The sequence below is a fragment of the Paenibacillus sp. FSL K6-1122 genome, from assembly GCF_037977015.1.
In the GTDB taxonomy this organism is placed as follows: Bacteria; Bacillota; Bacilli; order Paenibacillales; family Paenibacillaceae; genus Paenibacillus; species Paenibacillus amylolyticus.
On the sequence record NZ_CP150272.1, the window covers coordinates 7084952 to 7142622 of the forward strand.

General features: G+C 45.1%; 56 protein-coding genes and 1 tRNA gene (2 of these 57 running past the window's edge). 6 read left to right on the forward strand and 51 right to left on the reverse strand.

What is annotated here, in order from left to right:
* The 4 genes from NSQ20_RS31395 to NSQ20_RS31410 form a co-directional block, all read right to left on the reverse strand.
* A protein-coding gene (locus NSQ20_RS31395; RefSeq protein WP_340031536.1) for a hypothetical protein crosses the window boundary here: on the reverse strand, positions 1–399 show its 5' portion. 351 nt of this gene lie to the left of the window's left edge; the window shows 399 of its 750 coding nt (coding positions 1–399); it begins with the start codon at positions 397–399; its stop codon lies off the left edge, out of view.
* A 338-nt stretch (positions 400–737) separates the two neighbouring features.
* Positions 738–1049, reverse strand: coding sequence for a hypothetical protein (locus NSQ20_RS31400; RefSeq protein WP_340031538.1), 312 nt, complete (start codon positions 1047–1049; stop codon positions 738–740).
* Positions 1050–1559: 510 nt separating this feature from the next.
* Positions 1560–3335: a hypothetical protein gene (locus NSQ20_RS31405; RefSeq protein ID WP_340031539.1), complete on the reverse strand. Its 1776-nt coding sequence runs from the start codon at positions 3333–3335 to the stop codon at positions 1560–1562.
* Positions 3336–3347: 12 nt separating this feature from the next.
* Positions 3348–4007: a hypothetical protein gene (locus NSQ20_RS31410; RefSeq protein ID WP_340031540.1), complete on the reverse strand. Its 660-nt coding sequence runs from the start codon at positions 4005–4007 to the stop codon at positions 3348–3350.
* Between the two features lie 386 nt (positions 4008–4393).
* Between NSQ20_RS31410 and NSQ20_RS31415 the strand changes: the two genes are divergently transcribed.
* On the forward strand, positions 4394–5098 hold the full coding sequence (locus NSQ20_RS31415; protein ID WP_340031541.1) for a toll/interleukin-1 receptor domain-containing protein: 705 nt from the start codon (positions 4394–4396) through the stop codon (positions 5096–5098).
* A gap of 485 nt (positions 5099–5583) precedes the next feature.
* Here NSQ20_RS31415 and rlmH read toward each other — a convergent pair whose 3' ends face one another.
* The 4 genes from rlmH to NSQ20_RS31435 all read right to left on the reverse strand — a co-directional run bounded on the left by rlmH (position 5584) and on the right by NSQ20_RS31435 (position 9050).
* Positions 5584–6063, reverse strand: a complete 480-nt coding sequence (gene rlmH, locus NSQ20_RS31420; RefSeq protein WP_017691463.1) for a 23S rRNA (pseudouridine(1915)-N(3))-methyltransferase RlmH — start codon at positions 6061–6063, stop codon at positions 5584–5586.
* Between the two features lie 408 nt (positions 6064–6471).
* Positions 6472–6639: a CxxH/CxxC protein gene (locus NSQ20_RS31425; RefSeq protein WP_017691462.1), complete on the reverse strand. Its 168-nt coding sequence runs from the start codon at positions 6637–6639 to the stop codon at positions 6472–6474.
* 236 nt (positions 6640–6875) lie between these two features.
* Positions 6876–7400 (reverse strand): hypothetical protein, encoded by a 525-nt coding sequence (locus tag NSQ20_RS31430; RefSeq protein ID WP_340031542.1) that lies wholly within the window; start codon positions 7398–7400, stop codon positions 6876–6878.
* A gap of 372 nt (positions 7401–7772) precedes the next feature.
* Entirely contained in the window at positions 7773–9050 is a 1278-nt protein-coding gene (locus NSQ20_RS31435; RefSeq protein ID WP_340031544.1) for a trypsin-like peptidase domain-containing protein, read from the reverse strand.
* Positions 9051–9773: 723 nt separating this feature from the next.
* On the opposite strand from NSQ20_RS31435, the gene NSQ20_RS31440 reads away from it, so the two are divergent.
* Entirely contained in the window at positions 9774–9986 is a 213-nt protein-coding gene (locus NSQ20_RS31440; protein ID WP_036611899.1) for a hypothetical protein, read from the forward strand.
* Here NSQ20_RS31440 and NSQ20_RS31445 read toward each other — a convergent pair.
* From NSQ20_RS31445 to rpsF, 27 genes are all read right to left on the reverse strand, one after another.
* The gene (locus tag NSQ20_RS31445; RefSeq protein ID WP_017691457.1) at positions 9955–10761 is read right to left on the reverse strand and encodes an MBL fold metallo-hydrolase; all 807 of its coding nucleotides are present in this window, start codon (positions 10759–10761) and stop codon (positions 9955–9957) included. The two genes, NSQ20_RS31440 and NSQ20_RS31445, sit on opposite strands and share 32 nt — an antisense overlap.
* Positions 10762–10767: 6 nt before the next feature.
* The gene (gene yycI / locus NSQ20_RS31450) at positions 10768–11511 is read right to left on the reverse strand and encodes a two-component system regulatory protein YycI (protein WP_047841111.1); all 744 of its coding nucleotides are present in this window, start codon (positions 11509–11511) and stop codon (positions 10768–10770) included.
* A 272-nt stretch (positions 11512–11783) separates the two neighbouring features.
* Positions 11784–13064, reverse strand: coding sequence for a two-component system activity regulator YycH (gene yycH, locus NSQ20_RS31455; RefSeq protein ID WP_340031545.1), 1281 nt, complete (start codon positions 13062–13064; stop codon positions 11784–11786).
* Entirely contained in the window at positions 13048–14898 is a 1851-nt protein-coding gene (gene walK, locus NSQ20_RS31460) for a cell wall metabolism sensor histidine kinase WalK (RefSeq protein WP_340031546.1), read from the reverse strand. Before walK ends, yycH begins: the two co-directional genes overlap by 17 nt.
* Complete coding sequence (gene yycF, locus NSQ20_RS31465; protein ID WP_017691453.1) at positions 14898–15620, reverse strand: response regulator YycF; 723 nt, start codon at positions 15618–15620, stop codon at positions 14898–14900. Before yycF ends, walK begins: the two co-directional genes overlap by 1 nt.
* A 247-nt stretch (positions 15621–15867) precedes the next feature.
* Positions 15868–17400 (reverse strand): peptidoglycan DD-metalloendopeptidase family protein, encoded by a 1533-nt coding sequence (locus tag NSQ20_RS31470; protein ID WP_036671864.1) that lies wholly within the window; start codon positions 17398–17400, stop codon positions 15868–15870.
* A gap of 486 nt (positions 17401–17886) precedes the next feature.
* A complete protein-coding gene (locus NSQ20_RS31475) occupies positions 17887–18696 on the reverse strand; it encodes a class I SAM-dependent methyltransferase (protein ID WP_340031548.1) in 810 nt (269 codons plus the stop codon).
* 285 nt (positions 18697–18981) lie between these two features.
* Positions 18982–19710, reverse strand: a complete 729-nt coding sequence (locus NSQ20_RS31480; RefSeq protein ID WP_340031550.1) for a hypothetical protein — start codon at positions 19708–19710, stop codon at positions 18982–18984.
* Positions 19711–19932: 222 nt separating this feature from the next.
* Positions 19933–21219: an adenylosuccinate synthase gene (locus tag NSQ20_RS31485; protein ID WP_340031551.1), complete on the reverse strand. Its 1287-nt coding sequence runs from the start codon at positions 21217–21219 to the stop codon at positions 19933–19935.
* Positions 21220–21664: 445 nt separating this feature from the next.
* Positions 21665–23026, reverse strand: coding sequence for a replicative DNA helicase (dnaB, locus tag NSQ20_RS31490; RefSeq protein WP_036611922.1), 1362 nt, complete (start codon positions 23024–23026; stop codon positions 21665–21667).
* 1 nt (position 23027) lies between these two features.
* A complete protein-coding gene (gene rplI, locus NSQ20_RS31495) occupies positions 23028–23471 on the reverse strand; it encodes a 50S ribosomal protein L9 (protein ID WP_036611925.1) in 444 nt (147 codons plus the stop codon).
* Positions 23468–25459, reverse strand: coding sequence for a DHH family phosphoesterase (locus tag NSQ20_RS31500; protein ID WP_036611927.1), 1992 nt, complete (start codon positions 25457–25459; stop codon positions 23468–23470). Before NSQ20_RS31500 ends, rplI begins: the two co-directional genes overlap by 4 nt.
* Before the next feature lie 11 nt (positions 25460–25470).
* Entirely contained in the window at positions 25471–26382 is a 912-nt protein-coding gene (locus NSQ20_RS31505) for a DUF2232 domain-containing protein (protein ID WP_340031552.1), read from the reverse strand.
* 5 nt (positions 26383–26387) lie between these two features.
* The gene (locus NSQ20_RS31510; protein WP_036611930.1) at positions 26388–26690 is read right to left on the reverse strand and encodes a MazG-like family protein; all 303 of its coding nucleotides are present in this window, start codon (positions 26688–26690) and stop codon (positions 26388–26390) included.
* Positions 26691–26954: 264 nt separating this feature from the next.
* Positions 26955–27380 (reverse strand): CBS domain-containing protein, encoded by a 426-nt coding sequence (locus NSQ20_RS31515; protein ID WP_036671868.1) that lies wholly within the window; start codon positions 27378–27380, stop codon positions 26955–26957.
* Between the two features lie 184 nt (positions 27381–27564).
* The gene (locus tag NSQ20_RS31520; RefSeq protein ID WP_036671869.1) at positions 27565–28599 is read right to left on the reverse strand and encodes an LCP family protein; all 1035 of its coding nucleotides are present in this window, start codon (positions 28597–28599) and stop codon (positions 27565–27567) included.
* Between the two features lie 436 nt (positions 28600–29035).
* Complete coding sequence (locus NSQ20_RS31525) at positions 29036–30622, reverse strand: MFS transporter (RefSeq protein WP_340033073.1); 1587 nt, start codon at positions 30620–30622, stop codon at positions 29036–29038.
* Positions 30623–30871: 249 nt separating this feature from the next.
* Positions 30872–31777, reverse strand: coding sequence for a D-alanyl-D-alanine carboxypeptidase family protein (locus tag NSQ20_RS31530; protein ID WP_036671873.1), 906 nt, complete (start codon positions 31775–31777; stop codon positions 30872–30874).
* Positions 31778–32030: 253 nt separating this feature from the next.
* Complete coding sequence (locus NSQ20_RS31535; RefSeq protein WP_338707432.1) at positions 32031–33857, reverse strand: oligopeptide ABC transporter substrate-binding protein; 1827 nt, start codon at positions 33855–33857, stop codon at positions 32031–32033.
* A 19-nt stretch (positions 33858–33876) separates the two neighbouring features.
* Positions 33877–34782: an ABC transporter permease gene (locus NSQ20_RS31540; protein ID WP_338707433.1), complete on the reverse strand. Its 906-nt coding sequence runs from the start codon at positions 34780–34782 to the stop codon at positions 33877–33879.
* A gap of 27 nt (positions 34783–34809) precedes the next feature.
* A complete protein-coding gene (gene opp4B / locus NSQ20_RS31545) occupies positions 34810–35772 on the reverse strand; it encodes an oligopeptide ABC transporter permease (protein ID WP_340031554.1) in 963 nt (320 codons plus the stop codon).
* A gap of 7 nt (positions 35773–35779) precedes the next feature.
* Complete coding sequence (locus NSQ20_RS31550) at positions 35780–36712, reverse strand: ATP-binding cassette domain-containing protein (RefSeq protein ID WP_338707435.1); 933 nt, start codon at positions 36710–36712, stop codon at positions 35780–35782.
* Between the two features lie 14 nt (positions 36713–36726).
* Positions 36727–37716, reverse strand: coding sequence for an ABC transporter ATP-binding protein (locus NSQ20_RS31555; RefSeq protein WP_036612047.1), 990 nt, complete (start codon positions 37714–37716; stop codon positions 36727–36729).
* A 725-nt stretch (positions 37717–38441) separates the two neighbouring features.
* On the reverse strand, positions 38442–39032 hold the full coding sequence (locus tag NSQ20_RS31560; RefSeq protein ID WP_127547524.1) for a M15 family metallopeptidase: 591 nt from the start codon (positions 39030–39032) through the stop codon (positions 38442–38444).
* Positions 39033–39260: 228 nt separating this feature from the next.
* Entirely contained in the window at positions 39261–39533 is a 273-nt protein-coding gene (gene rpsR, locus NSQ20_RS31565) for a 30S ribosomal protein S18 (protein ID WP_017691433.1), read from the reverse strand.
* Between the two features lie 56 nt (positions 39534–39589).
* A complete protein-coding gene (gene ssb / locus NSQ20_RS31570; protein ID WP_017691432.1) occupies positions 39590–40075 on the reverse strand; it encodes a single-stranded DNA-binding protein in 486 nt (161 codons plus the stop codon).
* Between the two features lie 48 nt (positions 40076–40123).
* Positions 40124–40417 carry a 30S ribosomal protein S6 gene (gene rpsF, locus NSQ20_RS31575; RefSeq protein ID WP_036611944.1) on the reverse strand — a complete coding sequence of 98 codons (294 nt, stop codon included), beginning with the start codon at positions 40415–40417 and terminating at the stop codon, positions 40124–40126.
* 202 nt (positions 40418–40619) lie between these two features.
* Between rpsF and NSQ20_RS31580 the strand changes: the two genes are divergently transcribed.
* Positions 40620–40814 carry a YjzC family protein gene (locus tag NSQ20_RS31580; RefSeq protein WP_036611947.1) on the forward strand — a complete coding sequence of 65 codons (195 nt, stop codon included), beginning with the start codon at positions 40620–40622 and terminating at the stop codon, positions 40812–40814.
* A 450-nt stretch (positions 40815–41264) separates the two neighbouring features.
* Here the strand turns inward: NSQ20_RS31580 and NSQ20_RS31585 are convergent.
* The 4 genes from NSQ20_RS31585 to NSQ20_RS31600 form a co-directional block, all read right to left on the reverse strand.
* Positions 41265–41355 (reverse strand) — tRNA-Ser (locus NSQ20_RS31585).
* Positions 41356–41458: 103 nt separating this feature from the next.
* Positions 41459–41668: a DUF951 domain-containing protein gene (locus NSQ20_RS31590; protein WP_036611950.1), complete on the reverse strand. Its 210-nt coding sequence runs from the start codon at positions 41666–41668 to the stop codon at positions 41459–41461.
* Entirely contained in the window at positions 41658–42599 is a 942-nt protein-coding gene (locus tag NSQ20_RS31595; protein WP_340031555.1) for a mechanosensitive ion channel family protein, read from the reverse strand. Before NSQ20_RS31595 ends, NSQ20_RS31590 begins: the two co-directional genes overlap by 11 nt.
* A gap of 14 nt (positions 42600–42613) precedes the next feature.
* Complete coding sequence (locus tag NSQ20_RS31600) at positions 42614–42877, reverse strand: DUF3343 domain-containing protein (RefSeq protein ID WP_017691427.1); 264 nt, start codon at positions 42875–42877, stop codon at positions 42614–42616.
* 117 nt (positions 42878–42994) lie between these two features.
* On the opposite strand from NSQ20_RS31600, the gene yyaC reads away from it, so the two are divergent.
* Entirely contained in the window at positions 42995–43600 is a 606-nt protein-coding gene (gene yyaC, locus NSQ20_RS31605) for a spore protease YyaC (RefSeq protein ID WP_036611957.1), read from the forward strand.
* Here the strand turns inward: yyaC and NSQ20_RS31610 are convergent.
* From NSQ20_RS31610 to rpmH, 12 genes are all read right to left on the reverse strand, one after another.
* Positions 43575–44075, reverse strand: a complete 501-nt coding sequence (locus NSQ20_RS31610; RefSeq protein WP_036611960.1) for a DUF4446 family protein — start codon at positions 44073–44075, stop codon at positions 43575–43577. The two genes, yyaC and NSQ20_RS31610, sit on opposite strands and share 26 nt — an antisense overlap.
* A gap of 140 nt (positions 44076–44215) precedes the next feature.
* The gene (locus tag NSQ20_RS31615; protein ID WP_340031556.1) at positions 44216–45370 is read right to left on the reverse strand and encodes an aminotransferase class V-fold PLP-dependent enzyme; all 1155 of its coding nucleotides are present in this window, start codon (positions 45368–45370) and stop codon (positions 44216–44218) included.
* Between the two features lie 161 nt (positions 45371–45531).
* Positions 45532–46377, reverse strand: coding sequence for a ParB/RepB/Spo0J family partition protein (locus tag NSQ20_RS31620; RefSeq protein ID WP_036611964.1), 846 nt, complete (start codon positions 46375–46377; stop codon positions 45532–45534).
* A complete protein-coding gene (locus NSQ20_RS31625) occupies positions 46370–47131 on the reverse strand; it encodes an AAA family ATPase (protein ID WP_036611966.1) in 762 nt (253 codons plus the stop codon). The genes NSQ20_RS31620 and NSQ20_RS31625 overlap by 8 nt, the downstream gene beginning before the upstream one ends.
* Positions 47132–47320: 189 nt before the next feature.
* Positions 47321–48139, reverse strand: coding sequence for a nucleoid occlusion protein (gene noc, locus NSQ20_RS31630; protein ID WP_340031558.1), 819 nt, complete (start codon positions 48137–48139; stop codon positions 47321–47323).
* A 515-nt stretch (positions 48140–48654) separates the two neighbouring features.
* Positions 48655–49377 (reverse strand): 16S rRNA (guanine(527)-N(7))-methyltransferase RsmG, encoded by a 723-nt coding sequence (rsmG, locus tag NSQ20_RS31635; RefSeq protein ID WP_036611970.1) that lies wholly within the window; start codon positions 49375–49377, stop codon positions 48655–48657.
* A complete protein-coding gene (gene mnmG / locus NSQ20_RS31640; RefSeq protein WP_340031559.1) occupies positions 49377–51266 on the reverse strand; it encodes a tRNA uridine-5-carboxymethylaminomethyl(34) synthesis enzyme MnmG in 1890 nt (629 codons plus the stop codon). Before mnmG ends, rsmG begins: the two co-directional genes overlap by 1 nt.
* A 222-nt stretch (positions 51267–51488) precedes the next feature.
* Positions 51489–52865 (reverse strand): tRNA uridine-5-carboxymethylaminomethyl(34) synthesis GTPase MnmE, encoded by a 1377-nt coding sequence (mnmE, locus tag NSQ20_RS31645; protein WP_100526828.1) that lies wholly within the window; start codon positions 52863–52865, stop codon positions 51489–51491.
* A 210-nt stretch (positions 52866–53075) separates the two neighbouring features.
* The gene (gene jag, locus NSQ20_RS31650) at positions 53076–53777 is read right to left on the reverse strand and encodes an RNA-binding cell elongation regulator Jag/EloR (protein ID WP_036611977.1); all 702 of its coding nucleotides are present in this window, start codon (positions 53775–53777) and stop codon (positions 53076–53078) included.
* Positions 53774–54652 (reverse strand): YidC/Oxa1 family membrane protein insertase, encoded by an 879-nt coding sequence (locus NSQ20_RS31655; protein WP_076252192.1) that lies wholly within the window; start codon positions 54650–54652, stop codon positions 53774–53776. The genes jag and NSQ20_RS31655 overlap by 4 nt, the downstream gene beginning before the upstream one ends.
* Positions 54653–54727: 75 nt before the next feature.
* On the reverse strand, positions 54728–55078 hold the full coding sequence (rnpA, locus tag NSQ20_RS31660) for a ribonuclease P protein component (protein ID WP_036611981.1): 351 nt from the start codon (positions 55076–55078) through the stop codon (positions 54728–54730).
* A 357-nt stretch (positions 55079–55435) separates the two neighbouring features.
* Entirely contained in the window at positions 55436–55570 is a 135-nt protein-coding gene (gene rpmH, locus NSQ20_RS31665; protein WP_017691413.1) for a 50S ribosomal protein L34, read from the reverse strand.
* Between the two features lie 576 nt (positions 55571–56146).
* Between rpmH and NSQ20_RS31670 the strand changes: the two genes are divergently transcribed.
* Positions 56147–56821 carry a GntR family transcriptional regulator gene (locus NSQ20_RS31670; RefSeq protein ID WP_340031561.1) on the forward strand — a complete coding sequence of 225 codons (675 nt, stop codon included), beginning with the start codon at positions 56147–56149 and terminating at the stop codon, positions 56819–56821.
* 210 nt (positions 56822–57031) lie between these two features.
* Positions 57032–57671, forward strand: partial view of a gluconate:H+ symporter gene (locus NSQ20_RS31675; RefSeq protein ID WP_036671886.1) — the start only. 722 nt of this gene lie beyond the right edge of the window; only the first 640 of its 1362 coding nucleotides appear in the window; the start codon lies at positions 57032–57034; the stop codon falls past the right edge of the window.

Consider the following 57671-nt stretch of genomic DNA (forward strand, 5'->3'; position numbering starts at 1 on the left):
TGATAGCCCTAATGTCCTTCTTAAAAAATCAAATCCTTTTTTTATTGTAAAACGCTCTAAGGATAATTTTTCATCATCCACTTTTTTTTCTTTAGCCACAACAAGACAGATTTCTCTAAATATCTTTTCCAACATTGAAATACAATTTGTGTAAATTGCCTTCCTGAAAAAATCAATAGAAAATTTCTGGAAATAATCTAATTTTTCCTTATTTCCATTACACGCTCCTGTTAGAGATAATTTATTTAAATTATTCACAAGATATTCATTGTCAGTTGTAATCAACCGTTCATATAATTCCTCAGTAAAACAGTAATATTCCCATAACATCTGGTAATCATTTATAAATGATACTTGTGTGAAAACTATAGATGGTATGGTACGTCCCGTATCCAGCATCGCAAATCTTCCCTCCAGTTAAAATGAATTTATAACATCCGACTTTCTATGGTCCAAGGAAACATGTAATTGAAAGAACCCTTACACCTAGGAGATAAATTTATAAGTATAATTATTATAAATTTCGACGATCGGGAACAGGGTGAATATATGGCGAACAAACTGGACCAACTATTTTTCGACGTAAGCTTCTATTGTAACCCTAGGAGTAATATCGCAAAAGCTTAATTAGGAAACGGCACGTGACTACCTTAAACAGGGTATATGATAGTTTCAGACAGCATAATCAATTTTCCCTCGCTTCCTTATATATTTAGGGCAAAGTGAATCCCATGCTGCTACTGCGACAGGAGAGTCGGAGAAGTATGAATCCATGTTTCATCAAATCTCAGTTCAATTGTCTCGATCTTCTTACTTGTATCCATCGTAATTCGTTTGATGAACAGATGCATTAATGTTTTTCGTTGCTCGAAAGGCGCAACGGTAAGAATCTGATGAAATCCATGAATTAACTCGCGAACCTGCTCGAAAACGACAGGAGAAACATCGTCATCCATTAATTCAAGCTCTAACTTGGACTTCTCGGCTTGAAACTTGATTAAATCAGCCTGAATCTCTTGCATTCTTCCAGTAAAGAACGATTTGTCCACGTTCCCAAGCTCAAACAGATCGAGGTATTTCTGTTTTCTGAACACACTTTGTCTAATTGGCCTATAATGCGTTCTAGCTCCGCTTGGAGCGGTAATGTTCGGGTTGAGAGTCTGTGGTTCATTTTGTCTACGATGGCTTTTAGAATGTTGTCTTTAGATAATACCCGTGTTAACCGATTCATGACTTCTTCTTCAGCTACCTGTTTCCGAATACTATTTACCGAACATACACTACTTCCTTTATTGCGAAAAGCCCCGCATGAATAATATAAGTGTTTTTTTATTTCTCCAGACTTCGATTTACTTTTAGTACGACTAGAGACCATCGCTGCCCCGCACAGGTTCGATTGAACCCATGCTTAATAAATAACAAAAGAGCAATTGGAAGATCTACAGAAAACAAATGAGAACGTCCATCCCGGGCGTTCTCATTTAACTTAATTTTGAGTATATACTTTTTATTGTGAATGTATTGGCTGCACATTCGATATCCGGTATATCAATTGATAACTATCCCGAGATATATTCTTCTGCTGCGTTTCTTAAAATTCTTGATCTAACAGGACCTATAAGATATACAGACTGTAATTGTTCAAGAGTTGTAAATAATATGTCTTTAACTTTTTCATACCGTCCATCAACTTGAACTGATCGTAAGACAATTTGTGGAATAGCCAGCTTGTCAATAGCATCATCTAATAAGGTAGGCAGTATGCTATCCTTGGGATAAGGAACCATACAATATGGACATCCCGCATGTTGTGGATTCTCTCTCTCTCTTCCACAATTAGTACAAGGAGGTAGAGAATCATTATGAACTTGAACTAGTTCTTCAAAAGTTTGATCAGTTGCGTAGAATTCTCGATAGTCATCTTTTGAGATTAATTTTATAGCATCCACTGGTTGCCTTGCGAACGGCTTTGCAAATGCCTTATCTGTTACAATTATTCCAAGATTAATTGCATACCTTTGCGCAGTTTTTCTATCTCTAATCTTCACTAATCCCATTTTCGTTATTAGTCCTGAATAACACAACAATTGCATTGCTCTATGAATTCGAAAATGACATTCCTTTTCTAAAGTAAAAAATACTGTCTGCTTACGGAAATTTGGAGCTTTTCCTTCATTTTTCTTTTGAATCTCCCCAACAACATAGTGTCTTAAGACATCGTATCCTAAATCTACTATATTGGATAGCTTTGGTAATCGTTTAGAAAGCTCCTTATGATAAATCACTAGTTCATTTTCAACATATTCAGAAGTAGCCAAGATAGCATTTCTTGTCGAAAACTCCTTATCACGTTCTAATTTAGACATTATGTGTAGGAACGCCCTGGGATTTCCATTCGACAAGTAGATCGCTAAATCTAAGACCTCACCTTTACTAAAAAAAGTTTTTGCTAGAGGTGATTTTCCTAAACGTTTTTGTAATAATTGTCGAAAAAATGCTTTCAATCCCTCTCTACTTGTCGCTGTATACATGTCATAGCGTTCCAAGGGGATTGGAATGGCATCTTGACCATATTCAAAATTCCCACCATAACTTGTAACACCTGGATAAACAGCTACCTTAATACTAACAACATCCCCGTGTAGTAATTTTACCATTTCAAAGAATATTTTTTGTTGCTCAGGTATAAAGGTATGAGCTGCTTCATCAAACAAGAACACAATACGCTTTAATTTAATTTTATTACAGACCTCACGTATTGTCTCTGTAATTAATTCAACATTATTAAATGTACCCGCAAAATCTGTGCCAATTTCGGATTCAATTACTCTACGCTCTTCATCATCCTTAGTAAGTGCCAGTTTTTGTAATTTAATTATTTTCTGATCAAGTGATTTTCCATAAGTATTAATATCATTTACATTAAGTAATCTATTGTACGGATCAAGCGTGCTTTCTCCCTCAATCAAACCTAATTCAAGTAATTTATTTGTGAATGCCTGCAAAACTTTTGCCATAACCCAAATTTTAAATGAGTAGTACTCACTACTGAACCGATCATTTTCTAATAAAATGGAAGTCTTGAAATTAACATAGACTCCAACCACTTTTTCTACTGGAAAAGTCTTATCTAACGATAACTCCGCTAATCTTAACAGCATTGATTTTCCCACGCCCCGACTACCTTCTAAAAGATGACAACCAGGGCCACACAAAAGCTTAAGAATACTCTGCTCGGTGTTACTTACACATCCATATTCAATTATTTCTTCTGAAGTCAGATCTTCAGTTCGTGCTTGTTGTAAAGCTGTACTTGGATCTTGTGTCAATTGCACCCTATAAACCTCCTATCCCTCACGATACAGACTTCTAAAAAATGGATACTTTTTACTAACATCGGTAAACAGATGACTAAAACGATATGATACTAGACTCATAATGCAAGCAAATACATCTTCAAATGATTTTATAAACTCTAACGATCTGTCTTTGTCAAACTGGAGGATTGGTCCTTCATTTAAAGTTGTCATAAAGCCATATTTCCCATGTACAAATTGCGAAAGATACCTATACTGATTACGTATCTTTATATCATTAGGAGGAGAGTGAACCTCCAACGCATGGGCGTAGCTTTCCGATAAAATTTCCTTAATTAAACTGAATTGAAAATCCCACTTGTCATTTTTCCATTGGACAAATTCTATCAAATGATCGTAGAAATAAACTGCCGCGACTGTTAGTTCAAGTGAAGATCGTAAGGATTGATATGCTAAGCGATATTGTCCATTCAAACAAGATGAAATTGATTGAAATAGATCAACAAAAATCTCTTCGAACAACGGCGCAATTTCACTGTTATTATCTCTTGTTTCCAATAGAACGTTTCCAATAAAATAACAACAACGAGCTTTTTTCTCTAAACTATCAAACTCTATATTGAGTTCCTCGAGCGAAGACTTGGAATTTTTTTTAAAAATCTCCATTGCATTATTTAAAACTTCACTCATTAAAATCACCTCTGTTACTTTTCGTAATTCCATATTCTAACATAACATAAATTACAAAAAAATAGAAGATCAGGAGGAGCATATAATTTTTCGCAGTTACTTACGGTTCTACGTATCATCGATGAGGCGAAAGCAAGGCGCTTCTTGCATCATCATCAACATAGACACCTCAAGTAGCCAGTATACACAGGAATATTCAGTCGAAGCCCCTCTATCCTTCACTTCTCGAAGTCAGCGACACGTCCGACACGGATGCTTTCTCCTGGACAAATATCAAACTAAACACCTCTAACGAATAAGATGAGACACAATCCATCAAAAATATGGATTTTCTTCCTGTTTGGAAGTAGTATATAACTATAAAAATTATATTAGGAGGTTAAGATATGTATAGATGCACGGCTCCAGTAAGGGGACATAGCTCAGCAAGTGCCGCCGAAAATTGCCCAGCGTGTCGGGGGCGGCGTGGACGCTATAGTGGTGGTTACAGTTCCCACGGGACGTCTTCTTCCCCGTCTTACACCCAGTCAAGTGGGGGCAGCCGAAGCAGCGGTGGTGGTTCCGGCAGCCGCAGTATAAAGGCGAACTGGTCGAGAGCAGGTTCCACAGTGTTGTACACGCCCGCAGAAGTTCGGGCACTCACACCAGTCCGCAGCAGCGTCGAAAACCTAGCAAAGCAGCCTGACCTTCGGGACGTCTTCCTCTGCCATGCATGGGACGACCGGAAAGGAGCCGCCAAGGAGTTGCATGATCTGCTTGAGTCCTGTGGTGTCTCCGTCTGGTTCAGCGAGAAGGACGTTGGCCTCGGCATGCCGTTGCTTCGCACCATCGACAAGGGCTTGGCGAACTCTCGAATTGGGATTGTGCTGGTGACCCCTGCGTTGCTACGCCGCCTCCCAACAGAGGGCATCGCCGACAAAGAACTTTCCGCACTCCTCGCTGGTGATCGGCTCATTCCGATTGTGCATGAGACAACTTATGAAGCTCTCCGCGAAGTAAGTCCCTTGCTCGGATCACGAAGCGGCCTGAACACTTTAGAAGAGCCCATGACAGACGTCGCGGCCAAGCTCGCAGAGCTGGTCGCCCTCTAAGCTCTGTTTGTCTACCCAAGGTTGCTATCCAGATGAGGCTGATTGTCGCTTACTTGGCAAACGCGGTTGTACCAGGGTTAGTGAACAGGTGATCTAACGTTCTAAAAGCGACTCCAAGCGACCCAGGAATACGACCGAACCACTTTCCTGGGTGTCTGAGCCGCGCCGATAGGTTGAAAATACAAAAAAAGTACATACATTTGTTTTTTGTAAACTAAAGGAGAGGCTGGTTAACGAGTACCCGGCTATGCTTCGCTCTACCCAAATTGCTCTCTTCAATTGCAACTTCGGGTACTAGCCGAACGTTAACTGGAATTAGCGAAATCCATACTATCAATATTAGGAACTCCACATGTGTTGAGTGCTTATTAAGTTTCAGTCTGCAAGATAAACAATTCCACTGCTACTTTTAACTTAACTCTCTTTTTTAGCACTATCAATGATACGATTCAACTTTAAATACCCTAACTGCGAAAAATTTCGCCCTACTTGTGGTATGGTTCCCCCCGATTTATCTTCACTGCGCGATAAATCTGCTCCACCAACACCAGCCGCATAAGCTGATGCGGCAGGGTCATGCGCCCGAAGCTCAAGCGCTGCTTGGCGCGGCGCAACACCTCATCGGAGAGCCCATGGCTTCCTCCGATGACAAACACGACATGGCTCGTCCCATACGTGCCGAGCTTGTCAATCTCCAATGCCAGCTCCTCGGAACTCCAGAGCTGGCCATCCAATGCGAGCGCAACAACATGCGCCTCGCTCTTCACATGCGCGAGGATGCGTTCCCCCTCGCGCTCTTTCACCGCCCGAACCTCAGCTTCGCTCAGTGTATCGGGCGCCTTTTCGTCTGCGACCTCGATCATCTGAAACTTGATGTACGGGGCGAGCCGCTTGGCATATTCTTGAATGCCTAGCGTAAGATATTTTTCCTTCAATTTGCCTACGCCAATAATCTGAATAAACATAAAACCCATTCCTCCTAAATTGTCCAATTCTAACGAACCCCACACACCTTAATCAGCCCCATTTCGGCTTCTTTAAAATCTAACGAATCTGAAACACGCTATCTCAGTCAAAACAAGCGTTCCCACCTCTTTCGAGGTCTTTTCAGTAATATAACGTGTCTACGATTCGTTAGATTTCAACCAGGCGGTATTTGCCACGAATAAGGTCTGTCAGGTTCGTTAGCGCTACTCGGCCGATTCATACCTATGTCCCTAATTACCTCGCTGCCCACCAAATCCCCCACAAAGCCAAAAAGAGCGCTCATCACGCTCTCCTTGGCCTCTTGCTGTGATGTTCATACCGGATGGAAAGTCAGCCAGAAGCGCCACTTATAGTCACGCCTCCGGCCATCTAAGTCCTACAGTACGCTAAACGACGAGGAATTCCGCGTGCTGTTCGCACTCGGCGCACTTCGCAGGCGGGTCCCAGTCGGCAAATTCCGTCTCCTTCAGATCAACGATATCTGGAGCGTCCTCATACTCATCGACAAACATGTCGATGGCAATGTCCACGTGTTCTTTGCATACAACGTACATCCGTTATGCATCCTTTCTGTAACCAGCTATGTTCCCGATTCACAACCGCTTATCCCATTACAGGATAGCCACTTCTCAGTTCTATCACACCTGCCACTGAAAAGAAACCCCCAACCCTAATTTATCGTGCCCAACCTCCACCAAACCTCTCCGTACGCCAAAAAAAAAACACAAAAAGCATCCCTTCCAGATACCTCCACGGTACCCTGAAAAGAATGCTCCTTAATCCATGCTCTTTACTTCAATCCCGACTGCGCCTTCGTCAACAGCTTCCCGCCTTGAAAAGCAATAACCGCATTGGCACCATTGCCGGCTGTGCCTTTATAGTTGTACACCACCATGTTCTCCGCTTCACTCAGCGCTTCACCTTCGCCGCCGAGGATCTCGATGACATCTCCCACCGACATGCCAACCTCAAGCTTCTCATACTGGGCAAAGGTAATCAGCACCCCGTCGCCTTTTCCGGCCGATCCGTTGTTTCCCGATGTTACAGGCGTTTGACCACCAGCCTCACCTACCGCATTCACACTTGTACTCAACTCATTCAACTTGCTCTCAAGTGCTGCGATCTTTTGCTCCTGCTCAACGCTCTTGGCTCCCTGCTCCACCAGTTTCTTCTCAAGCCCTGCAATCTTCTCTTGCAGAGCACTTGTATCTACAGATGCTCCTGTCGTAGCTACCTCAGATCCACAGGCCGACAGCACAAACAGCGACAGCGCCAAGCTCGTTCCCCCAAGCATCTTTTTCTTCAATTGTTTCATTAAAAATACCCCTTCCATTCTGAAATAAAATCAGATCGACAAACAGATGTTATTGCATCAGCGACCGTCTCCAACATATTGACAACAGTTTACCACAGCCCTAGTCTTATGTATCTGCTCCTTTGGCTCCGGGTCTAACTGATCATGGGAAGATATAAATGGTTAATCTACTCATTTACTGTCGAACGAACACGTCCAATCCCTATTTCGATGTCCTGACTTATGTAATTACGACCTAACCCACCCCTTAAAACCATGCATTGCGTAATGCTCATCATCCAACAACTAAAAAAGAGTGGTCAGTTGATCTGATCACTCTTCTAGCATTCCCAATTTCAATCCACGCAACAGTATAGGTTTCGTTGAACTTCTCTACTCCGGTTTATCCGTCAGCTTAACCGATACTTTCTCCGCTTTGCCATCCCGGTAGAAGGTCACTTCAATCGTATCCCCAATCTTCTTCTGATCGTACAGATATTTCCGCAGATCCAGCGTGGAGGTAATTTTTTGCCCGTCAAACTCCGTAATGACATCATTCAGCTTCATACCTGCTTCAGATGCCGGACCGGATGCTTCCAGCACAACCACACCGCTGTCCACATGAGATGGCAGCTTCAGATCCTTACGCTGCTCGTCATCCAGTGGTGCATAAGGGTTGCTCAGATCGACCGTGTACACGCCCAGGTATGGACGAGATACTTTGCCGTTCAAGAGCAGGGAATCTACCGTTTTCATCACTTCGTTCATCGGAATGGCAAAGCCGAGACCTTCAACGCCCGTATCCGAGATCTTCATCGTGTTGATGCCGACCACTTTGCCGTTCAGATCGACCAATGCACCGCCGCTATTACCTTCATTAATCGCTGCATCCGTCTGGATTACATTTTGTTCCCAGTCGTACACCCCGTCCTGATTAATCGATACAGGTAGAATACGATCCGTGTAACTGACAATTCCGGATGTCAGCGTACCACCCAGACCGAGCGGGTTTCCTATTGCCAGCACCGTTTGACCACGCTGAAGTTTGCTGGAATCGCCGATCTCCGCCACTGCACCCAGCCCTTTATCCTCTGCGGATAATACAGCTATGTCACTAACACGGTCCTTGCCAACCAGCTTTGCTTTATGTGTCTCCCCATCTACGGTCACAATCTCCAGATCACTCGCACCCTCCACGACGTGGTGGTTGGTCATAATGTAGGCCTTGCCATCTTCCTTCTTGAAAATGACCCCTGAGCCCAGCGCCGAATCTTCCATCGATAGACTGCTACCCGTTTTATGGTTCACAATGCTCACCACGGAGGGACGAACATGGGCTGCTGCTTGGATAATCCGGTCGTATGGATCAGCTGCCTGCGCTGTCTGTGCACCGCCTCCACCACCATTACCTGTAGCATTAGCCAGCGGTAACGATGTGGGCTGTGTGATGAAACTAAACAGCATGACGGTCACGATGGAGCTGATCACCGAGCTAATCACAGCTACCTTCACAGTGGAACTGATTCCCGTACGCGATCTGCGCGGATTGCTCCAGCGGTCACGTCCACGTGCTCTGCCTCCAGGGCGGATGATCTGAAGTTTGCCTTTCTGTTCAGGTTCGGCGCGTCTTGATACTTTGGTTGAATAAAAATCGTCTCCAAACAATCCCATCGTGATCCTCTCCCCTTCGTTGTCACGCATCAAGACCCTGACTGCCGCCTAAGTTGTCGCATGGTTCAACGATGGTGTTCTTACGTTACCCCACTCCAGCCACAGCCGAGCTTCCGATCGCTGTTACTCACAAATTTTTTTATTTCTTTTTCCTAGGTAAAATTTGTTCATAAAGGCGAACGCTACGCTTCTCCAGCCTCGTTCTGTGTCTTTCGTTACGTGCGTACCGTAAATAACCTCTCGTTTTCCCATGCTTTTTTGCATTTTTATAAAATGGTCTTGCATATCGCCGCATCCCGGCATCAAATCAAGATACAGCGTCTATGTACAACAGAACGGACACGCCATTCTGTCAGTGACTCTATCAATCATGCTCTCGCATTCTATGACATGCCATTTCACACGCAAAACAGCCAAAATCACAATGCTCCTCATATACTAAACACGTCAAATCACAAAAAGTTGCATATTTACGAAAATTAAAGCAAATTTCCGCTATAACGCGCTTAACAATAAAGGTCCATAGTATCTATCACCACAAAATCCGGTCCGCTAAGCGCCATTTTGGCAAATTTGAAGAACTTTTTCACCCCTGCATAGTCACAGGTTCAGCATACACGTCTCATCACACAAATGTTAGCGGCAAAAAGAGGAATGTTTTCCACCCAGCCTGACTACAATAATAGTAAAAGACAATTCGAAGCTTCATAGAGGAGGATATATATGGATCGCACACGTACACTCACTGCCATGGATGAAGTTCATATGGCGGCCAAGCTGGCCGATCTCAAGGAAGAACACTATCGCAACACCCTTGCACTCAGTACCATCATTGAACTGCTTATCGATAAAGGCATCCTAACCCGCGAGGAAGTCGAGCGCAAAGCCGCCGAATTGGACAGCTTTATGGCTCACCCACCCTATCCCATGGCGTAGGACGGTCGTAATACGTATCACAGAGTTTGAACTCATGATCCTGATAAAAACATCCACGGCTCTCCATCGCGTCGCGCACGGTCATTTTCGCCAAGTCCATCATATTATGATCCCGACTAAGATGTGCCAGATACGTGCGCTTGATGCGTCCGTTCATCAGTTCACTAAGCGCTGCTCCTGCTGCTTCGTTCGACAAATGCCCAATATCGCTCAAAATCCGGCGCTTGGTGTTCCACGGATAACGCCCCATACGCAGCAATTCGACATCATGATTCGCTTCCAGCACCAGTACGTCAGAATCAGAGATGGCATCGCGAACCTTGTCGCTCATGTACCCAAGATCTGTTGCAACAGACAGCTTCTCCGTACCATCATCGAACGTATACCCTACCGGCTCAGCTGCATCATGCGATATCCCGAAGGATTCCACGCGCAGTGACCCAAAATCATGCTTTTCACCCGTCTCAAATACCCTCCGGTTTTCCTCTGGAATCGCCCCAACCGACTTCTCCAGTGCCGCCCACGTATTCAGATTCGCGTAGATTGGTAAATTATATTTCCGAGACATCGCGCCTAGTCCTTTAATGTGATCGGAATGTTCATGTGTAACCAGAATCCCGTCCAATTCTGCCCCAGAAATCTCCCTTTCCTGAAACAGTGCATCCAATCGCTTCGCACTAAGACCCGCGTCAATCATGAGAGAGGTACCCCCATGCTGTATGACTGTGGCATTACCTGTCGAACCGCTGGATAACACGGTAAAATATATCCCCATAACGCATTACTCCCCTGGTTTGTCTGTCTTGGGACTGAATACATCCCCACTGATGCCCTGCACGTACAACACTTCGCCACTTTCCAGCACGAACCGCCATGCCGGCATCGCTACCTGTATATCTGAATTGAACAACTGGCCGTAATAGCCCAGCTGAATATCTTTGACAATTGCATCATTTGGCAAAAAGTTCTCGATCAGCGTTCCCAGCGCCTTCGACGCCGGAAGCACCTGCTGATCGCTCTCCTCTGCGGTTGTAATCCGCACTGGAGTTTGACGGTAACCTGTTATTTTCTGGTCGCTGTAGAACAGCTCCAGACTCACATTGAAGAGCGGCCATTTGCCATCCACCAGTGGGTGAAGTACAAAAGCCCCATCCTCGGCCATCAGCTGATCCAGCCGGTATGTCCCGATCTGTGGAATCTCACGCTCTAATGCATCTTCCAGCTCACTTTGCGAGAAGATCAACTTGCTATCTACAGGCTGTTCCAGTTCCATATCCACGCCAGCCCTGTCCTCTTCAATGAACTCATAGGACAACTTTGGCAGCTTTGGCGTTTCATTTGGAATCGGAGCCAGCACCTGAATGCCCTTCTCTTCCATCGCCTGCTGTGTATTATCTGCCAGTGAGGTGAAGTCCAGATTGGCTCCGGCCGTCTCCCGCGCATCCATCCAGATCTGGTATCCCAGCACCAGATTGAGCAGCAGAAAGGCATAGATCAACACATTTTTCGCCCGTCCCCAATCCAAAACGTTCCCCCCTAACTTAGCTGCTTGCAATACTTTCTCAAGTTGCCTACACCTTCCACCGTAACTGGCCGTTTATAGCCTTTGAACTTAAAGCTATACGATAACGGAGAGGGCAGAAATAACCTGAAGAAGCGGAGCGTTCGCCTTTACCACCAGATTTCTCCCGTGTTAAAAGGGAATTCAAGAAATCTGGGGGTAACAGCGATCGGAAGGTTATTCTGCACGCGTAGTGATAAAGTACAGCTACTCTTTGGTTCAAAGACTATAACCTATCAAGATACGGTAGTTTCCTCACCATTTCCAAAGCGGATCACCCATACCGGAATCAGCTTTAGTCCGTCCTCAATCGAAGAAGGACGATATGCCGGGTACACGTCCACGACCTGGCGATTCTCACCTGCGACCTTTTTAATAAGAGCCTTCAGCTTGTCTCCGCCAGGCAACTTTACCGATTTCTTCGTCTCTGCACCTTCGTTCAGGTATTCCAGTGATCGCTCATAACTGGATACCGTCTCCTGCTGCATCTCCATACTGATCGTGCCAAAGCGGAACTGCATGGAATCCATAATCGGATAGCTACCATAATACTGTTGGAATTCAAGCTGCGTCTTGATGTCGGCGGTCTCCAGCATCATGCGCGAACGGCCTTTCCAGCCACCATGCTGATTCACAAAGTCAACCGCAGACAACGCATCCTTCGCGGGATCAATCTGTCCCGCAGGCGGTGCCGCCGGATCGGTATAACTGATCCAGCGCTGTTCCTGTTTTACCTGCAGACTACGTTTACTATCCGTGTAGATCTCCGATCCATCTTTTTCCCGGATATTCCGGGTCATGCTTGGATCGAAAAACAGACTACGCTGCATTTGCTCAACCGTGAATTGCCCTGTCGGCACATCTGCCTCAATCGTCTCCAGAGCTTGGGCCGGGATATAATACCCGCCAGCCATCAGCGTATATGGCGTCCAGTTCGTACCGAAGTCAACATGCTGCTGCACGTCTTGTACTGTCAGGTCCGCCTGCGTTGCTTCGTATACCACGTCTCCCTTGGCGCTGAAGAACAGCGCATGGGCCTTCGTTTCATTTTTGGACGTATAGATCGAGATTCGGTTAATGGTCTCCCCTTGGAACAAGGAATCCGTCCCAAGCCTCATCACCCGCTGTAACAATGCTACGGGAATACCTTCTTTGAACGATAGCTCAAACCCAGGGTTCTCCTTGCGAATCTGATCCCAGTTCACCGATTGCACACTGCGGCGTTGAAAATCATCGAACGCCCGCCCCTGTAACCGCGAATAGATTAACTGATAGAACGTATTGCCAGGGTAAAACACCGTATGTTTATCCTCACCCAGATGAATAATCATCTGATCAGGGAAGATCAATTCTTCAATATTCCGTTCCTGACCCATATTTTCCGTCTTCACATAATTCGTTTCTGACGTCACAATGGAATCCCCGCCTCCGGGCAAACGGTAGATCAGAAAATAACTCTGAACCAGACTGGCTACAACAAGGGCAGCAAGCACCAAGGATTTAATCCGTTCCTTCACGGTGCTCACCCCCTTTCTCACGCATCGGCAGTGTGAACGTTACTGTCGTTCCCACATCTACTTCAGACTCCAGAGAGATGCTACCATCATGTGCCTTCACAATTTCCCGGGCAATGGACAGTCCTAGCCCTGTGCCTCCCATACTGCGGGAACGAGCCTTGTCCACCCGATAAAACCGCTCAAAAATGCGATCCAAATCGCGCTGTGGGATACCCATTCCGGTATCCGATACCGAGATGGCAAGTGCGTGTTCATCACTGCGTCTAGCCGCAATTGTAATGGTGCCGCCTTCCAATGTATATTTCAGCGCATTGGACACGACATTATCCAGCACCTGATCAATCTGGTCGCGATCCAGCGGAACAGCCGGAATATCATTCTCCACAGACAGCACAGGCTGAATATCCTTCTGATGCATCTGGAACGAGAATCGATCCGTCACTTCCTCCAGCATTTCCAGAATATCGGTTGGCTGCTTGCGCAGTAAAGCTTCCTTGGAATCCAGCCGCGATAGATGCAGCAGATCCGTAACCAGTCGTATCATTCGTTCCGTCTCGTTCTGAATAACACCAACGAAACGACCGGCAAGCTGCGGATCTTCCAATGCCCCGTCATCCAGCGCTTCCGCGTAACTCTTGATCGTAGTCAGTGGTGTACGCAGTTCATGGGATACATTGGCCACAAATTCACGCCGGGATGCTTCAAGCTCTTCCTGCTCGGTAACATCCTGAAGTACGGCAATGGTTCCCGTGATTCCCCGTTCACGTCGATGAACCGGTGTGAACGTCATCCGAATGACCACAGGTTCTTCTTGTCCTGCAGGTGCAATCTGCAGCAACGTTGAACCTGTGAAACCACTCGCGAGAGCTTCCGCATCCTCCGGATCAATGCCGAGTAATATAGCGAAGTGTCTTCCTTCAATATCCGCAGGATGCATACCCAGAATGCTGCTGGCACGACGGTTTACGAGAATGACTTTACCGTACTCATCCGTAGCCACTACACCATCACTCATATTGGTCAGAATGGAGGTCAGCTTCTCCTTCTCCTCTTCATTCTGGGAGAGTGCATCTCGAAGCCTGCTGGTCATATAGTTAAAAGCCCGACTGAGCTGACCAATCTCATCCGTGCCAAATACAGGTGTCTGCTGATCAAAGTTACCTTCTGCGACCGCTGTCGCTCTCCGCGTCACTTCCTTAATCGGCTGCGTGATCGTATGAGATAGGATCACGCCAAGCACCGCCGTTAACACCAAGGCAATCAGAATGCCGGAGATAAAAATTTTGTTGATTCCCTCCATCGTGGAATACAGCTCGTTCATGGATGCCGCGATGTAGACCGCGCCAATGATCTTGCCGCCGGACAGCACCGGCTTGGCAACGACCTTTTTGCGAACATTATCCTCGTCCACGATATATTCCTCATTGTCCCGAATGCCTTGCAGCGCACGGCTGACGACGGTCTGGGTGTTTTTGCGCCCGACATAGTCCGAATGTGAACTTAGCGAGGTCGTCAGTACTTTGCCGCTGGCATCCAGCACCTGAATCTCGGCACCGTTAATGTTGAACAGGTTGTTCACCAGCACACGCAGATTTTCCGTTTTGTCCTCGCCAGCCTCTGCTTCTCCACCCGCCATCGTCTCCCCCACGAGAACCGACAGCATCTCCGCACGCGCCTGCAAGTCTTCCGTAAAGTTGCTCGTTAGTGAGTTCTTCATCGCGCTCACAAAATAAACCCCGATCAATTGCATCGCAATCAGAATCAGCAGTACATAGATAATTATCAATTTCGCCTGAATCGTTCGAAAGAACGAAAATCGCGCGAATCGGCCCATTATATCCCCACGCTTTTGGCACTGCGCACGAGATAACCGAGCCCGCGGCGTGTCAGAATCGTTTCCGGTTTGCTTGGATTCTCCTCAATCTTCTCACGCAGACGACGAATCGTAACATCCACGGTGCGTACATCGCCGAAATATTCATATCCCCATACGGCTTGCAGCAGATGTTCCCGTGTCATAACCTTGCCGGAATGCTTCGCCATATAATAGAGAAGTTCATATTCACGGTGGGTCAGATCAAGCGGTTCCCCGCCTTTGTAAGCCGTATACATGTCCATATCAAACGCCAGATCAAACAGCCGCATGACCTGCTTCTCTTCGTCTTCGTGCGCTTCAGCCGTAATCGCAAGCTTTTGCCGTCTGCGCATCTGTGCCTTCACCCGTGCAAGCAACTCACGTGTGCTAAACGGCTTCGTCACGTAATCATCCGCACCCAATTCCAGTCCGAGCACCTTGTCGATCTCGCCATCTTTGGCGGTAAGCATAATGATTGGCATCTCCAGATGAGCGCGCACTTCACGACATACATCCATACCATCCTTGCCCGGGAGCATCAGATCCAGCAGCATCAGATCCGGTTTCTCGGATAACGCCAGTTCAACCGCACGAATGCCATCAAATGCACAGATGACCTCGTACCCCTCTTTTTCCAAATTAAACTTCAGAATGTCCGCGATGGGCTGTTCATCGTCCACCACCAAAATCTTCCCCTGCATCGGCTAAGTTCACCCCTATATCCTGCTTAATCCGCGTTAGCGTTTATATCTCTCTTCTATGTTTAGCTTGTACCAAGCCTACTTGATTTGTTTCTCTAGTTTGTTGTTTATACTCTCTAGTTTAACATACCTGAAGCACCGTCACATCCCGATCGGAGGGTTGGAAGGTCTTTCACCTGAAAATTTTTTACAGCACCAAAAAACAAGGCCAGCATTATAGCCAACCTTGCTCTACTTAAGCTCTATATTAGTTCAGATACGTTAACGGATTTTCTACCGTTCCATTCTTAATAATCTCAAAATGCAGATGTGTTCCAGTCGAACGACCCGTATTGCCCATAACGCCGATACTCTCGCCTTTTTCAACCACTTGTCCAACCTTAACGCCAATGCTGTTCAAATGTCCATACAGTGTTTCGTATCCGTTACGGTGGTTAATAATGATGACATTACCATAACCGCTTTTCTGTCCTGCAAAAGTAATTACACCCTCATCAGACGCTTTCACATCGCGGTTACCTACCAGATCGACACCTTTGTGCTGGCGACCCCAACGTTGTCCAAAGCTGCTACTCATCGTTGCATTTGATACCGGCCAAGCAAATTCACCTGTGCCCTCACCAACAACTTTTGTTCCGCTAAGGACTACTTCAGTTACAGCTGCTTTAATCACTTCCTGACCAAGCCACTCTTCCTGAACCACTTCACCATTTTCTTTGGTTATACGATACTGCATGCTTTTCAAGCCGCTTTGTCCTGGGCGCACGACTTTTGTTGTACCTGCTTTCAACTCGTCACTTTTGCGCACTTCCACTTGCGGTTTAATCTCAATTTGTTCAACAACCTGCTCAACCGATTTAACGGTTACCGCCGGTTTCGGAACGGTCAAGGTCAGTTCGTCTCCGATTTGAAGCGACGTTTCCTTGATGCCCGGATTATGCTGGCGAATCTCGCTTTGTGTAATTTCATACTTGGCAGCGATCGAAGAGATCGTATCTCCTTCACGAACCACATAAGTTACAGGCGCGTCTTTACCAACGGTTAAAGCTTTAACCGCCTCGGACACATCCCATATTTTGTTTGGATCAGCCTTCACCACATCCGTCGCTACATCTTCCTTGATGCCTACAGACTTCAGGGTTGTGCTTGGTCCCTCGTCTTTCTTCGAGGAGTTAGCCGATACCGACTTCGTCTTAAGCGAACTTCGCACAGCCGATGCCGATATGTATTTGCTCTGCACTTGTTCCAGGATTGCATCAGCTGTTGCCTGATCCTTCACAATACCAATGACTTCACCATCTACCTTAAGCTCCACACCTTTGGCGTAGGCTGTCAGCATGTCACCCAGTTTGTCCAGCGTCTCGTCACTGTTCACTTCAGGTTTGTACGCTCTTACCGTTTCGGTTGTGATGCCATCCGTGTTCAGCACCATCTCTGCATCCGGATATTTATGTTGATATTCCTCAGTTTTGTCTGTAAATAATTGTTGTAATTGTGCCTCATCTGCAATGGTACCAATCTCGCTACCTTTAACCATTACTTTATAGTACGGTACGGTGTTTGCAGTAACATATTGTTTGCCTGCGAACCCGAGCGATGCTGCGATGAATACACCACATGCTGCTGTAATGATCCATTTGCGCGAGGCCAGAACGCGCTTCTTATTCACACTGAAGGTGGACATGCTCATGTTGTTTTTGTCTTCGGCCGTCCGGTGTTCCCCGGATTGTTCGTGTACCCGGTCTTTGCCCGGTTGGCGTATGCCTCTGAAACCTTTCATGATTCTCTCCTTTTCAGCACTTCTCAGTTCGCATTTCTGTCAAGACATCACCCATCGTGTCTGTCCCATGCTCGTTGATACTTGTATTGGGTGTCCGCAAAATCAGGACTTTAGCTGCGCTCGTAAAAGTGTCAAAATTTTAACCTTTTATCACACCCGTATACTTTAACACAGGTTTTACACTCATTTCAACTCTACACGTCACACCACAAAGCCACGCCCCGCTTGGTTTCCCTGAATTATCCATAAGATAGCACGACTGGTCCATCACCCATTATGCCTCAACATCCGCTGTACTATGTGCTTTTGTTCGCAAATTAAGACTAGGTTCTAAGACTCAGTGAAATATGCTTTATTTTTCATAAAAACACAAATAAAATCCCTCACCAGATCAACTCTGATAAGGGATTACGTAAACAACCTGATTGTGGTTTATCTTAAACTGGATTTCATCTCATGCCACAATAGAAATTAACTTTTATGTCTCTATTCTTTGACTGCAAGAATTACAAATCGCTTCTGCTGAACTTCCCAGAATCCATTGTGCTCCATCTCCATATGAATATCCATTAACGGTTCACGGAACTGTTCCACTTTGAAATTAGGTACTTGCCACGGGATAGTCTTTAGATAATATACCAGTGCGCCTATATCATAGAAACGTTGTGCAGGGGTTGCTTCCCGTTGCTCCAGAATACGGAATCCAGACTGTTCCAGCTGAAGAACAGCACGATCCAGTTCCCATCCAGCGTAATCCGCTGGCATAGGAATGCCGAGCCGATCATTGATCTCCCTGCAATCTGACCAACCTACCTGTTGAGTTAGAAACATTCCCCCTACCGATAGAATCCGCCTAACTTCCCGCTCATCATACGACTCATGCCGATTAAGAATCAGATCGAATTCCCCATCTGTGAAAGGAAGTTGCGAATCATCAGTCACTGGAAGCACCTTCACACCGAGCGGCTGTAAACGTTCCTCTGCAATAGGTATATTGGGGAGATAGCCCTCGGTCGCACATGTGTATGGAGGAAGGGGACGGAGTCTGGACAGCATCTCTCCTCCACCAGTCCCCATGTCGAGCATTCGTTCTGTTTGATTCAATAATCGGCGCGCCATCGTTCCATATGACCAAGGCAATATTCCGCTCTGGAGTCGCCCACTCCCTGTTACATAGCTAAAATCCCAGCCACTAAACGGCTGGTCCGCCTCTTGCAGCCCTTGCTCGTATCGCTCTTTCGCCGCCTCGGCAAACTCTTTTACTGATGGTTCTGAATTAGAATGATATAAGTTCATGGTCAATACAACCTCCAATTAGTGTATTACGTAAACACAAGTCCATCGGTTCTCTTGAAAGCACCTATGAACGGAGGTCCACGAATTGGACTGGAGGTTTCTGCAATGTTGCCTAAACGTTTTTATATGTTGTGTTCTTTCCCTTTATATTTCATACACTTTTCCCTCCTACAGGCATTTCCATTATTTATTTAAATAAATTATATTCAATCACCATCGACAAGTCCATTACATTATGAATCAGGCGATACCCGTCTATGAGCACGCCTGCTTTATCTTCCAATCTTATTCTGTCTGCAGTACTTCCATCAGGTTGTCATACTCTTCACTGGTCAGGTACTTCGAGATCACCTGTTCAATCTCACGTAATTCCTGTTCCGTTAGGCCACCTTCCATGGCGCCTGAGATCTGCTGCATTTCTTTCTGTGGCAGCTTGTTCATGAGCAGGCTGAAGATTTTTTCTTTCTCCTCTGCTGGCAGCTTGTCCTTCGCTCCTGTAATGTCATCCGGTGATACGACAATAGCATCATTGCCTGAAGCCGAACCACTACCCTGATCTGTTCCTGAGTCATTACCCGTGCCCGTATCCGTCCCATTGCCTGCACTTGTGCCTGAGTTTGATCCTACGGTCGTATCTGTACCTGAACCTTCCCCTGTGCCCTCGTTTGAGCCGCTCCCTTGAGACGCATTGTTGCCTGCATCTACGCCAGATTGACCGCTCTCCGTCCCATTCCCCATAACTGAAACAGCATCTTCCGGGACCTGCTCTTCGTCCGCTCCTGTCGGCTGATCTGTCGTCCCATTTCCCGATTTATTCCCCTCGCTGGTTTTACCGCCCAAAGCCCCTTGGAACATGGCGGTTAACCCCATAGGTTGACCTTCCCACTGAATATTGAAACTCGCGAGTAACGACTTCGCATATGACTGTACAATTAATCCGGTCGTGAGCAGTGTCAGTGAACTGACCAGCAACACGGTTAGCACGATTTTGACAAACCACACAAGCAACTTCATTCCGTTCTCTCCCTCCGATTATCCCACCCGTCTAACATGCGCATGTCGGGGTCTGTGACTCTACTGTTAACCAGTATTGACGGAAATCTCGGGATTATATCCGATAAACATACAAAAAGCCTCCAGTCATCGCTATAAAAGCAACAACTGGAGGCTTAACATGCCTAAATCGGCAGAGGATTCTATTTTATAATTCAAGAAACAATCTCTCTATTTCTTCGATTACTCGTAGATTGGAAGAACTTGATTCGTTTGCTCACGGTTACGACCAACGGAGAAGATGGCAATTGGAATGCCTGTCAGTTCGGAAACACGTTTTACATAATTCTGTGTGTTCACTGGCAGGTCTTCAAGTTTCTTCGCTCCAGTGATATCTTCGCTCCAACCTGGCATCTCTTCGTATACCGCTTCACATTCTGCCAGCATTTTGAGGCTTGCCGGATAGTGTGTGATGACCTCGCCGCGGAATTTGTATCCTGTGCAGATTTTTACGATTTCCAGACCTGACATTACGTCCAGAGAGTTCAGGGACAGACCTGTAATTCCACTGACACGACGCGCGTGGCGAACAACAACACTATCGAACCAACCTACACGACGTGGACGTCCAGTTACCGTACCGTACTCATGCCCAGTCTCACGGATTTGGTCACCGATTGCATCATGCAATTCCGTAGGGAATGGGCCATCTCCTACACGGGTTGTGTAAGCTTTCGCTACCCCAATGACTTGCTGAATACGAGCCGGGCCTACGCCAGAACCGATACATACGCCACCTGCGGACGGATTGGATGATGTAACAAATGGATAAGTTCCTTGATCAAGGTCCAACATAACGCCTTGTGCACCTTCAAACAATACTTTTTTGTCCTCATCAATATATTCGTTCAGAACAACGGATGTATCACGTACGTAAGGACGCAGAATTTCAGCATATCCGAGGTAATCTTGCAGAATCTCTTCCACATCAACAGGCTGGCCGCCGTAGACTTGCTCGATGACACGGTTCTTTTCTTTGACCAGATGACGCAGTTTCAGTTCGAAATCTTCAGCATCCAGCAGGTCAACCATCCGAATACCAATACGAGCTGATTTGTCCATGTAACATGGGCCAATTCCTTTGCCAGTTGTACCGATTTTGTTTGGACCTTTGCTCTCTTCTTCGAGTGCATCCAATACCATGTGATATGGCAGGATGATATGTGCGCGCTCACTGATGGACAGGTTCTTCGTTGTAAAATCATTGTCATGAATATAGTTAATTTCTTCGATGAGTGCCTTCGGGTTGATAACCATTCCGTTACCAATAACACACGCTTTATCCGTGTAGAAAATCCCTGATGGAATCATCGTCAGTTTATATTTTTTGTTATCAATCAGAATTGTATGACCCGCATTGTTACCACCTTGATAACGAGCCACCACATCAGCGCTCTCCGCCAAATAATCCGTGATTTTACCTTTTCCTTCGTCTCCCCATTGCGTTCCCACTACAACTACCGTTGACATAGTTAACATTCCTCCGTGGGTGCCTTGCGCACCTTTGTATTGGTCTGTCCGTCCTCTATCCCGGCAGGCATGTTACGCAATAAACCGACTGAGAAGCGTGCTAACGGACAGTAAAAATGTCCTTCCGTTACATTCAAGGGAAGGTTTTCGCTGCTTTAACGCAGCAGTATTAGTGTACCAGTACCCTTTTTCAAAGTCAAATCAAATGGCGAACAATTAGATATAGTACAACTGTAATGTTCGGGATTTACCCACTATTTCAACACAAAAAACCGGAGACTACAGTCCAAGCTTGCTTGACTGCTATCACCGGTTCAAGGATTCCCATTTTAATGTGAATCTATATCTGGTATTTATCACACATGTTTGCGTTCAGTTGCTCTAATGGTTGATCTTCGGGACAGACGATTCTGGCTTCTTGATCGAAGCCGTCAGCACCTGCCCATTACATCGCGAAGGCGTCATTGTGCGCCCTCTCGTAATTGACGAATTTATTAAAGTTTTTCAGGAAGACCAGTTCCACCGTACCTACCGGGCCGTTACGCTGTTTAGCGATAATGATCTCGATAATATTTTTTTTCTCGGTCTCCTGGTTATAGTAGTCATCCCGGTACAGGAACGCTACGATGTCGGCATCTTGCTCGATCGAACCCGATTCCCGCAAGTCACTCATCATCGGACGTTTGTCCTGACGTTGCTCTACACCCCGGCTCAGCTGGGACAAGGCAATAACCGGAACTTCCAGTTCCCGGCCAATCTGTTTCAGTGTACGTGAGATCTCGGATACCTCTTGTTGACGGTTCTCCCCTGCTTTACCACGTCCACTAATCAGTTGAAGATAGTCGATCAGGATCATGCCAAGGCCTTTCTCTTTCTTCAGACGACGGCATTTGGCACGAATATCCGCTACGGTAATCCCTGGCGTATCATCTATAAAGATGTTGGCTTCTGACAAAGCTGCAATACCCATCGTCAGCTTCTGCCAGTCTTCATCACCCTTGAAGTCACCCATACGCATTACGCTGGCATCCAGGTTGGCTTCCGCACAGATCATACGTTGCACCAGCTGGGCAGCTGACATCTCCAGACTGAAGATCGCTACCGTCTCCTGTGCCCGAATAGCAACGTTCTGAGCGATATTCAGGGCAAAGGCCGTCTTACCTACGGAAGGACGGGCCGCTACAATGATCAAGTCACTGCGCTGGAATCCGGCAGTCATCTTGTCCAGATCAATGAACCCGGACGGAATACCTGTCGTTGTACCCTTATTCTGATGAAGTGTTTCCACACGATCGAATACTTCCATCAGTACGTCCTGGATCGCTATAAAACCACTACTGGAGCGACGGTTGGAGATCTCCAGAATGCGACGTTCAGCTTCTCCGAGCATCGCTGCAACATCTTCGCCACCTGTATATCCTTCGCTCACGATCTGGGTTGCCGTACGAATCAGGCGACGCAGCATCGATTTCTCTTCGATAATCTGAGCGTAATAGTCTACGTTCGCGGCTGTAGGTACACCATGGGCTAGCTTAGCCAGATAACTAACGCCCCCGATGTCCTCCAGCTCACCTTTATCCTTCAGAAGCGAAGTCAGTGTCACGAGGTCAATCGGTTGATTTCCCTCACCAAGCTGGATCATCGCTTCAAAGATTAATTGATGGGGTTTATCATAGAAATCCTCGGTTTGCACCCGTTCCATCGCTGTAATCAGGGCCTCGCCCTGCAACAGGATTGCACCCAGCACGGCCTGTTCGGCTTCCAGGTTCTGCGGGGGAATCCGGTCGAATAACATTTCTCCGCCCATCTTACTCTTCCGTTACCTGTACCTTCAAGGTTGCCTTCACTTCAGGGTGAACCTTGACAGTTACTTGTGTTACGCCGAGTGTACGAATAGGCTCGTCCAGCTCAATTTTGCGTTTGTCTACTTTCAGACCCTTTTTAGACAAAGCTTCTGCGATCTGTTTGCTGGTAATGGCGCCGAACAGACGACCACCTTCGCCGGACTTGGCTTTCAGTTCAGTTACTTCTGCTTCCAGCTTTTTCGCAAGTGCTTCCGCTTCCGCTTTCTCTTCCTGTTTGAGTCTTTCTTCAGCCGCCTTCTGGTTGTCCAGTGTCTTCATGTTGCCGTCTGTTGCCAGACGTGCGATTCCCCGTGGCAATAGGAAGTTCTGTGCGTAACCCTCAGATACTTCTTTCACTTGCCCTTTCTTGCCTTGACCCTTCATATCTTTTATAAAAATGACTTTCATTCGAACAGCCCCTCTTCCTTTTCGATTTCAGCCAGTACGTTCGTCAGCCGTTTTTCTGCCTCTCCAAGCGTTCCTTCAAGCTGCACGGCAGCATTCGTCAAATGTCCGCCACCGCCCAGTCGTTCCATGACAACCTGAACATTCATGCGCCCCAGCGATCTCGCGCTGATGCCAATCAGTCCATCCGGACGCTCACTAATCACAAATGAAGCGACCACGTCAGTCATGTTCAACAATGTGTCCGCCACCTGGGCGATCATCATCTGTGAAATCTTGCTGCCAGGGTCCGTGACCGCCAGCGCAATGTTTCCATATACCATTTTAGCATGCTTTATGATTTCTGCCTTAGCAATATATTCTGACAGATCCTCTTTCATCAACCGCTGGATCATAATGGTGTCCGCACCGCTACGGCGCAAGAATCCTGCCGCTTCGAACGTTCTGGACCCCGTGTGCAGTGCAAAATGCTTCGTATCCACCGTAATCCCGGCAAGTAGAGCCGTGGCTTCTAGCGGAGTGAATTGTACCTTGTCATGAATGTATTGCAAGAGTTCGGTTACCAATTCGGCAGCAGAAGACGCATAAGGTTCCAGATAGATCAACACTGCGTCATTGATGAACTCTTCGCCCCGGCGATGGTGATCCACAACGACGACACGGGTAGCAGACTGTACCAGTTTCGGCTCCATGGTCATGGAGGCCTTATGGGTATCCACCACCACCAGCAACGTGTGCTCGGTCATCATCTGGGTTGCCTGTTCCGGTGATACAAATGCTTTGGACAACTTCTCGTCCTTGTTCACTTGCTCCATCATGCGTTCAATCGATGGATTAATTCCATCCAGAACAATTCGTGCTTCCACATTGTACAGACTGGCCGCTTTCCACACGCCGATGGATGCGCCGATCGCGTCCATATCCGGAATTTTGTGCCCCATGATGAGCACCCGATCGCTCTCCTGCATCAGATCACGCAGCGCGTGCGCAATAACGCGGGCTCTTACCCGTGTCCGTTTCTCCACTGCGTTAGACTTACCGCCGTAGAAAGACAGGCGTTGTCCGGACTTCACAGCAGCCTGATCACCACCACGTCCAAGTGCCATGTCCAGACTGGACTGTGCCAGTTCTCCCATCTCGCTGATGCTATCCGATCCAAACGCCAGTCCAACACTGAGTGTCATTGGCACTTTGAGGTCAGCAGTCATCTCCCGAACCTCATCCAAAATGACAAATCGGCTCTGCTCCAGTTCCTGCAAAGACTTATGATTCAGCATCAACAGATAACGATCAGAAGATAGACGGCGTAGGTACACTTCGTACCGCTTGGCCCATGACGTAATTTCGCTGGTCACACGGGCAATCAGCGCTGTACGCTGTTGATCGTCCATGCCTTGGGCAGCCTCGTCCAGATTATCCAGAACGAGAATTCCCAATGCAAGGCGTTCATTTTCATATTTATCACGAAGAATGGCTAGCTCCGTAATCTCGTATACATATACATACCGCTCCTGCGGGTTATGAATAACTCCATAATGCCGATCATCCAACTGAAATTCGTCATGGAACTCCTTGGATGAATGTTCCTTCGTCCCATCCTTCTTCTCTTTAGGCTGAGGAAGTTTGGGAAACAAATTAAGTAGCGGATTACCCACCATTGTCTTCTCCTGGAACATCTCCGCGACAAAGCGGTTATGCCACTCTACCGTACGATCTTCGCTGTACAGCACGATTCCGAATGGAAGCATGCTGACCGCTTCCCCCTCCATCCGTTTGATCCGAATAGAAAGGCCATTAATGTAGTCGTTAAGCTCACGGCGGAACGCGAGCTCCGCCTTAATCATGACGATTCCCAGCGCCGAAGCCAGTATCAGACTAATCAAACCAAGCGTCCAGTTATAAATGGTAACGAACATAACGAGCAACAGCAGCAGTATGAACGCCCATACGGTATAGTAGCCGTGCCAGCGTTTCTTCAGAAATTTAGGCATGACTCATCACCCTATCGTTTTGATTTCGATATTGCCTCACGAAGCGGGAACGCCAGATCGATAATTCCGATAATCCGAAGCGGACCAATGAAGAAGACCGCTGCCGCCAGGAAATATGGTATAACCGGATTCCATTTCTTTGCATGTGAGAGAAAGAAGAAGAAACCGATCGCTTGAATCATGAAGCCCAGATTAATTAACGGGGACAGATTCATGGCAATCATGGTCCAGTATGTTCCATCACTTTGTCTGGAGATCACTTCGATCAACAGAGCAAGGAAATAATACCAGATCAATGCACGCGGCATACGCCACTCTCTCGCTGGTGGAAGCTTCGATACCACCACACCCATCACGTTCAGAATTGGACGAGCTATGGCGTGTGTAATAAAGGCCATTACCATCGATGTGACAACGAGAGCAAACGGAATCATAAGCTGTGTCTGTTTGGCAACATCCTCGGTCATCTCAGGTGTCCATGCAAAACCGTTGATCATCTGATTCGATGTATTGGTTAACGGTTCAATGGTCAGTTTGACCACATCTTCAATATAACTGGACAGGTCGAATTGGAAAATGACACTGCCAACCAAGAGCAACAACAAGTATTCTGCCAACATCATGCCACTTCCCGCCATCAGGGCGAACAGAGCCGATTTGCGTGTTTTATACGCGTGACCCATAACGATCGCAGGCAGGGTGAAGATGAGCAGTAGTAACAGATAGATGGGGTGGAATACGACCAAAATAACTGCTACGGGCACGAGATGCCATATAAATGATTTTAAAGATAATGAAGCATACAAAATAACTCCCGGAATCATCATAAAAAATATGGCAAGTACCGATAAAGGAGTTAACAGCGAAAGTAGCAAGAGCAGATAAACTGCGCTCCAAACAGCTGATTTAAAGCTAAATTTCAACAAATTCACCTCTTACGCATATGATCTTCTAGCGAGGAAATATCCTGGTACCAGTCTTCAAGCTGGTGACCTTCCTGTTTATGCTTTTTCAACTTCTCAACTAGCAGTGCATCCAGATCCTTGAAAGGAATACCGAGCCTGCGGCCCAATATGTAACTACTCATAATCAAACTGGCAAGACTGTCCCCGATTCGAGTTGTACTGCCTTCCCATAACGCCTTGAATAATCGGGATACCTGATCAAGCACTTCGGTTTTCAGCCATTCAATCACTTTAGCGCGTTTGGCTACATCCAGTTCTTTAGGCATTTGGCGAAAGTCACTCTCCCCCGAAAAAGCTTTATTCTCGATTATAGCATAAAAAGAGGGCCCGCAAAATTACCCCAAAAAGCGGAGAAGTTCTCCGAAACTGATGTCAGGTACTTATGCGGAGTCCTCCGTACATCCTATCGACCTATATATTTGTAAAAAACTTCGAATCCGCCCCTGATTTAGGACTTCTTAAGTTTAACATGATACCGGACGGCTGTGATTATCCATCATGACACAATAATGTTTAAATTCGTAACAGCCTTACTTAGCCTTGATCGATTCTTTGGCTACAATGCCCTCGCAGTACTCAATTATCTGACTCCGTCTGACAATACCAATGAACCGATCCATATCATCGACCACAGGAACAAAGTTCTGAACTTTAGCCAGATTAATCAGGTCCTCCATGTTGGCGTTAATCGATACAGGTTTCATATCCAAGCGAAGGGGAACATCCTTGAGCAAGAACTTTGAAGCGTTTTCAAATGAAATCTTTCCCTCGGCATTCTTCATATACCACAGTAAGTCGCCTTCGGTAACCGTACCAATATATTTGCCCTCTTTATTCAAAATGGGTACCGCCGTAAAACGATGATATTCCATCCGTTCCAACGTTTGCCGCAGCGTAGAATCCGACGTCACGCACGTAACCTCTTGTTTGGGTAGCAAAAAAAATGCGATGTTCATACCCTTGTGTATCCTCCTTGTGAATTTCTTCGTTCAACTTATCTCGCTCAACTTATATTATACGGATCAGAACGCAGGATGTTCCAAAAGGATAATAGTTCTCAATACAAAGAAAAAAAACAGCAGCCCGCGAATAAACGTACTGCTGATTGTGGTCTACAACACATCATTGGTATGGAATTGGTTATTCAATCTTTTGCCGGTCAGGGATCATGACTTCACCGGCTGGGGTCGATTGATCCATCCAGTTGTTAATCAGCTCTTTGGCATATTGGACATCTTTCTCGTCAGCCTGACCATAATAGATACCGTCTTTTTTCATTCCCTCACCCAGGATGGTGAAGCTTGAAATCTGCGGTTTCTCCTGAGTAAGCACTTGTTTGGCCAGATCAATAATGAAAGAAGCTCGCATATCCGTCTGGAAGCTGTCTCCCATGATCTGAATCAGTTCCGGAATTTTGGCAATTTGATTCAAATTCAGCATCTCATTCGCCATCGCGTTCAGGAAAATCTGCTGCCGCTTGGTACGATTAAAATCGCTATCCTCACGGTATCTTACATAATACAGTGCTTCCTGCCCGTCATAGATCGGCTTACCACCTTCAATCGTGAATTGCACATGATCCGGGTTCTTGTTCACAATGTCCTCATCGATTGGCAGTTTTACACCACCAAGCGCATCAACCACTTTTTTGATTCCATCGAAGTTGATCGTTGCATAATAACCCACATCAGCATCAAGGAATTTCTCCACCGTATTGATGGACATATTCTCCCCACCAAAAGCATAGGCATGCGCCAGCTTATCATAATCATCTTCGCCGTCCTTGTTGGCATCCCGTCCTACAATCTGCACATACGTATCACGTGGAATGGATACCAGAAGCACACGGGATTCCTTCGGACGTACTACAGCATAGATGACGGTATCCGAACGTCCACGCGTCTTCTCATAGGCGCGTTTGTCCGAACCGAGCAGTAACACGGAGAATGGTTCCTTACGGTATACCGTTGGATCAGGCGTGTTGTTGCCTTCTTGCGGTACATAAGAACGGGATAACTGATCTTCTACTGAACCGGCGAGAAACAGATCAAATGCCGCTACAGCCAGCTGCTGACGGAACAAATAACCTCCGATTAACAAAACAACAAGTGATACGAGCGTTATATATAGGCCTTTTCTTCTTTTCTTCTTCTTATCTTTAGTTCTGCTTTTCATCCATTGATTCCTTCTTCACTGTCAAAATGATACTGCCTACTATATAAGTTTCATCTAATATTTACACTAATAACGGAGAGGTCAGAAAAAACCTGAAGAAGCGTAGCGCTCGCCTTTATCACCGGATTTTTACCTTTGGAATAAGGAAATCAAAAAAATCTGGGGATAACAGCGATCGGAAGGTTATTCTGAACTCGCAGTGATGAGGTGTAACGATTCGTTCAACTTATATAATACCAATTAAACGTCTGGGATGCCTTGTGACTCGGTGTTCACTGAAGTTTTCTCTCTCTGGAATCAAGACACCGCTTACGCTCGTTCTATTGTAATCATTGCAGGAGCAAGAAAAGTTACAATCCGGTTAAATTGAAAAGAACAGCGGCTCCTTTTTAGCTACAAAAGGTACACTGTTCTCTTCATTTCTAACGTTATCGAATCAGTTTGTGGATATAATTTCCACATGTTGGCTCTTCTCTTTTTGACGCAGACGTCCCGTTATAAGCGCAGCTACCAGCGTAAGCACACTGAATACCACCGCAGACCAGAAAAGGCCATTATAACCCTGCCCTGTCGTTTGATGCACTGCCTGGAGCAACACATCACGGATGCCTTCATCAGGAATCTGGGACAGGCCCTCTGTCAGACTGGAGACATCACTCCCTGTTGCTCCACCCGATGCATATTGCTCCAGCATCTCCGGAGGCACCTGAATTCCTTTGTCAGCGAATCCTGCCTGAATGTTGGATCCCAGATTAATGAAAGAACGTGCCAGGAATCCAGCGAAAATCGTAGGCGCAATAGCCATCGCCATCTGGCGGAATAACGAACTGGTCGCTACCGCGATGCCCTTGTTGTTATCCCCCGCCTGTTCCGTGACAAGTACGTTAACTGGCGCACCAAGCATCATACCGAAACCGATACCTACGAATGTACTCGCGATGACAAATTGCCAGATATGCTCCACCCATAGCGGGAACAGCAGGAATCCAATGGCAGATAGCAGCCCCGCAACCGATAACGTCCAGATCGGCCCTTTGCGGTCAACGAGGTATCCACCTCCACCTGCCCCGATGCCGGATGCCAGCGCGAGTGGAGTAAACCAGTACCCGGAAGCTGTATTGGATACGCCGAGATATTGCTCAACAAATCCGGGAATGAAGATCACTGAGGCCAGAATGGCTCCCGAGAAAAAAGCAATTAGCAACGTCCAGCGAAAGGACGCAATGCCCAGAAGCTGTGTCGATACAACAGGTTCACGTTCAGATCCTTCCAGCCTTTTTTCCATGAAGTAAAAGAGCACCAGAAGGATTACACCTGCCATGAAAAAGCCGTAGAACATCGGTGATCCCAGGCTTTGAAGCATGTTCACACCGTCCAGATTGCTGAAGCTATACATTAAACTGAGTACACCCAACGTTAGGACAGCAATACCGCTCCAGTCCACTGCTGCACGATTCAGTTCCTGCTCTTCCTGAATAAATCGAATACCTGCTATGAATAGCAGAATGGCGATAGGCACGTTAATCAGGAATAACCAATGCCAGTTGCCAGTCAGATCCAGTATAAAAGCACCGACATTGGGTCCCAATATAGCGGCAACACCATTCATCCCTCCGAGCAGACCCAAGGCTGTACCTTGTCGCTCCGCCGGGAACTTGCTTAATACGTATGAGCTGGCAATGATAAAAATCCCACCACCGCCCAAAGCTTGAATGACACGAGCAATCAGGAAAAAGGTAAACGATGTGCTCAACGCGACAAGCAGGGACCCGATCCCAAACAACGCCACTTCAATCAAAAATAATTTCTTGCGACCATAACGGTCCGACAGTTTGCCCGCAATAGGTACACTCACCGCAAGCCCAAGCGTGTAAAGCGTAATCGTCCATGCTCCCCATGTTGGCGACACACCAAATGATGCATTTAAGGTGGTCAGTGAAGAGGTGATGATCCCGTTATCCAGCGCAGCCATAAATACCCCTATGGCAAACAAGACTAGCGGCCATTTCATTTGTTTTTGCATCATAAGTTACCTCCCGATCAGATCGTAAATTCAGTATCGTACAGTTGGTTTGGTACATATATATTAAACTGGATTGAATAATAATGACTCACTGGTCATTTTAAAACAAAAGAAAACCATATGTCAATTTAATAATATGGTTATATGGATCAATTTACCTCTGATTCGATAAAATAGAGCTACCACATGTTCAGTCGAACCTGCGGACAGCCCTCATATCTTATCTAACGTACTAACGCTTACGTAATGTCAATAATCTGGTCTGACTCGGTTTCCCGAAAACCCATAGTTGAATAACTTCCGAGTCTCCACAAAACGCCCTTCACGAGTATCTGTTCCAAATACAACTGATATCAGTCTTTTGCCATCACGTTCAGCTGTCCCCACAAAATGATATCCGGAATCTTCATCATACCCGGTCTTTAATCCGTCATTCCCATCGTAAGCATACGGCCCACCAATAGAGGACAACATCCAGTTCGTGTTACTCATGTACATCCCTTTTTGGTGCATTGATACTTGCATTTGACTGGAGATTCTTAAAATCTCGGGATGGTTATTCAGCAGATATCGCGCAAGCTTGCATGCATCTATAGCCGTCATTAAGGTCTGCCCTTGTATATCCATCGGACGGTTAGGACCAAGCAGCTTTTCACTGAGGCCCGTTGAATTCGTGAATTGTGTATCCTCAGAAAGTCCAATCTGAGTTGCTTTGTGATTCATCTGTTGCACGAACTTCTGCTCTGTACCACTGATATGTTCAGCCAGAGCAACCGCTGCATCATTGGCTGAATAGACAGCTACGATCTCGAACAACTCCTGAACGGTGAACTGCTCTCCCTGTTTCAGGGTCAGTTGACTGCCCCCCACGGAGCTGGCATACAGACTCACATTAACAAGATCATTCCAGCCTATATCACCATTGATCACGGCCTCCATTACTAACAGTTCTGTCATCAACTTACTGACGCCTGCCGGAGCAATCTCTTCGGAGCCGTTAAAATCCATTAAGATCTGTTCAGAGTTCATATCCATTAATACCGCAGATTCAGCTTTAATTCCCGGTTTGCCTACCAGCATGTCCGGTTTCACACCCAAATATATAATAAGCAAGAGAGCCAGCAGCATACCTGCCCGTTTCCACCATTTTTTCATAAGATGATCACCTCTTACCTATATAGACGAAGTAAAGAGGCATTTTGTCTGCACTTTTTTGAAAAAAAGTTAAATTTTTTTTATTTTTTGGTTACAAAAAAACATGAACCCCATACACCCATGCCAGAGTGTACAGAATCCATGTTTTTAAAGACACTTTTTATTCATTTTCCCAGGAGAATTCTTCATTAATAATCTAGCAACCGACTTCTTAAAGGACCCCAATCCTTACAGCTGCTAATTTAAGAATGTTTTACTGAGCTACAACTGCTTTGTCTGCATTAACTTGCAGGTCGCTCAGGTAAACGCCTGTTCCATCACCAATCGCATAGTTCATTACACGTTTGTTAACGGGTGCTACAACTGCACGATACAGTGTAGGGAATACAGGAACTTCATCTACCATGTATTGCTGCCATTGATTGTAGATCTCTTTACGCTTGTCTACATCAAATGCTTCAGCTGAGATACCTTGTGCCAGCAATTTGTCATTCTCTTCGCTGGAGAATCTGGAGAAGTTGTAGAGTGCATCACGGCCATACAGACCAGATGGATCTACGTCAATACCAACGCCCCATGCTGCTTGATACACATCAATGTTCGGATCATCTTTACCTGTGTTACCTACACGGTCATAGAAGCTGTTGAACTCAACCATTTCCAGATTTACTTTCAAACCAATAGCTGCCCATGATTGAACATAATAACGAGCCAATGGTTCAGCTGTGTCTCCACCAGTCATGGATACAAAGTTGATTTCGAGTGGTGTTCCATCCGGATTCGTACGGAATTCACCATCCAATTTATAACCAGCTTCGTCGAGCAATGCTTTCGCTGCTTCTGGATCATATGTTACACCCTTATTGTTGGAATCATGGAATTCTGGGTGAGATGGTGGAATCAAGGTTGTTGCATTCCAACGCAGGCCATTATAGAAACGTTTACCTACTTGATCGTTATCTACAGCCATCCACATGGCTTTACGCAAGTTTTTGTCGCCCATTTTTGCTTCGGCATTGCTTACAACTTTTCCGTTCTCTTCATCCCACGTACCCAGTTTGAAACCGATGTACGTATAAGCACGATCGATTGCGCCCAGGAATTCTACGTTGGACAGGTTAGCATTGTCTTTGTATTGATCTGTCGGGAATGCATCCACAAGATCTACCCCGCCAGATTTCAGTTCTTGAACAACCGTTGTCGGGTTGATAACTTTCAGAGTTACACCATCCAGTTTTGGAGCTCCACGCCAGTAATCATCGTTTTTAACAAAAGTTACAGACTCACCTGGAGTGATAACATCCACTTTAAATGGACCAAAACCAATTGGTTTTTCACGTACTTCTTTGGAAGAAGACATTTTGGCTACATCCATATCGCCGAAGATATGTTTAGCCAGTGGATACGTCCATACGCCACCTGTCAGCAGGGACGGAGTAGATTCTTTATACGTAATGCTGATTTGTTTGTCGCTCAGCACTTTAATACCAGAGATTGTTTTTGCTTTTCCAGCATGATACTCGTCCATACCTACTATGCTAGTGAAGTTGGAGTCATAACGTGGACCATCATACGCTTTGTTACCAATCACTTCATAAGCAAACTGCAGATCTTCAGCCGTTACCGGTTTGCCATCATGCCAGTTCACATTATCACGAATGGTCAGTGTGAACGTTTTGCCATCTTCGGAAGTCTCATATGTTGCAGCACCATCATTGGTGTACACATAGTCTTTATCCCAAGTCAGCAAACCTTCATCAAACCATTGAAGAACCTGTGCATCCGGGTTACCGGAATAGAAGTTAAAGTTCAGTGTACCTTCAAAAGCAGTATCCGATACAAGTCCGAATGTAACTGATCCACCCTCAATCGCAGTACCCTCATTCGTTTTGACATTGTTGAAGTCATCAATGGAGTAAACGCCCTCTTCATTAGCAGGTTTTTCCTCCGTTTTTCCCTCTTCTGTGTTGGAAGCTGGAGCTGGAGTAGCTGCTTCTTTCTCAGAGCAAGCTGCGAGCACCAATACAAAGACCAACATCATCGTGAAAAATAGTCCCCGTGAAAATAATCCCTTTTTCATGAACCTTTCCTCCCTTTTTTTAACCTCTTCTTTGTCTTGCATCAGTCGCACGCTTTAGGGCTTGACCGACATTATTTATACTCAACATCAATACCAGAATCAGTACCGATGCGGGTAGCCATATCCACCATCTGGACTCCAGGGTTTGCGGATTACGTGCATAACTTACGAGTGTTCCAAGACTAGGTGTACTTTCGGGAAAACCAAATCCCAGGAAAGATAATCCTGATTCGAGGCCAATGTTGGCAGCGAGATTCAATGTCATCGTTACGATGATAATGGAGCTCAGATTCGGAAGAACCTGTGAGAAAATGATCTTGAGATGCGATGATCCCAATGTTTTTGAAGCTTTTACATATTCAAGTTCTCTCTCCTGCAGTGCCTTAGACCGAATTAATCTAGCAATTCCCATCCATAGGAAGGCAGTCATAATTAGCGAGAACGAAACAATATTATATTTGGGTACTGCTGTAACAAACGCGATAACAATCATCATGAACGGGAGAATCATGAAAAAATCCACGATACGCATGAATATATTGTCAATTAATCCTCCGAAATAACCAGAAAGTATACCGATTACGATCCCCAAGAAACCTGTCATTACCGTAACTAGAATGGCAATGGATAACGAGTTCCGAGTTCCGATGATTAGTTGTCCAAATACATCACGACCTCCGTAATCTGTTCCTAACCAGTATTGTGCAGAAGGCGGCTCATACAAAGCGAATAGATCCACTTTAACAATTTCATCTTGATCCAGGATCAGAGCAGTTCCATAGACTATTAATAAAACCAGTCCCAAAAATATGAGCGAGATTAGTGCCACCTTATCCCGGACAAGCTCTCTCCATAAGATACTCAAGCTGGAGGGGCTCTTATCAATCTTCTGTGAAGTTACAACGACATCATTGGCCTTGCTCATCTTATTCACCCCGAAATCTTCAAGTTCTTACTTGATCCGTATACGCGGATCTACTAATCCCAGAATAATATCAGATAACAGCGAACCCAGGATTGTAGCTATACCAAATAGCAGGACAAGTGCGGTTACAACACTGAAATCACGAAGAGAGATTGAGGTAAGGAACAGCTGCCCCATGCCCGGGTAACTGAATATACTCTCAATGAAAATAGTACCTCCGATAAGTCCTGTAATCTCATAACCGAAGAATGCGGCAATCGGCAGTAGAGAGTTCCTTAAAATATGCCTGTTGTAAACTCGTGACTCCGAAGCGCCCTTGGCTCGCGCAGTAAGAACGAATTCTTTATGCTTGATATCAACAATTTCGCTCCGTAAGTATTGAACGGTTGATACCGTAGTAATCAGTGCCATGGATAATGCCGGTAATAACAGATGATAGAACTTGCTTGTAATGTAACTGAATGTGCCTGGTGTAAGTCCAGGTGCCACGCTGCCCCCCGTTGGGAATAACCCAAAGTGGAAACCAAAAATCCATAACATAACCAGTGCAAAAATGAACAACGGTGCTGCGAACCCCAGATAGGTGTAACCCGTAATTAACCGGTCAGACCATGTATCATTATAACGACCACTGATAATACCAAGTGGGATCGCGATCAAATATGTGAAGACAAGTGTTGCAAAAGCCAGCCAAAATGTATTTGCAATTCTTTGACCAATCAGATCAGAAACTGGCATCTTGAATCGGAAAGATTGTCCGAAGTCGCCCTGTGCGGCATTTCTGATCCAGTCCCAATACTGTACATACCATGGATTGTTAAGTCCAAGTCGTTCCCTCTGTTCATCCAAAGCTTTAGGATCAATACTTGGATCGAGCAATCCGGTTAGTGCATCTCCTGGCATGGCTTTGGCCATCAAAAATACCAAAAGACTTAATAAAAAGATTTGAGGGATCATAATCATGATTCTTCGTACTATTATTTTCCACATATGGCCTTCAACCTTTCTGAGGTAGAGCTACTCGGTGAGTATCGGAAATGGATTTGAGCGAGTATGCAAGCCCTTCCTCATCAAAGAAATTTCGGTATGAATTTTCATACTCAGATTTGACCTGTTGACGGAAGGCTACCATTTCCTCTCGTTTGGTTGGGTCCATATCCGGAATGGCTGCAATGAGACGTTTGGTATAGATGTGTTGTGGATTCTCAAAAATATCATTTGTTGTGCCCTGTTCCACATATCGACCTTTATACATAATTCCAATCTGATCACACATATGACGGATGATGCCCAGATCGTGACTGATGAACAGATAGGTCAGATTTAATTCTTTTTGAATTTCCTGCATGAAGTTGAGTACCTGAGCCTGTACCGATACATCGAGTGCAGATACAGGTTCATCAGCGATAATTAACTTCGGCTTCAGTGCAATAGCCCGTGCAATGCCGATCCGTTGACGCTGCCCCCCTGAGAATTCATGCGGATATTTGTAGATTGATTCCGGACTCAGGCCAACCTTTTCAAGTAATTCTCTTACTTGTCTTTTTTCCTCGGTAGCTGTCAGACGCTCATAGTTACGGAACGGCTCAGCGATAATATCGATAACCCGCTTCTTTGGATTCAGTGATGAATATGGGTCTTGAAAAATCATTTGTACATCCCGCTGGAGCTGCCTGTTCTTACGTCGCTCCGTAGCCAGATTTTTGCCGTTAAACAGGATCTTTCCGTCAGTGACATGGTTTAGCCCAATAATGGCTCTGCCTGTTGTTGTCTTACCTGAACCTGATTCGCCAACTAGACCATAGGTCTGTCCTTCTTCAATGGAGAAGCTAACATCATCAACAGCCTTTACACTGCCAATTTCCCGTTTAAGCAATCCACCGCGAATTGGAAAGTGTATCTTGAGCCCTTCTACTTCGAGTAATGCCATTATGTTATTCCTCCTCAGCTTTGGTCAGGGAAATGAAAGTGCTGGTAACAGGTACACCGTACAAAGTGACCTGGTGCAATTTCATGCATCTGTGGGTTCTCTTCATGAGCCGATTCACTAATCCATGGAATTCGGGCTTTGAATCTGCACCCTTTGCGAGGAAGATTTTTGAGTGATGGTACGATGCCTTGGATGACATGTAATTTGGATCTTTCTTCAGACAGGGTGGGAATAGAGTTCAACAATGAGCGGGTATATGGATGCTTCGCATCGTTCATCAATGTGAAGATATCTGCGATTTCAACAATTTCGCCTGCATACATAACTGCTACGCGATCAGCCATCTCAGCTACGACACCCAGATCATGTGTAATCAGAATAATGCCTGCGTTAATTTCACTCTTCAGATCACGGATCAGCTCCAGAATCTGTAGTTGAATCGTAACGTCAAGCGCCGTCGTTGGTTCATCGGCTATGAGTAGTTCCGGTTTGTTGGCAATCGCAATGGCAATAACAATTCTCTGTCTCATACCACCAGATAGTTCGTGGGGATACTGCTTGTATATTTGTTCGGGACGTGGAATCCCTACCTGATTCAATAAGTGAATGACCTTTTCTCTCTTCTCTCTGGAAGACAGCTTGGACTGATGAAGTGTGAGAATCTCTTCAATCTGTTCACCAATAATCATTAGAGGATTTAGTGCGGACAATGGGTCCTGAAAAATCATGCCCATTTCTTTGCCGCGTAGCTTGTTTAATTTGCTTGGGGAGATGTTGGCAATATCTTGTCCTTTATAGAGAATCTGGCCTTCGATCTTTGCTTTGTTATGCAAACCCATAAGAGAGAATGCAAAAGCACTTTTACCTGACCCGGATTCACCTACAATCGCCAACACTTCATTTTTCTTCACCGTAAGGTTAACGTGATCCACTGCTGCATAATAGTCATCTTCAATTCTGAATGATGTTGTTAGATTTCTGACTTCCAATAGCTCTGTATTCAAATCAATCACCCTAACCCCATAATTTCCGTAGATTGTATTCGTGTGTAGAAATGCATCCACTGTATATTTCCAAGTTCTTGAAGATAACGAACAATAGCTTATACAAAATACCAAATTGTTAGGAGAAACAAGTTTAAGAGACTTATATTTAGACCATTGGTCAATTAATGTTGATAATTCCTAGCGGAATTATATATCAAAATAATTAATGTAATCATACGTGTAATTTTAGCTAACGTCAATGCTTATTTTGAGATTTTTGGTATAAATGTTTTTTATACTACAGATTTGGATATTAGTAATACTATAAAGGCTTATAGCAGGGAATTTGAGAGGCGTTATCTTGTTTTTGGCTGTGAGGTTTACATAGGCAATTGGTCAAAATAACATATACATAACATAATAGTTACATCTAGTGTATGTGTATGCTTTAAATTAAGTAGACAATCTCAATTTTGCGTGAGGTAAATGTTACATATATGAGTGATGATTATATCTCGATCTATAGCTGAATTTTATTGAACCGGAGCCGTTATGCTTACAATTGAAATAATATGTGCGATCAGAGTAAAAAATCTAGTTAATCTAGTATAGTTTTATTTATTTGCTAATGTAAAGACCAAATTGTCATCTTTTATCATTTATTTTACAAAAGAAAGAAAAAAGCCCTGCAAAATGCAGAGCTTATCTAATAATTATTCATTTAAGTGTATATATAACACCTTTTACTGAGAGTCAGGGGGTCTTTTACCACGTTTTAACTCATTAATACTCAGTCCAAAATCCATCTGCAAGTGAGGATAGTCCGGAAAGTTTGCCCAGTCTCCACCCCAAGTGAAACCTAACTCTTTGGCGAGATCCACAATTTCCATCCAGTCTGCCTCGCCATTGCCGTTATCATCCCGTTCCATATCCCACACCACATCACCCTCAGGCGTCCTCAGTGCAAAATCAATTGCCAATCCGTAGTTATGATATGACTCACCACCACGTGCATTAGTAACGATATTGCCTGCGCTTGAGCGTCCTTGGTTGAATAGTGCATCTTGCTCCTCGGAACTTCGGTAACCGTGGGTGATAACAATCTCTATTCCACGTCTCGCTGCCTTACGTACCAATAATTTCTCATTCTCTGCTACCACAGGATGTAGGCCGGTGATTGGCAGAGCTTCTTGGATTGTTGTCCCAGGCCACATATTATCTATATCATCTTTTTGCTGTAACCATACATATATAATGGAAAGTAAAAGAGTAGCTATAATCCAGGTTTTCAGACTTTTTTTTCTCTGTTTGCCTTTACGTTTTGATGTATTCATATCCACTCCTGGTGTTTATTCTGAAATAAACAGCTATTCCTGCTGCCTGAACCTTTTCAGTAGATTAGACTCTATTATAATTCATTTGAGCCTTGAATGCTTCTATCACCACAGTATTGAATTCTTCCATTTGTTAGAGTGGATCTGTTATTTCTAATAATTCTATTGATATATACAAAAAAGCAGCCGGCTATAAGCCGACTGCTTCGTATGCAAGCTGAGTAAAAACTACTCAGTTGTGTATGGCAATAATGCGATTTGACGGGAGCGTTTGATTGCAATCGTCAGCATGCGTTGATATTTAGCGCTAGTACCTGTTACACGGCGTGGCAAAATTTTTCCACGTTCGCTGATAAATTTACGAAGCAAGTCCGTATCTTTATAATCGATGTGAGTAATTTTGTTAGCTGTGAAGAAGCACACTTTACGACGTTTATTACGGCCGCCACGACGTGCCGGTCTTTTATCGTTGTCTCCGCCTTCTCTTTGCTTGAAGCCCATGCTTTTCAGTCCTTTCCTATCATGTAACCCATATCTCCTAAGAGTATCAGCTCATGTTAAAATGGCAAATCATCATCCGATATATCAATCGGTTTTCCGTCATCGGAAAAAGGATCCTGATTGTTGCTACGCGAATTATTGTTATTGTTCGCGCGTCCGCCGCCTCCATAAGAAGGCTCTTCACGCATTGGTTGCCCACCGCCGCCACCGCTATTATCACGGTTAGCTGACTCCAAGAAACGGACATTATCGGCAATGACTTCGGTCACGTATACACGTTTTCCTTCGTTATTCTCGTAGTTCCGTACTTGAATGCGTCCTTCGACTGCAGCCAGGCGTCCTTTGCGCAAGTAGTTCGCACAGGTCTCGGCAAGCTGTCTCCAGGTTACGACCGGAATGAAATCGGCTTCCTTTTCTCCCCCTTGGCTTGTAAACGGTCTGTCCACTGCCAAAGTAAATTGCGTAACTGCTACTCCTGCTGGAGTGTAACGCAACTCAGGATCCCGGGTTAACCGTCCGATCAGAATGACACGGTTCAACAATGTAATCCCCTCCTTCAGAGCGTATTGGTGCGTTAATCACGAGTAGTCTTAAGCAGACTTAACGTCGTTGGTAATGAGATAACGAATTACTTCGTCAGAAATCTTCATGAGACGCTCAAGTTCAGTTACAACTGCTGGTTCAGCAGTGAAATGTACCAGAACATAAAAACCATCACGGAATTTCTTGATCTCATACGCAAGACGGCGTTTACCCATAACGTCGTGAGCTGTAACTTCACCACCGCCGTTGGAGATGATGCCTTGGAATTTATCGACTGTAGCTTGAACAACTTCTTGCTCAATGTCAGGACGAATAATGTACATCACTTCATATTTGCGCATAATTTTCACCTCCTTATGGACTCTGGCCCTCAATCTAGGTTGAGAGCAAGGAACGAGCACAAACTCGAACTATATTAATATAACAAATACCGAGTCAAAGTGCAAGCAAACGTTCCCTGTACATATTGGCACATGATCAGCCCGGCTATGGAGCACACTACAGAAGTAACAAAGTAACATAATTTGCAGAGGAGGTTTTATCATGGGTGAAAAAACCGAGTTTGAGCCAGGAGACAAAGCACCAAACGATGGAGAGTACACGGAAGTTGGGGAGAAAAGCTTTGTCACGGAAATTCAGAACCCAAAGCGTGTTACGCTGCAAAAAGGTGAAGCTTTCCCCGAAACAAGCAATCAAAATCGTAAGTGGAAGAAGCTGACCAAAGCCCGCGTCCATTAATCGCAATAATTTTTTGACGATCGATGTATATAAAACGGAATAAAGCACATAATACAATCAGGCGGTGCACGAGAGAGGTGTGGTTCCGTTGGACAACGAAGCCGATCATTCGCTGTTGGAGATTCATCACGTAATTTAAGAAGCAAGTGGTTATGTGTAGTAAGGCCCTTCGTCTGAAGCACGCGTATTGCTACATGCAGTACACCAAGTGTCTGATTGTTACGACCGATTGTTTCCTAACAAACAAATGCACCGCCGGATAAAGAGCCCTTCGGGGCTCTTTGTTTTTCGTTCGAGTCATTTTCGAGTCATTAATGATGCATCTGATATCGATACATTTCAATACATATTCAATAAAACGTTATACAAAAAAAAGACTTTCCTAATGGAAAGTCTTCTTATCGATCTTTTTATTAAACTCAATGTGTATTGAGTAAATTACAATTGAAGTGGCGGAAAGGGTGGGATTCGAACCCACGCACGCTGTGACACGCCTAACTGATTTCGAGTCAGCCCCCTTGGGCCTCTTGGGTACCTTTCCGCAGCAATATTGATTATAGCATGATCATTTACAGAACGCAACACTCCTACGGAGCCTGCATGTAAACGTTATTACGCATACTGCATACCGAATTATTGCAAGCTCAGGATTCAGTGGAATCTTCCGCTGAACGCAGTACCTTCTTCATGTTTTTCTCGAATTTCGCTCTTGGAATCAACACGCTGTGTTTACATCCGACACACTTGATCCGAATATCCATACCCATACGAATGATCTCCATCTCATTGCTGCCACAGGGATGCTGCTTCTTCATCTGCACAATATCCCCAAGCTGGAAACTTTTACGCTCCACCTGTGCCATCCCCCTCATCTTTCTCCAAAGCTACTGCCTGTTCCAATACAGCTTGATTGCTCATCTCATGATACTCCAGCGTTTTCTTCACATCGCCCTGAATCTGACGTTCCACCGAAGCACGAGAGTTAGGCATACATTCAGCCACAATTCGCACCACATACTCTGATGTGGACATCGACTGTATACCGAGCACATCCGGCACCTTCACAATATTTAGGTCACGCTCTTCAATCCCAACCAAAGACTTTTTCACCAGATGTACTGACTCATCGAGACTTAAGTCCGCCTTCATCGGAATATCCACTACAGCCAGCGAATTCGACATGGAGTAGTTCGTTACACTTGCAATCGCCCCGTTTGGGATAATGTGCACTTCGCCTTGCCAGCTGACCAGTTTCGTTGTTCTAAGTCCGATCACTTCAACCGTTCCCTTGTAGGTTCCCGTCTGAATAACATCCCCCACAGCGAACTGGTCCTCCAATATAATGAAGAAACCGGTAATAACATCCTTGACCAGACCCTGTGCACCAAAACCAATGGCAAGCCCGAGCACACCAGCACTCGCGAGTAGAGGTCCAACTTGGATATTGATCTCAGATAACAGTAGCAGAATCATAATGAAATTACATGTTATGGAGGTCGCATTTTTCAACAGTTCCCCTACGGTTACGAACCTGCGCGGATTCACGCGAATCTTGCCTTCCTGCTTGCGTTCCATGGAACGATCTATAATTCGATAGACTACCTTAATGACAATACGGGTGATGATAAAAATAATGATGATCCGGATTGAGCTGAACATAATGTTAAGCCACATTTCTGGATCTGCAATTTTGTTCCAGACTTTATCCGTCCAACGAAGGGCTTCATCCACGGCGGCTACCGAACCGCTAGCTGTAGTCCCTTGAGCAAACTGAAATGACAACATTCATCATCCCTCCTCTACATCGGTATGTTATCATAGCTGTCTTCTGTTTTGAAATAGAGGCCTCGGATCTCTACGAACTCGTTACGAATGATCTTCTGCACTCGCTCCAGATCCTCTTTTGGAAACTGAATACATAGCGCACACCCTGCTGTAATTTCTTTTGGTGTAGGGAACAAATCAATCTCTATCTCAGCAAACTCCAGCAGCATTTCAGCACGCAGTGCCTGCTGGGTTGAATCAAACGCAATCAGCATCCAATCGTTAATCCATTCGTCCATATCCGGCTCCTTTCGCCATACGTTCAACCCTAGAGAAAAAGCTTGTCCTCGTGAAGTATAAAACGCTCTACCTTTCCATATACTGTTACTACTATTCCAAGGGAAAGGATAGATCCTATGAATCCTACTTCGCGTTCCTTTTCATCACAAGACATGACCAGTTTGAAAATCCCCCATACCGATCCAGGTATTCACTCAGCCATTACCCATCGTTTAATGTTCCATCTCTATAAAGCCCATTCTCTGCAAAATGTAGTGATTGTCTGCATCGGCACAGATCGCTCAACAGGCGACTGCCTTGGTCCTCTGGTCGGATCAGCCCTTTCCAAGTGGGACAGCCCTTTATTCCATCTATATGGTACCTTGGATGAACCAGTTCATGCGATGAACCTGCAAGATACACTCCACAACATACAGAAAACACACCATAACCCTTATGTGATTGGCATTGATGCCTGTCTCGGACAATCATCCAGTGTGGGATGCATTCAAGTTGTGAATGGTCCACTCAAGCCGGGTGCGGGGGTAAATAAAGAATTACCGCCGGTCGGCGATATCCATCTGACAGGTATCGTTAACGTCGGCGGCTTTATGGAATACTTTGTTCTACAGAACACACGGCTCAGTCTTGTTATGCGCATGTCCGAGATTATTTCCAGCAGTCTATACTCGGCCATTCGGGAATGGCATACACGTTCTACTCTGCTTGCTGTGCCAGAGTAATAGCTTCCTTTTCCTCTGGGGACAGAGTATACGTGGACTCTCCCCCTTTAAGAGGTTTGGCATATACGTAAGAACCGTCACGGTTATATATCCCCGTAAGGATCATGCCATCCTGGCTATCGTTAATCATAGCCATTGAGAAGCTCAGATCACTGCCACGCTCTCCATATGCATTGTACCTTTTCACGCCAACTTTACCTTGAATGCGGGTCAGCTTTTGCATGACAACTTGCAGCTGATTCGTTTGCAGTTTGTGTTCATCCTCAATGCTGTCCATCTGAATTTTCAGATTAACCAGCAACGATTCCAGGTCCTCTACTCCACTGCCAGCCATCATGGCTTCATATTTACGTTTAAACTTTCGTAACTTTGCCCCTTGAACAATACTCACAATCAGCAAGATCACCGTAAGTAATGCCATTCCGCCAATAATCCATAACAGCTGTTCCAGAATCAGCTCGTTTAATTCAGCCATGTAATTGCAACTACCCCTCTATATTTTTGATCAGATTAACGTCTGTCCTGTAATATTATCATTCTTTATAAATCAACCCGATATCCATAAGCTTAATCAAGCAACCCTATATCAAATGAGTTCATCATTTCAACTCTAATCTAGTCTGCCCCAGTCAATTCCAACACTGCCTTAACGAGTGCTTCCACATGTTCTCTAGTTGAATTGTACCCCACACTGGCCCTTACTGCTCCGGTAGCGGTTGTACCAGCAGATTCGTGTGCAAGCGGTGTGCAATGAAAACCGGAGCGAACCGCAATCCCATAATTCCGATCTAAACGGAAGGCCAGTTGTGCTGAATCATACCCATCTACAGTAAAAGATACTAATCCAGTGCGTGGCTGTCCAATCTCTGGACCAAGCATTCGTATACCCTTAACGGATGACAGCCCATCCATTATATGTTGGGTCAGTTCCCACTCATGTTGGTAGATGAACGCGGGTGTCATCTCAAGTACATGTTTCACACCCGCATTCAGCCCTGCGATCCCGACTGTATTCGGCGTCCCCGCTTCATACCGATCAGGACGCACCTTTGGTTGCTCTACAGCTTCTGACTGACTTCCTGTTCCTCCATGAAGTAAAGGCTCTATATCGAGCTCTGGAGCAATGTACAAGCCCCCTGTACCCTGAGGACCAAGCAGTCCCTTATGCCCTGGAAAAGCCAACATATCTATGCCCAATTGTTGTACACTCACAGGCATAACCCCAGCACTCTGAGCCGCATCTACCAATAAGATCGCCTGATGTTTACGACATAGGAGCGAAATTTCTCCAATAGGAAGAATACTGCCAAGCAGATTCGAACTATGTGTACATACCACCAATCTGGTATTGGAACGAAACATACGTTCCATTTGCATCAGATCAATGGCTCCCGCAGCATTAACAGGTACATAATCAATCTCCACATTTCGGAGTCTGCGCATATACTCTAGTGGTCGTCTGACTGAGTTATGTTCAGCCATGGTGGCAATCACATGGTCGCCCTCTCTGAGCGAGCCTTGAATCGCCAGATTCAGTGCTTCTGTCGTATTTGATCCGAATGCAATATCATTCGCATTTTTGATTCCAAAGATATTGGATATGGATTTTCTCGCCTCGAACAATACACGACTTGCCTGAACAGCCATACGGTGACTTCCTCTGCCAGGATTGGCTCCGGCAATCTCCAATGCACTCAACATCGCATCACCGACAGCAGGTGGTTTGGGCCAAGATGTTGCTGCATGATCTAGATAGATAACTCCCTCCACCTCACAACCACCTCTGTCCTATAAATTAATAATTCGCCTGCACATATTGCACATATAACCCTATAAACAAAGAATGACATATCGTTTCTCCATGGTACAGAGGCGATATGTCATGACATGAGTAAGCCCCGCATGTTGTTAATGAATCATAGAGCCGACTGTTATTGTAACAATTCCAATAGCCGTTCCAGATCCTGTTGACTGTAGTAGTTGAGCTCAATTTTACCTTTATCTTTATTGTGCTTGATTTTCACTGTGGTTTTGAAACGTTCACGAAGAGATTCTTCCAATGTATCAATGAATGGATCTTTCTTTTTTAACTTCGATTTGGCTTTAGCCTCACCTGTTTTGGAGCGATCCAGTTGTTGAACAGCTTCCTCCAACTCACGTACACTCCATTGCTGATCAATGGTCTGTTTCGCAAGTTGCTTCACTATAACCTCGTCTTTAACACCTACGATCGCACGTGCATGTCCCATAGATAATGTTCCACGTGAAACATGGTCTTTTACTTCTTCGGGCAAAGATAACAGACGCAAGAAGTTAGCAATGTGAGAACGTGATTTACCTACTTTTACAGACAACTCTTCCTGAGTCAACGCGAATTGATCCATTAACCCCTGATAAGCAACTGCAACTTCCATAGCGTTCAGATTCTCCCGTTGCAGGTTCTCGATCAACGCAATCTCCATTACCTGCTGATCACTGAAGTTGCGGACTACAGCCGGTACCGTGGCATTACCACAATATTGCGAAGCTCTGAACCGTCGTTCTCCGGCGATAATCTCATAACCTCGTAATACAGGACGAACAATAATGGGTTGTATGACACCATGCTGACGAATGGACTCAGCAAGTTCATGTATTGCGCCCTCATCAAATACTTTACGTGGTTGATAGGGGTTAGCCCGCAGTTGACTAATCGGGATTTCTACGACTTTATCATCGTCATTAATTGAAAGCGAAGGAATGAGGGCATCAAGACCTTTTCCAAGCCGCTTACTCATAAGAAATCACTTCCTTTGCGAGCTCTAAATACACTTCCGCCCCTCTTGAACGAGGGTCATACGTGATAATGGATTGACCATGAGATGGTGCTTCACTAAGCCGTACGTTACGCGGAATAATCGTTTGATATACTTTTTGTTGAAAATACTTTTTCACTTCTTCAATAACCTGAATCCCCAGATTGGTCCGCGCATCAAACATCGTCAGCAATACCCCTTCAATCTGCAGGGATGTATTCAGATGTTTCTGTACCAGACGAACTGTATTGAGCAACTGACTTAATCCTTCAAGTGCATAATACTCACACTGAATCGGAATGATCACCGAATCGGAAGCAGTCAACGAATTGATCGTTAACATACCAAGAGAAGGTGGACAATCGATCAGTATGTAATCATAGTTTTTTTTCACCATGGCGAGTGATTTTTTCAGGCGAACTTCCCGTGATATCGTGGACACCAATTCGATCTCGGCTCCGGCAAGCTGAATCGTTGCAGGTATGATATGAAGGCCTTCAATCTGAGTCTCCAAAATCGCTTCTTGAGGAGGAACCTCATTAATAATGACATCATATATACAATTAGCCACATCTGCTTTATTGATTCCGACTCCGCTGGTTGTATTCCCCTGAGGGTCAATATCGACAAGCAATACTCTTTTCCCGAGTGAAGCCAGTCCTGCACCCAAGTTAACAGATGTCGTCGTTTTCCCCACACCGCCCTTTTGATTTGCTACGGCCATAATCTTAGACAATTACTTCACCTCAAATAAAATAGGAGTCTTTTCTGTAGGTTGTGAGATATTGTTAACAAAAAGCAGGCGGCTATCGTCCACACAAACAACAACTACCGTTCCATCAATATACCGACCGTTCTTTAAACATGTCAGACCTAACTTGCTTTATAGACATAAAAAGCGGCCCATTGCCGCCATAAGCTTCAATTATTTGCGTTTTGGAATATGGATAACGATCTCATAATGATCCTCATGGTCTGCTTCTTTTGTTTTGATGTCCAGACCTGAGCCAGTTACCATATCAATGGATTGGCGAATCGTATTAAGTGCAAGTCTTACGTCTTTGGTAAAGGAAACACGTCTAGATTTTTTGATCTTGGAAGATTCCTTGTAGAAGGCAACACGTACCTCTGTCTGTTTCACATTCAATTCTTTCTCGATAATCTCACCGAGCAACTTCATCTGCAGTTCTTCCGTATCCAGAGAAAGTAATGCTCTTGCATGCCGTTCAGAAATTTTGCGTTCCATCAATGCGGCCTTAATGCCGTCCGGAAGCTGTAACAATCGAATTTTGTTGGCGATGGTTGACTGGCTTTTGCCGAGTCGTTGTGCAAGACTTTCCTGTGTCAGTTGATGCAAGTCAATCAGCTTCTGATAAGCGACAGCTTCCTCAATTGAAGTCAATCCTTCACGCTGCAAGTTCTCAATCAGTGCAATGGATGCGGCCTGAGAGTCGTTGAATTCACGCACAATAGCCGGAATCGTATCCAAACCCAATTTTCGAACTGCACGCCAGCGACGTTCCCCGGCAATAATCTCATATGATCCATTTCGCACGCGAACGACGATAGGCTGAATTACGCCATGTGTTTTGATCGTCTGCAACAACTCATCAATTTTATCATCATCAAAAATAGTACGGGGTTGATATGGGCTGCTCACAATTTCATTAACCGGAATTTGTTTGATCTCATCTCCGTTATTGCGCTCCGCCAAACCAAACAACTTCGAAAATTGTTCTTTCATTCCGCAGATTACCACCTAGTTTCGTAATAGCTCCCACAGTCTTTGCAGGTGCTTCTTATTCAATAAGCGACCCTTCACATGCATCGTTCTTGGAATAAGTTTTGCCTTTCATAACGCTTCCTGTCATGCAACATCGAACGCATATCCATCTATCTATACATATAATCTATGATCGCTGTGACCCAGGATCGGATACTTCTATTCTATCATCTTTTCTATCATAATCCTATGCTTACCTATTCTTTAAACTCTGCTAATTTTCCTGCTTTTTCTTTGTGAATATTGAAAATATGACGACTTGTACACATTGAATTCCTGAAAATGTTCCTGAGCTACTGTGCGTAAAATTCATCATTACAGGGTTCTTTAAGACATATGTAATACAGAGTATCTGTAATGTTAATCCGTCCTCCATTTCAGAAAACAAAAAAAAGAGAATGTTTCACGTGAAACATCCTCTTTATCTATGTCTAAAATTCTATTTTGTTTTGACTGATTTCAAAACCATCAAGCAACTATATCAGCGGAGTCTTCATTGGAGTACCTGGTTTGCGTGGATACTTATATGGTGTCTTATCAAATTTCTGAATCAGAATAATGTGACGCTCTGATTCTTCAACCGGCAGCTGGAATGGATGAACAGCCTTAACCCGTCCTTTCAGCTGATTGAAGCTGAACTCCGCTTCCTTCATTTCTTCACGCGGGTCTCCGCCCTTCATGGCAGCGAATATTCCACTTTTACGAACAAACGGAAGGCAGAATTCATTCAGCACAGCCAGCTTGGCTACTGCACGCGCCGTAACGAGATCGTAGCTGTCACGATACCCTTCTTTGCGTCCAATCTCTTCAGCACGTCCATGGACCAATTCCACATCAGTCAGGCCAAGGATATCTACCACATGCTGAAGAAAGCCAATACGTTTATTTAATGAATCAATGATCGTAAGCTTAATATGCGGGAAACAGATCTTCAGTGGCAATCCCGGAAAACCCGCTCCTGATCCAATGTCAGCAAGCTTATTCACTTTGGTCATGTCAGTATAAAAAGCCAGCGATACCGAATCATAGAAATGTTTTGTATACACTTGCTCCCGATCCGTAATTCCAGTCAGATTCATCTTTTCATTCCAGGATACCAGTTCCTGATAATACAATTCGAATTGCTCCAACTGGAGTTCGCCCAGCTCTAATCCATGTTTCTTTAAGCGCCGCTGCAGTTGCTGTTGAATATCGTCCATTATTGTCCCCTTGCTGCGGTTACACGGTTATAATGCTCCAGGTAGACCAGCAGAATGGAGATGTCGGCAGGAGTAACTCCAGCAATACGAGAAGCCTGACCTATCGAGATTGGACGAATCGTAGCGAGCTTCTGTTTGGCTTCCATAGCAAGACCATGAATCTCATCATATACGATAGTGTCCGGAATTTTCTTTTTCTCCATCTTTTGCAAACGTTCCACGTGGATCAATTGTTTCTCAATATAACCCGCATATTTAATTTGTATTTCCACTTGTTCTTTCATATCTGCTGTCAGTTCTACCTCAGATGGTGAGAGCTGTTCAATCAGTTCATACCCCAGCTCCGGGCGACGCAGCAAGGTAAGCAACGTACTACCATCCTGAATAGGTGTAGATCCGTACTCTTCCAGCTTGGCATTCACTTCAACCGGGCGAGCTTTAGCCACTTTCAGACGTGCGACTTCCTGCTCGACTTTCGCCTTTTTATCCAAGAATTTCGCATAACGCTCTTCAGGGATCAGTCCAATGTCATGTCCGATTTCCGTCAAACGCATATCTGCATTATCATGGCGAAGCAACAGACGATATTCAGCGCGTGAAGTCAACAGACGATACGGTTCATTTGTACCCTTTGTTACCAAATCATCAATCAGCACGCCAATATAACCTTGGGAACGATCCAGTATTACCGGCTCTTTCCCCTGTACTTTGAGTGCAGCGTTGATTCCAGCCATAACACCTTGTCCTGCCGCTTCTTCATAACCGGAGGTACCATTAATCTGACCCGCCGTAAACAGACCTGGTAGACGTTTAGTTTCCAGTGAAGGCCACAATTGTGTTGGCACCATCGCATCGTATTCAATCGCATAACCATTACGCATCATTTCCACTTTTTCCATACCTGGAATTGAACGCAGCATAGCCAGTTGAACGTCTTCTGGCATACTCGTAGACAACCCCTGTACGTAATACTCGGATGTGTTCTTGCCTTCCGGCTCAAGGAATATCTGATGTTTCGGCTTGTCGCTGAAACGAACAATTTTATCTTCAATGGAAGGGCAATAACGTGGTCCGGTTCCTTCAATAAGACCCGAGAACATCGGAGCACGATGCAGATTATCATTAATAATCTGATGTGTATCCACAGATGTATACGTCAACCAGCAAGGCAACTGCTCATTATCAGAAGATTCTGTTTCATAGGAAAAGAACTTCGGCTTGTCATCACCAGGCTGAATTTCGGTTTTGCTAAAATCAATCGTATCCTTATGCACACGTGGTGGTGTACCCGTTTTGAAACGAACCAGATCAAAGCCCAGTTCACGAAGATTCTCTGACAATTTAAGAGAGGGTTGTTGATTATTCGGTCCACTCTCATACATCAACTCGCCCATAATTACTTTACCGCGCAAGTATGTGCCTGTTGTCAGAACGACCGCTTTAGCCCGATACTCTGTTCCGGTCTGAGTCACAACGCCTACACATTTTCCGTCTTCAACGATCAGTCGATCAACCATACCCTGACGCATTGTCAGATTACGTTCATTCTCCATTGTTTCCTTCATTTTATGCTGGTAGGAGAATTTATCTGCCTGAGCACGAAGCGCGTGAACAGCAGGCCCTTTACCCGTGTTAAGCATCCGCATCTGAATAAAGGTTTTATCGATATTCCGTCCCATTTCTCCACCAAGTGCATCAATCTCACGGACAACATGTCCTTTAGCCGGTCCCCCAATAGATGGGTTACAAGGCATAAAAGCCACCATATCCAGATTGATCGTAATCATTAGTGTTTTGGACCCCATACGAGCTGCGGCCAGCGCGGATTCCACACCAGCATGCCCTGCACCAACGACGATTACATCATAACTGCCGCCATCAAAAGCCATTCCCGTTTACCTCCTTATTCCGCTGCATTTGGTGTAACTCACGCAGACGGATCATGTTCTACAATAATGAAACTACTTCTAACCGTTCATCGGAACTTGCATCCCTATCTATATGAAACCAACACGTAATGGCTACAATATCATTCTATCCTTTGACAACAGGCAGAAATTGTACCTCTCCATCATACACTACGATTTAACTCAATCGGCAGTATATTATTTTTACTTTCCTAGACAGAACTGGGAGAAAATCTGATCAATTAATGCATCATGTGCTGTATCTCCAACAATCTCGCCCAAATGCTCCCACGCCAAACGAACATCAATCTGTATCATATCGATCGGAATGAACTGCTCTGCTGCTTCATAGGCATCCACCAGAGACTGCTTCGCTTTTTTGAGCAAAGCAATATGACGCACATTACTGACATAGGTCAGATCTGCGGACTCCAGTTTACCACTGAAGAATAGCGTAGAGATGGCATCTTCCAGTCGATCCACACCCAGATCATCTTTCACCGACATCGGTACAAGCCGTTCTTCCGGAATGTAACGAAGCAGCACGTCACGTTCTACCTGTGGCGTTAAGTCCATTTTATTCATAATGATTATCGATTGTCTACCGCGGATTTGTTCCAATAATTCAATCTCATCGGGATGAAGTGGCTCCGCAGCATTCAGAACCATCAAGATCAGATCAGCTTCACTTACCGCAGAACGAGAGCGTTCTACCCCGATTTTCTCAACAACGTCCATCGTTTCCCGTATTCCTGCCGTATCAAGCAACTTGAGCGGGATATTATTGATCGTAATGAACTCCTCGATCACATCACGAGTTGTTCCTGGAATGTCCGTGACGATGGCCCGGTTGTCTTGCGCAAGTGTATTCATCAATGAGGATTTACCTACGTTAGGTCGTCCAACGATAGCCGTCGTGATACCTTCTCGCAGGATCTTACCTTGCTCTGCTGTAGTCAGCAATTTATCAATTTCAGTCATAACCTGACTGGACTTTTCTTTAATAAAATCAGACGTTAACGACTCCACATCATGCTCGGGATAATCGATATTCACTTCAATATGTGCCAGTGTTTCCACCAGTGTATATCGTAGATCACGCAATTTGGAGGACAGCTTGCCTTCAACCTGTTTCAGCGCAACCGAGAAAGCTCGGTCCGACTTGGAACGAATAAGATCCATAACACCTTCCGCCTGAGACAGGTCAATCCGCCCATTAAGGAAAGCACGCTTCGTGAACTCACCGGGTTCAGCCAGACGAATATCAAGCTGCAATAGGAGGTCCATGACCCGTTTTACGGACACCACACCACCATGCGCACTGATCTCCACCACATCTTCTGTTGTGAACGAGCGTGGTGCTCGCATGACCGTAACCAATACTTCCTCAATCTTTTCCCCATTAACGGGATCTATGATATGACCATAATGAACCGTGTGAGATGCTGCCTGAGTTAAAGGGGTTTTGCTGCGAAAAATCTTTTCCGTCTCCGACACTGCTTCCGGGCCGCTGACCCGGATCACGGCGATACCCGCCTCTCCGACAGCCGTTGATATCGCTGTGATCGTATCACTGATCATAGTTATCTCTCCTTGCTCTATTTTAAATTGCCGTCCCTCTGGGGACGCCATATCCATTTTCAAATCTATTAATGATATATCATATGACATGTTGTTTATCGTATTAAGTCCACTCTTTACTTGTTCTACGCACCTTATCAAATTGCTTCTGTACGAAAAAAGCAATGGCTTCTGCACCGGGCAGGAAGCCATTGCGTCTTCAATTTCGTGTTATTTCGTCGTAATAACCACACGCCGATTAGGCTCCTCGCCCTTACTTAACGTCTTAATCTGCGGGTGATTTTGCAGTTTTGCATGGATGACTTTTCGTTCGAGCGGAGGCATTGGTTCCAGTACAACTTCCTTACCGGTACGGATTGCTTGTCCAGCCAACCGTTCAGCCAGATCCTCCAGCGTCTTCCGCCGACGTTGACGGAAATTCTCCGCGTCGAGCACAATTCGAACGAAGCTTTCCGAATATCGGTTCGCTACAATGTTCGTTAGATACTGAAGCGCATCCAGCGTCTGTCCACGTCTGCCAATAATCATGCCCAGATCTTCGCCGGCAATATTGAAGATATGTCCATCCCGCTGTTTTTTGATATGCACTTCAACATCCAGTCCCATACCTGCTGCGACCTCTTTCAAGAAAGCAGCCGCTTCTTCATAGGGATTTTTAGCTGCGACATCCTCGAGTAATGCATCTACTTCAGACTTGTATGCAGCTGGCTTGATCGGCTGTGGAACAACTTCCGGTACAGGCAATAATTTCACTTCAACTTTGGCCGCCCTCACCCCGAACAAACCCAGGAATCCTTTTGACGGCTGCTCTAACACTTGTATCTCGACCTTGTCCCGACTTACGCCAAGCTCGGTCAATCCTTGGTTTACAGCATCTTCAACGGTTTTTCCTGACGTAATGACTTTGGTCATTTCGATTTTTTGGCCCCTTTCGACCCTTTCCCAGAGACGGTCGCTTTGCCACCGTTTTTGCGTTTAGCTCCATTTTTGGAAGAGCTATTCTGCTTCACGTTGACCTCAGCTACGATTTTATCATTATTCCGGTAAAGGAAATAGTTTTGCACGATCGTGTAGATGTTACTGTAGAACCAGTACAGCGGAAGTGCTGACGGGAACTGATAAGACATCACGAAGATCAAAATCGGGTACACCCACAGCATAAACTGCATCGGACCAATTTGCTGTGCAGGGTTCATACGCATCATCATCCAAGTTTGAATGAATGTTGTGATGGCAGCCAGCACTGGCAAAATAAACAGGTGATCGGGTGATCCAAGCTGGAGCCACAAGAAATCATGCGTTCTCAGACTGGAGTTTCCGTAAATTGAGTTATAAAGTGCGATGTAAATCGGCATCTGAATGATAAGTGGCAGACAACCGGCCATCGGATTAACTTTGTTCTCCTGGAACAACTTCATCGTTTCTTGCTGAACTTTCTCAGGTGTATCTTTAAACTTGGCTTGAATCTCCTTCAGCTGCGGCTGAATGGCCTGCATAGCTTTGGAGCTACGGACTTGTTTCATTGTTAGTGGTAAAATCAATGTCCGTACAATAAGCACCATCACGAGGACGGCCAGTCCATATTCACCTTTGAACCAGTTGGCGAATGTATCCAGCGCCAGTGAGAACCAGTACACAACATTGGCTTGCCAAAAAGAATCACTATTCTTTAGATCTTCCGTAGTAACCCCGGCTCCTTGTGGAGTACATCCGGCGAGCACAGTGACCATTGCAATGACTGCAATGAGGAGAATCCACTTCCCCTTTGATGTCTTCAATCGCGACACTTCATAACCCCTCTCTTAACCAATCCATTCCATCGTAAAATCATACCATAATTAGGAGGACAAATAAACCGAAGCTTACCGCTTGCTCGACTTCAAAAGAGAGCCCTTTCGCATCGCATGTAGCAGGCTTTTTTCCATTTCCTTATAGGGCATGTCCAGTGCACCTTTTCTGACGATAAAAATCAGATCCATCTGCGTGACGATTTCATGCTCATGATGACGAACAATTTCCTTGATCATGCGTCTCATCCGGTTGCGTACGACAGCGTTTCCGATTTTCTTGCTGCATGATACGCCGACCCGAAATTGTTCCGTATCTTTACGGCGACAGCCATACACCACGAATTGATGATTGGCAAACGATTTCCCATACCGGTATACGCGACTAAAGTCCGCCCGGTTTCGTAGACGCAGTCTTTTATACACGGCGCTTCTCCTTGCTCTTCTCCACCAATGTTATTGACGGAGGCCTCATTACTGATTTAGTATAGGCTTTCTTGAATGACGGTAAACCGTCTTGGCGACAACTTCATTTGGGATGATTGTTAATCAGCTACTTGAACTGATCCGCATTCTTCCGGGATGAATGTTGATGGCCATTTAAACCTATCAACGATTCATCATTATATAAGGTAAGTTTTCGAAAAATGGAAAACTCACTCAACATACATTCGTGTGTGTTTTGCACTTTTTCGCAGACCATTCAGACCTGATCTGTAGCAGCACCCAGTCTGATTTGAGCTAATTAAGAAAAAAAAGACCACCTCGGTGGTCTTCAATGCATTAAGCACTCAGGTTTTTACGGCCTTTAAGGCGACGTGCGGCCAAAATTTTACGGCCGTTGCTCGTGCTCATTCTTTTCCGGAAACCATGAACTTTTTTACGTTTGCTAACGTTCGGTTTGAATGTAGGTCTCAATGTATTGCACCTCCTCACAAGGAAATACTTATGTGATGAATCACTTTCATCTTCACAGAAAACACCTTTATATATTTAACCATGATCACCTGGAAAAGTCAACTGCATGGCGCAAGGCTTCTCCCTCTTTTATATACACTCTTCATCCCACCCATAGTAATGACCACAGTCCGTTCACTTCAATACCAATTTCAAGCCCCGAAGAGAGTCCTGAAAGTTATCCCCAGACCCCGATCAGATCACCATATTTCAGCTTTTATAGTTATCCACACCCTCCAATACCTGTTATCTCCTTCATTTCATCCTGTTTAAAGTTATTCACATGTGGATAATGATTATAGGCTATTAATATCGTCATATTCTAATCCGGTTGTATCCGCTTCAATTAAGGTTTACAAGCTTTTGAGAAAGGTGTAGGATAAAAATCACATCTTGTATACAAGTAGTCCTTTGAAAAAAACATTAGCCGTTAGCTTGTAGCTACAGACTATGGATTGAACTGAATGTCCAGTCCGCAAAATAGTTATGCTATGATCAGTAATGAACTGATTACTTATTAATAGGAGCGTTAGCCATATGTTATTTCCTTCTTCCTGGCTCCAAGGGGCTTCCCGTGGTGAAGCCATTGCCTGCGAATTAAGGCTGCGGATCATCAGCGGTACCCTTCGACCTGGAGAGATTTTGTCGGAAAACCGAATTGCGGCTGATTTTGACAGCAGTCGTTCACCTGTCCGTGAAGCGTTGCGAACATTGTCCAATGAAGGACTTATTCGACTTGAACGTATGGGTGTCGTTGTCATTGGACTACGAATCAAGGATGTCGAAGAATTGTATGATGTCCGTTTCCTGATTGAAAGTTTTGTGCAGCAGCGACTTGCTGGTGATGTCCCAGAATCATTAATCACCCAGCTGCGTAACGTGATCGACAAAATGCAACTTGCTGGACGGCATCAGGACGCCGTCGAATTCGCCTATCAGGATCTCGTTTTCCATGAAACGATCATTGAAGCTGCTCAGCATTCCCGTATTTCACATCTATGGAAGAGTATTCGATATGTTGTGATGACCGTTATGCTGCTCACAACGCGCAGAGTATTTGTTCAAGGTGAGCAGAAAGTAAGCGCTGTAATTGAGAAACACCGTTTGCTCGTTGAAGCACTTGAATCAGGTGACAAGGTACTCATTCAGGCTGGAATCCGCACATATTTCCAAGATTCTGGCAAAACTCTGCACCAAAGCTTTGATTCCTAATGGGTGCAAGGCGTTTGCAATCATATCCGTCGTGAATGATTGCGGCTTAACTTGTCGACAAGTATACAAAATGCGATTTTGTTTTAAATTTGGGCATGATAAAACTACATTTTTCGCCAACACCTTCTGCGGTACTGGTACACATTTAATTGTTGACGATAATTTCACTTGTAAGCGTTCTATATCAGAAATAAAGGAGCACACAACATCATGAGCACTCTTTTTGGACTATCCCACAACGCAACATTATTGGTTTGGACGTTAATTGCGATCGTTTTTCTGATCGTTTTGATCTCCAAGTATAAATGGAATCCCTTTATCACTCTGCTGTTGTCCGCATTAATGCTCGGTTTGCTTACAGGCATGAAACCTGCCGATGTGATCTCTTCCATTACCGGGGGACTTGGCGGCACACTTGGAACCATCGCAATTGTTATTGCTCTCGGTACGATGCTTGGTAAGATGATGGCCGAATCTGGCGGTGCCGAGCGCATTGCAACTACATTAGTTGATCGGTTTGGTGTGAAACGTGTGCACTGGGCCATGATGATTGTTGGATTTATCGTTGGTATTCCCGTTTTCTTCGAAGTTGGCGTGATTTTGATGATCCCCATCATTTTTACCGTTGCACGCAAAACCAACATGTCTTTGCTTCAGATTGGTATTCCCATTTTGGCGGGTCTGTCGACTGTACACGGTTTGGTTCCACCCCATCCAGCGCCAATGATTGCAATTGAAGCCTTCAGCGCGGATCTGGGTAAAACCATTTTGTACTCCCTTATTGTTGGTATTCCTACAGCGATTATTGCGGGTCCTTTGTTTGGTAAGTTTATTGGTAAAAGAATACACA

Excerpts from the sequence above, each read along its gene's own strand:
- rpsR (WP_017691433.1), bottom strand. The coding sequence starts at position 39,533 with ATGGGCTTCAAGCAAAGAGAAGGCGGAGACAACGATAAAAGACCGGCA.
- NSQ20_RS31620 (WP_036611964.1), bottom strand. The coding sequence starts at position 46,377 with ATGAGTAAGCGGCTTGGAAAAGGTCTTGATGCCCTCATTCCTTCGCTT.
- noc (WP_340031558.1), bottom strand. The coding sequence starts at position 48,139 with ATGAAAGAACAATTTTCGAAGTTGTTTGGTTTGGCGGAGCGCAATAAC.
- NSQ20_RS31525 (WP_340033073.1), bottom strand. The coding sequence starts at position 30,622 with ATGCAAAAACAAATGAAATGGCCGCTAGTCTTGTTTGCCATAGGGGTA.
- NSQ20_RS31510 (WP_036611930.1), bottom strand. The coding sequence starts at position 26,690 with ATGCCTAAAGAACTGGATGTAGCCAAACGCGCTAAAGTGATTGAATGG.
- NSQ20_RS31430 (WP_340031542.1), bottom strand. The coding sequence starts at position 7,400 with ATGAAACAATTGAAGAAAAAGATGCTTGGGGGAACGAGCTTGGCGCTG.
- NSQ20_RS31515 (WP_036671868.1), bottom strand. The coding sequence starts at position 27,380 with ATGAACATCGCATTTTTTTTGCTACCCAAACAAGAGGTTACGTGCGTG.
- NSQ20_RS31485 (WP_340031551.1), bottom strand. The coding sequence starts at position 21,219 with ATGTCAACGGTAGTTGTAGTGGGAACGCAATGGGGAGACGAAGGAAAA.
- NSQ20_RS31600 (WP_017691427.1), bottom strand. The coding sequence starts at position 42,877 with ATGGACGAATGGATTAACGATTGGATGCTGATTGCGTTTGATTCAACC.
- rpsF (WP_036611944.1), bottom strand. The coding sequence starts at position 40,417 with ATGCGCAAATATGAAGTGATGTACATTATTCGTCCTGACATTGAGCAA.
- NSQ20_RS31435 (WP_340031544.1), bottom strand. The coding sequence starts at position 9,050 with ATGGGATTGTTTGGAGACGATTTTTATTCAACCAAAGTATCAAGACGC.
- NSQ20_RS31610 (WP_036611960.1), bottom strand. The coding sequence starts at position 44,075 with ATGGCTGAATTAAACGAGCTGATTCTGGAACAGCTGTTATGGATTATT.
- yyaC (WP_036611957.1), top strand. The coding sequence starts at position 42,995 with ATGAATCCTACTTCGCGTTCCTTTTCATCACAAGACATGACCAGTTTG.
- NSQ20_RS31480 (WP_340031550.1), bottom strand. The coding sequence starts at position 19,710 with ATGAAGTTGCTTGTGTGGTTTGTCAAAATCGTGCTAACCGTGTTGCTG.
- rlmH (WP_017691463.1), bottom strand. The coding sequence starts at position 6,063 with ATGTTTATTCAGATTATTGGCGTAGGCAAATTGAAGGAAAAATATCTT.
- NSQ20_RS31500 (WP_036611927.1), bottom strand. The coding sequence starts at position 25,459 with ATGCCTAAATTTCTGAAGAAACGCTGGCACGGCTACTATACCGTATGG.
- NSQ20_RS31560 (WP_127547524.1), bottom strand. The coding sequence starts at position 39,032 with ATGAATACATCAAAACGTAAAGGCAAACAGAGAAAAAAAAGTCTGAAA.
- walK (WP_340031546.1), bottom strand. The coding sequence starts at position 14,898 with ATGGGCCGATTCGCGCGATTTTCGTTCTTTCGAACGATTCAGGCGAAA.
- mnmE (WP_100526828.1), bottom strand. The coding sequence starts at position 52,865 with ATGATCAGTGATACGATCACAGCGATATCAACGGCTGTCGGAGAGGCG.
- NSQ20_RS31535 (WP_338707432.1), bottom strand. The coding sequence starts at position 33,857 with ATGAAAAAGGGATTATTTTCACGGGGACTATTTTTCACGATGATGTTG.
- NSQ20_RS31475 (WP_340031548.1), bottom strand. The coding sequence starts at position 18,696 with ATGAACTTATATCATTCTAATTCAGAACCATCAGTAAAAGAGTTTGCC.
- NSQ20_RS31445 (WP_017691457.1), bottom strand. The coding sequence starts at position 10,761 with ATGGGGATATATTTTACCGTGTTATCCAGCGGTTCGACAGGTAATGCC.
- mnmG (WP_340031559.1), bottom strand. The coding sequence starts at position 51,266 with ATGGCTTTTGATGGCGGCAGTTATGATGTAATCGTCGTTGGTGCAGGG.
- NSQ20_RS31415 (WP_340031541.1), top strand. The coding sequence starts at position 4,394 with ATGTATAGATGCACGGCTCCAGTAAGGGGACATAGCTCAGCAAGTGCC.
- NSQ20_RS31410 (WP_340031540.1), bottom strand. The coding sequence starts at position 4,007 with ATGAGTGAAGTTTTAAATAATGCAATGGAGATTTTTAAAAAAAATTCC.
- NSQ20_RS31670 (WP_340031561.1), top strand. The coding sequence starts at position 56,147 with ATGTTATTTCCTTCTTCCTGGCTCCAAGGGGCTTCCCGTGGTGAAGCC.
- NSQ20_RS31550 (WP_338707435.1), bottom strand. The coding sequence starts at position 36,712 with ATGGCATTACTCGAAGTAGAAGGGCTCAAGATACACTTTCCAATTCGC.
- rplI (WP_036611925.1), bottom strand. The coding sequence starts at position 23,471 with ATGAAAGTCATTTTTATAAAAGATATGAAGGGTCAAGGCAAGAAAGGG.
- NSQ20_RS31540 (WP_338707433.1), bottom strand. The coding sequence starts at position 34,782 with ATGAGCAAGGCCAATGATGTCGTTGTAACTTCACAGAAGATTGATAAG.
- NSQ20_RS31520 (WP_036671869.1), bottom strand. The coding sequence starts at position 28,599 with ATGAAAAGCAGAACTAAAGATAAGAAGAAGAAAAGAAGAAAAGGCCTA.
- jag (WP_036611977.1), bottom strand. The coding sequence starts at position 53,777 with ATGACCAAAGTCATTACGTCAGGAAAAACCGTTGAAGATGCTGTAAAC.
- NSQ20_RS31580 (WP_036611947.1), top strand. The coding sequence starts at position 40,620 with ATGGGTGAAAAAACCGAGTTTGAGCCAGGAGACAAAGCACCAAACGAT.
- NSQ20_RS31530 (WP_036671873.1), bottom strand. The coding sequence starts at position 31,777 with ATGAAAAAATGGTGGAAACGGGCAGGTATGCTGCTGGCTCTCTTGCTT.
- NSQ20_RS31470 (WP_036671864.1), bottom strand. The coding sequence starts at position 17,400 with ATGAAAGGTTTCAGAGGCATACGCCAACCGGGCAAAGACCGGGTACAC.
- NSQ20_RS31440 (WP_036611899.1), top strand. The coding sequence starts at position 9,774 with ATGGATCGCACACGTACACTCACTGCCATGGATGAAGTTCATATGGCG.
- NSQ20_RS31425 (WP_017691462.1), bottom strand. The coding sequence starts at position 6,639 with ATGTACGTTGTATGCAAAGAACACGTGGACATTGCCATCGACATGTTT.
- NSQ20_RS31595 (WP_340031555.1), bottom strand. The coding sequence starts at position 42,599 with ATGTTGTCATTTCAGTTTGCTCAAGGGACTACAGCTAGCGGTTCGGTA.
- rsmG (WP_036611970.1), bottom strand. The coding sequence starts at position 49,377 with ATGGACGATATTCAACAGCAACTGCAGCGGCGCTTAAAGAAACATGGA.
- opp4B (WP_340031554.1), bottom strand. The coding sequence starts at position 35,772 with ATGTGGAAAATAATAGTACGAAGAATCATGATTATGATCCCTCAAATC.
- dnaB (WP_036611922.1), bottom strand. The coding sequence starts at position 23,026 with ATGGGCGGAGAAATGTTATTCGACCGGATTCCCCCGCAGAACCTGGAA.
- yycF (WP_017691453.1), bottom strand. The coding sequence starts at position 15,620 with ATGCAGGGGAAGATTTTGGTGGTGGACGATGAACAGCCCATCGCGGAC.